Raw genomic sequence first — 57077 nt, 5'->3', positions numbered from 1 at the left:
GTGCTCCTGCCGTGCCCGCTACCCGGATGCGGGCGCGCGGCGCCGCGCGCTCAGGCTCCGGTCCCCAACTGCCGGGAGATGTCGGAGAGCTGGGACAGGCGCTGCTCGATCGGCGGGTGGGTGGAGAAGAGCTGGCTGAGGCTGAACCCCTTCTTGGAGACCGCGGGGGTGAAGAAGAAGGCGTTGAACGGCTCGGCCCGTCGCAGGTCGTTGGTGGGAATGCGCGCCATGTCCCCGTTGATCTTGGTCAGTGCACTGCCCAGGGACGAGGGGCGTCCGGTCAGGTAGGCGGCGGCGCGGTCGGCGGAGAGCTCGCGGTAGCGCGAGAGGACCCGTGTCAGCAGGAAGCTCAAGACCCACACGACGGCGCTGACCAGCACCACCAGCAGGGCGACGACCGCCGGCGCGGGCCCGTTGTTGCTGCTGCGGGCGCCCCCGCTGAACAGGGCGAAGCGCAGGCCCATCTGCGTGAGGAACCCGGCGATGATGCCCAGGAAGCCGGCGATGGTCATGACCATCACGTCGCGGTGGGCGACGTGGCTCAGCTCGTGCGCGAGGACGGCCTCCAGCTCGGCGGTGTCCAGGCGGCGCATGATGCCGGTCGTCGCGCAGACGACCGCGTTCTTCGCGTTGTGGCCGGTCGCGAAGGCGTTGGGGACGTCGGTACGCGCGATCGCGACCTTGGGCTTGGGCATGTCGGCCATCGCGCACAGCCGGTCGACGACGGCGTGCAGCTCGGGGGCCTCGGCCGGGGACACCTCGCGGGCGCCCATGGAGAACACGGCGATCTTGTCGGAGGCGAAGTACTGGAAGGCGGCGAAGCCGAGCACCACCAGTACGAGCAGCCACAGCGGCATGCCCACCAGGTACAGCGCGATGACGAACGCCACGTAGAGGATGCCCAGCAGGGACATGGTGGTGACCATGCGGGCGGTCAGCCCGCGGTCGGGTGTGAACTTCGAACCAGCCACGGCGGCGCTCCTCGGTCCGCTTGCACGGTTCGGTCCCGGCGGCGGCCGGGTCCGCCGGCCGGAGGCGCGCCGCGGATCGACGGCCCTGCTCATCCGACCGGACACCTGCAGTCTAGTCAGCGGCGGTGGCGTGTCCGCGGGTGCCGCAGCGGGCGCGCCGGGCGGGGCGGCCCCGGTGCGGGGAGCCGTCGGGGACCCGCGGGCGCGGCCCGGAGAACGCCGATGGCCGCCGCGCGGGGCGCGGCGGCCATCGCGGGCAGCCGACCGGGAGGCGTGCCGGGAACGGCGCTCCCGGAGTCAGGACACGTCGGGGATGAGTCCTTCGTCACCGAGCATGGCGCGGACCTCCTCCATGCTGGCGTCCGCGTGGGGAAGAATGAGCTGCGACGGCTCCAGGGAGTCCGGCGGAAGCGGCTTGCCGTCCTCGCGGACCCGCTCCAGCAGGTCGTGCAGGGCCTGGCGGAAGGTGTCCTCGCTGTCGGATTCGAGCGCCTCCTCAAGGGTGCGGTCGAAGCGGTTGAGCAGGTCCTTGTCGGCGTCGGTGAGGTCGAGCTGCCCCTCACCCATGATCCGGACGATCATGCTCCCTCCCCCTGGCGGTAGGGCTGGGTCTGCCCGCCGTTGGCGCTGCTGCCGTTGGTGCCGGCGCCGTTGGCCGTGCTGCCTCCCGCGGCGCCCGTGCCGCCCGAGGAGGCGGTGCCGCCCTCCTCGATCTGGGGCGCGGGGGCGGCCCCGCCGCTGATCTCCTGCTTCATCCGCTCCAGTTCCAGTTCGACACCGCTGGAGCTGGCCATCCGGTCGAGCTCGGACTGGATGTCGTCCTGGGAGGAGCCGCTGACGTCGTCGAGAGCGCCCGATTCGAGGAGCTCGTCGACCGCGCCGGCGCGGGCCTGCATCTCGGCGGTCTTGTCCTCGGCGCGCTGCACCGCCATGCCGACGTCGCCCATCTCCTCGGAGATGCCCGAGAACGCCTCGCTGATCTGGGTCTGGGCCTGGGCCGCGGTGTAGGTGGCCTTGATGGTCTCCTTGCGGGTGCGGAAGGAGTCGACCTTGGCCTGCAGGCGCTGGGCGGCGAGAGTGAGCTTCTGCTCCTCGCCCTGCAGCTGCTCGTGCTGCTGGCGGAGGCCGTCGATCTGGGACTGCAGGCCGGACCGGCGGGTCAGAGCTTCGCGCGCGAGGTCCTCGCGGCTCTGCTCCAGCGCCTTGCGGCTCTGCGTCTCAAGCTTTCCCGACTGCTGCTCCAGCTGCTGCACCTGCAGCTCGACCCGCTTGCGGGAGGTCGCGACGTCTGCCACGCCGCGCCGGACCTTCTGCAGCAGTTCGAGCTGCTTCTGGTAGGAGTAGTCGAGGGTTTCGCGCGGGTCCTCGACGGAGTCCATAGCCCGGTTGGCCTTGGACTTGAAGATCATGGAAAGTCGCTGAAACACGCTCATCGGCGTGGCCGTCCCCTTCTCGGTCCGTGTATCGGCTGTTCCCGGCGGGCGCTGCATCCAACCCTACGCTCTCGGGCGGAGGGTCGCCATGAAGCTCGGACCGGCTACCCTGGTAGACGTGTTCCGACGTCGCTCCGTTCCCGCATCCGAAGATCCGGCCGCGTCCGGCCCTGCCACTGCTGAGGCCACCCAACCTAAGGGATATACCCCCAAGAAGGGCGCGCCAACGCCTAAGCGCCGCGAATCCGCACCCGCGCTGCACCGGCCGGTGAACGCCCCCCAGACCCGCAAGGAGGCCTACCGCGCCTGGCGCCAGCGCCAAGCGCGCGACGTCCCCCGCGTCAAGCGCGCGAAGGGTGCACCGCCCGGCGAGGAGCGCCACTACCGCCCGCAGGACCTCGGCCCGGTGCGCGCCTACGCGCGCGACGTCGTCGACTCCCGGCGCAGCATCAGCGAGTTCTTCCTGTACTTCTCGCTCGCCATCATCGTGCTGCTGTTCCTGCCGCTTCCCGAGTTCCAGGTCGTGGTGACCTACGTGGTGTGGCCGGCCATGATGGTCACGATCGTCGTCGAGGGCATCTTCGTCGCCAACCGCGTCAAGCGCCAGGCGCGCGAACTGTTCCCCGACGACGGCTCGGTGCGCGGCGCCGGCTGGTACGCGGCGGTGCGCCAGCTCCAGGTGCGGCGGCTGCGCCTGCCCAAGCCCCGGGTCAAGCCCGGCGAGCCCGTTCCCGCCCCCAGGCGCTGACCGGCCGCGGCCACCGGCGCGCCCACCCTTCCGACGGACCGCGCCGCCGCACCGGCGTAAGGTGCTCGGCATGGAATTCCGGCATCTTGGCAACAGCGGTCTGGTCATCAGCGAGATCGCCTACGGGAACTGGATCACCCACGGTTCCCAGATCGAGGAGGAAGCGGCCACCGCGTGCGTGCGCGCGGCGCTGGACGAGGGCGTCACGACCTTCGACACCGCCGACGTCTACGCGCAGGGGCGCGCCGAAGAGGTCCTGGGCCGGGCGCTGAAGGGCGAGCGCCGCGACGGCCTGGAGATCCTCTCGAAGGTCTATTGGCCCACGGGCCCGGGCAAGAACGATCGCGGCCTGTCGCGCAAGCACATCGTGCGCAGCTGCGAGGACTCGCTCCGCCGGCTGGGCACCGACTACCTGGACCTCTACCAGGCGCACCGCTTCGACTACGAGACCCCGCTGGAGGAGACCCTGCGGGCCTTCGACGACCTGGTGCGCCAGGGCAAGGTCTGCTACATCGGGGTCTCGGAGTGGCGGGCCGAGGAGATCGAGCGGGCGCTCGCTCTCGCCAACGAGATGGGACTGGACCGGATCGTCTCCAACCAGCCGCAGTACAGCATGCTGCACCGGGTCATCGAGCCCGAGGTCGTTCCGGCCAGCCGGCGCGGCGGTGTCGGGCAGATCGTGTTCTCCCCCATCGCCCAGGGCGTGCTCACCGGCAAGTACAAGCCGGGCCAGGAGGCGCCGGCCGGCTCGCGCGCGACCGACGAGACCGGGGGGCGCTTCATCAGCCGGGTGCTGAAGGACGATGTGCTGGAACGCGTCCAGCGCCTGGTGCCCCTCGCGGAGGAGGCCGGGCTGACCATGGCCCAGCTGGCGGTGGCCTGGGTGCTGCAGAACGACAACGTCTCGGCGGCGATCATCGGCGCTTCGCGGCCCGAGCAGGTGGGCGACAACGTCGCGGCCGCGGGCGTGCGGCTCGACGAGGGCCTGATGGCCCGCATCGACGAGGCCCTCGGCGACGCCGTCCAGCGCGACCCCGCCCTCACGGTCAGCCCGCCCCAGCGCCCCTGACCGAGCCGGCCCCCTCCGGTCCGGGCCGACGGGCGCGGACCGGAGGGACCCGGCCGCCGAATCCCGTCGATCTTGTAGCTGTCGTGAAGGAAATCGATTGCCATTTGCGATGGCTACAAGATCGGCGGTGGTGTGCCGGCGTCTGGCGGTGGCCGCCTGCTCAGGCGGGGTCGTCCAGGCTCATCGTGTACACCGGGTGCTCGTCCTCCAGCAGCGTGACCCGCGAGGCGCCCCCCTCGACCAGGTCGCGCCAGGTCTCGCCCAGCCAGCTCTCGGCGTCGCCGCGCGAGGAGAACAGCTCGCTCGGCAGGGCGCCGTCCTCCAGGTTCTTGCCGTACTCGGTCTCGTAGCGCCAGGTCCAGGCCATAGGCCGCCCTTTCTCACGTCCGACTCGCGCTGCCGGCGCCCGTACCGGCGCCGGAGACGCTTCCGAGCATAGGCTGTGCCCGCGGAGCGCGACCGCTCCCTGCGCGCAGCGCGGCAGTGCGCCCCGCCGCGCCGAGGCTCGCCCCGCCGTCCCCGCCCCCGATGCAATTGACTGGCCAACGTGCGAATCCGACTTTCCGGTACTTCCGGCCCCGAAGGGTGGCCTGCACCCCACTGCCGCTGCGCCTCGTGCAACCGCGCCGCGGAGAACCGCCGCGTCCCCCTGCGAGTCACCGTCGACGACGCGCTGACACTGCGCGAACCCGGTGCGGGCCCGGTCTCGGCTCCCCCGTCCGGATACGCGGTCGAGCTCACGCCTTACGGCACGCGCGTCGAGGGCCCCGGCGGCGAGCGCCTGCTGCTTGCCAGCCCTGCAGCGCCGCCCGACGCTCCCGCACCGCCGCGCCCCGGCCCGCAGGACACCGGGGGCTGGACGGCCGAGGCCGCCTCCGCGCCCGGCATCCCCGCCCACCAGGTCGACGTGGCGATCGTGGACGTCGGGGAGTCTCCCGCCGCCATCGGCGCGCTCCGGCGGGCGGGGGTCGTGGCCACGACCACGGCGGTCCTCGCGGTGGGCGGCGACCACCGCGTGCACTCGCCCGCAGAGTTCGACCGCCGCGCACGCCTGTGGGGCGCTTCGGCACCGTTCGACGGCCAGGAGCTGTGGTGCCCGCCGTCGGCCTGGCCGCCTGAGCGCGCCCACGGGCCGCACCGGGTGCTGGTCACCGGGGGTGCCCGGTCGGGGAAGTCGGCCGAGGCCGAGACGCGCCTTCTGGGCGAGCCCGAGGTCACCTACCTGGCCACGGGACCCCGGCCGACCGGCGCCGGGCAGGACGAAGGCGACGAGGGGGACCGGGCGTGGGCGCGCCGCGTAGCGCTGCACCGGGCGCGACGGCCCTCGTGGTGGCAGACCCAGGAGTGCGCGGACGCGCCCGCCGTACTGCGCGACGCCCGGGGGGCCGTGCTGTTCGACTGCGTGGGCACCTGGCTGGCCGGCGCGATGGAGTCCTGCGGGCTGTGGCAGGAGCTGCCGCCCCCGGGCGCCGAGGACGAACTCGCCGCACGCGTCGACGCGCTGGTGGAAGCATGGCGCCGCTGCCCCGCCTACCTGGTCGCGGTGACCAACGAGGTGGGCTCGGGCGTGGTGCCGGCGACGGCGAGCGGCGGGCTGTTCCGCGACTGGCTGGGCCGGGTCAACCAGCTCCTGGCGGCGGAGTCGGAGGAGGTCGTGCTCGCTGCGGCGGGGCGCGTCGTCGAGCTGCGCTAGCTCGACCGACGCGGAGGCCGGCGGCAGACCCCGCTGACACGCGTCGAGAGCGTACACGGCCACGCAAGCTTTCGGTCACCGATCCGGGTGCGATGTCCCGCCACCGGCCGGGATTCCGGCAACCGGCGACACCCGGCGAAACGAGCGACGAAGAAGGAGAGGAGACGCGATGCCACCAGCCGACAGCGCGGACTCCGCCGGCGGACCGGGCCCCGGGCGCCCCGCCGGGGGCCGCTCCCGCGGCGGCCCCTTGCGGGACTGCCTGGACGGGCTGCGCATGGCGGGCGGGACGCTGACGGCGGTACCGGTCGCGGCGCCGCGGGTGGACCGCGCCGCGGCGGGCTGGGCGATGGGCCTCGCGCCGCTGGTGGGCGCGGCGCTGGGGGCCGCCGCCGCGGTCGTACTGGCCGCCTCCGTGCTGGCCGGTCTGCCCGGTTTCCTGTCCGCGGTCCTGGCGGTGGGCGCGCTCGCCCTGCTGACCCGCGGGCTGCACCTGGACGGCCTGGCCGATCTCGCCGACGGGCTCGGCAGCGGACGGCCGGCTGAGGGGGCCCTGGAGATCATGCGGCGCTCGGACATCGGGCCCTTCGGCGTGATCACGCTGGTTCTGGTGCTGCTGCTCCAGACGGCGGCGCTGGGAGCGATCGCCGACTCCTCCCCCGCCGCCGCGGCCGCCGCGCTGGTGGCCGCTTCGGCGACCGGCCGGCTGGCGATCACCTGGGCGTGCACACCGCGCGTGCCCTCGGCCCGCCCCGAGGGACTCGGCGCTTTCGTGGCGGGCACCGTCCCCTATTGGGGGGCGGGCGCGGCCACCGGCGCCGTCCTGTCGGTGTCAGCGCTGGCGGGCCTCGCGCACGGCGGGGCGTTCGCGCTGTCCTGCGCCCTCGCCGCCGCCGCGGGCCTGGCCGCCGCGGCGCTGCTGCTCGCCCGCGCGCTGCGCCGCACCGGCGGCATAACCGGCGACACCCTCGGTGCGCTGTCCGAGACTGCGACGACTGCCGCGCTGCTGGTCACGGCCGGTGCCGCCGCATGAGCCCGCGGCGCCGGAGCCCGACCGCCCCGGCCGGCTCCCCGGCCGGCTCCCCGCCCCGGGCGTACCGGCCGGTAGTGGGTGTTGGCATCCTCACATTTCTTCACAGCTGCCGCGGTGCCGCCCGCGGCCGGGGCGGCGCCGACGGCGCCCGCCCGGCGCGACCTGCGCCTCCGCCACGCCGCGGGCCGAACCGGCCCCCGAACCCGCCGCCGCGCCCGCATCCCGACGCCGCCCGCGTGAGCGGGGCGGACGGCGCTGCTCTCGCTTCGCGGGTCCCGCGGCCGGGACCGGCCCCGAAGGCCGCCCGGGCATGCACCTCCCGCTGCCGGTGCCGCACGCGGCCACCGGGACCGCCGCGGCTTCGGGCGTTCTCCGCAGCGCGCGGCCACGCCGCGGGCGCGGTGCCCGGCGGCACGTCACAAGGGCTAGCATCGGGGACGTGAGCACGTCGTTGTCAGTAATTACGGAATCCCCCGGTTCGCTCGACGTCGACGCGGTGGTGGTCGGTTACCATCCGTCGGACGACGGACCCCAGCCCGCGGCCGGCGCCGACAGCGTCGACGCCGCCTTCCCCGGCGGCCTGGCCAAGACGCTGTCGCTACTCGGAGCGACCGGCACCGCCGAGGAGGTGCACAGCGTCCCCACACAGGGCACGCTGACCGCACCGGTGGTGATCGCCGTCGGCCTCGGCGCCCCGCCGCCGGGCGGCGCGCCCGACCCCGACGGCGTCGCCCGCGCCGCCGGAGCCGCGCTGCGGTCGCGCGGCGCCAACCACACCCGGATCGCCCTGGCCCTTCCCGCCGACACCCCCGAGCTGGTGCACTCGGCCGCGCTGGGCGCCCTGCTCGGCGACTACTCCTTCACCCGGTACCGCACCGGCGAGGACACCCGCACCCCCGTCGCGCAGCTGCTGGTCGCCAGCACCGCCGCCGGCGCGCAGGAGGCCGCCGAGCGCGCGAGCACCCTCGCCGGAGCCGTCAGCCTCAGCCGCGACCTGGTGAACACCTCCCCCGCCGACCTCGTGCCCGAGGACCTGGCGGACATCGCCGCCCAAGTGGCGCGCGAGAACGGCCTGGCCGTCGAAGTCCTCGACGAGCAGGCGCTGACCGAAGGCGGCTACGGCGGCCTGATCGGCGTCGGCCAGGGCTCGGCCAATCCGCCGCGCCTGGTCCGCTTGGAGTACACCCACCCCGAGGCGAGCGCCACCGTGGCCTTCGTCGGCAAGGGCATCACCTTCGACTCCGGCGGCCTCTCGCTGAAGCCGGCCTCCGCAATGGACTGGATGAAGTCCGACATGGGAGGCGCCGCGGCGGTCCTGGGCGCCATGCGCGCCATCGCGCAACTGGCCCCGGCCGTCAACGCGGTGGCCTACCTCGCCATCGCCGAGAACATGCCCGGCGGCAGCGCCCAGCGGCCCTCCGACGTGCTGACGATCTACGGCGGCAAGACCGTCGAAGTCCTCAACACCGACGCCGAGGGCCGCCTGGTGATGGCCGACGCGCTGGTGCGCGCGCACGAGGACTCGCCCGACCTGATCGTGGACGTGGCCACCCTGACCGGCGCCCAGCTGGTCGCGCTGGGCACCCGCGTGTTCGGCGTCATGGCCAACGACGACGGCGTGCGCGAGGACGTCGTGGCCGCCGCCGCCGAGGCCGGCGAGCAGTCCTGGCCCATGCCGCTTCCGGCGGAGCTGCGCCAGGGACTCGACTCCTCCGTGGCCGACATCGCCAACGTCGCCGGCGAGCGCTGGGGCGGCATGCTCAGCGCGGGCGTCTTCCTCAAGGAGTTCGTCGCCGACGGCACCGCCTGGGCACACCTGGACATCGCCGGTCCCGCCTTCAACCAGGGCGGCCCCTTCGGCTACACGCCGAAGGGCGGCACCGGCGCCGCCACCCGGACCCTGGTGCGGATCGCGGAGAACCGCTCCGCACGCCGGACCTGACGCGGGAGCCCGACCACGGCGACCGCAGACAGAACGCGCACTGCGGCGGCATCCGGGTAGCCGACCCGGACCGCCCGCCGCGCGGACTCGTCCGAACCAGACGAACATTCACATCCACATCAAGGAGTGTCCTTCCCGTGAGTGAGAACGGCGGCACCTTCGACCTGGTGATCCTGGGAGCCGGCAGCGGTGGCTACGCCGCCGCCATCCGCGCCTCCGAGCTGGGCATGAAGGTCGCCCTGATCGAGAAGAACAAGCTCGGGGGCACCTGCCTGCACGTCGGCTGCATCCCCACGAAGGCGCTGCTGCACTCGGCCGAGGTCGCCGACGCGGCGCGGGACAGCGAGACGTTCGGCGTCAAGGCCGACTTCCAGGGCATCGACATGCCGGGCGTCAACGCCTACAAGGACAAGGTCGTCAACCGCATGTACCGCGGCCTGACCGGCCTGATCAAGTCGCACGGCATCACCGTGGTCGAGGGCGAGGGCCGGCTCACCGGTCCGGACGAGGTCACCGTCGGCGGCGCCGTCTACAAGGGCGCCAACATCCTGCTGGCCACCGGTTCCGCGCCCAAGACGCTGGGGCTGGACATCGACGGCGAGAAGGTCATCACCAGCGAGCAGGCGCTGGAGATGCAGAGCGTCCCCGCGTCGGTGGTCGTGCTGGGCGGCGGCGTCATCGGCGTCGAGTTCGCCAGCGTCTACCGCTCCTACGGCGCCGAGGTCACCATCGTCGAGGCGCTGCCGCACCTGCTGCCGCTGGAGGACGAGTCCACCTCCAAGCAGCTGGAGCGCGCGTTCCGCAAGCGCGGTATCAAGTACGAGCTGGGCACCCCGTTCGAGAGCGTCAAGACCACCGACTCCGGGGTCAGCGTCTCCCTGAAGGGCGGCAAGTCCCTGGAGGCCGACGTCCTGCTGGTGGCCATCGGCCGCGGGCCGGTCTCGGAGGGCCTGGGCTACGAGGACAACGGCGTCCGGATGGAGCGGGGCTTCGTCGCGGTCGACGAGAACCTGCACACCGGCGTGGGCAACATCTACGCGGTGGGCGACCTCATTCCCACCCTGCAGCTGGCCCACGTCGGCTTCGCCGAGGGCATCTACGTCGCCGAGCAGATCGCCGGGCTGAACCCGCCGGCCATCGACTACGACGGCGTGCCCCGCATCACCTACTCCGAGCCCGAGGTCGCCTCGGTGGGCCTGACCTCCGCCAAGGCCAAGGAGAAGGGGTACGAGACCGTCGAGCTGGACTACAACCTCGGCGGCAACGGCAAGAGCCAGATCCTGCAGACGCAGGGCTCGGTCAAGGTCATCGCCCAGAAGGACGGCCCCGTGCTGGGCGTCCACATGATCGGCTCCCGCGTGGGTGAGCTGACCGCCGAAGGCCAGCTCATCTACAACTGGGAGGCCCTGCCCTCGGAGGTGGCCCAGCTGGTCCATCCCCACCCGACGCAGTCGGAGGCGCTGGGCGAAGCGCATCTGGCACTCGCCGGAAAGCCGCTGCACGTCCACGAATGAGGCGACCGCGGGGCGGGCTGGGGCTCGCCCCGCCTTTTTCTTCCCCGCGTTCCGCACGTCCATTTAAGAGGAACCATGCCGACTTCCGTTTCAATGCCCGAGCTGGGCGAAAGCGTCACCGAGGGCACAGTCACGCAGTGGCTGAAGCAGGAGGGAGACCGGGTCGAGGTCGACGAGCCCCTCCTGGAGGTCTCGACCGACAAGGTCGACACGGAGATCCCGTCCCCCGCGGCGGGGGTGCTGACCAAGGTGCTCGTCGCCGAGGACGAGACCGTGGAGATCGGCGCGGAGATCGCGATCATCGGCGGTGAGGACGAGGCCGGCGGCGAGTCCGCCCCCGCGGCCGAGGAGTCCGCCCCCTCGCCCGAGCCGCAGGCCGCCGAGGCGGCTCCGGAGCCCGCACCCCAGCCGGAGCCCGAGCCGGAGCCCGCTCCCCAGCCGGCTGCGCAGCCCGAGCCGGAGGCGAAGCCGCAGGCCGCCCCGGAGCCCGTGCGCCGCGCCCCGGAACCGGCCGCGCAGCGTCCCAGCCGCGAGGACGTCACCCCGCCGGTCGACGTGGAGACGGTCAGCGGGAGCGGCCGCTCCGCGGGCACCGACGCCGTCACCGAGGCCTACGTGACGCCGCTGGTGCGCAAGCTCGCGACCGAGGAGGGCGTCGACCTCTCCACGGTGCAGGGCACCGGCGTCGGCGGCCGCATCCGCAAGCAGGACGTCCAGGACGCGGCCCGCAAGCGCCGCGAGGCCCCCGCCGGCGGAACCGCACCGCAGGCGCCCGCGCGCACCCGCCGCCCCGTGGTCGCCGACACCAGGCTGCGCGGCACGACCGAGACCATGTCGCGGCTGCGCCAGACCATCGCCGACCAGATGGCCGAGTCGCTTCGGATCTCGGCCGAGGTCACCCAGGTGATCGAGGTCGACGTCACCACCGTCGCCCGCCTGCGGGAGCGCGCCGCCGCGGAGTTCGAGCAGCGCGAGGGCGTGGAGCTCGGTTTCTTCCCCTTCATCGCACTGGCCGCGGTCGAGTCGCTCAAGGCCCACCCCAAGCTCAACGCGGTCATCGACAGCAGCAGCTACGAGGTCACCTACCACAGCATCGAGAACCTGGGGATCTCGGTCGACACCGAGCCCGGGCTGCTGGTGCCGGTGATCAAGGACGCCGGCGACCTCAATCTGGGCGGGATCGCCCGCAAGATCGCCGACCTCAGCGAGCGCGCGCACACCGGCAGCCTCAGCCCCGACGAGCTGAGCGGCGGCACGTTCACGCTGGCCGACACCGGCGAGGTGGGCGCCCTGTTCAACACCCCGATCATCAACCAGCCGCAGGTCGGCATCCTCAGCACCGGCGCGGTGGTCAAGCGCCCGGTGGTGGTCGACGACCCCGAGCTCGGCGAGGTCATCGCGGTGCGGTCGATGATGTACGTGGCCCTGACCCACGACCACCGGCTGATCGACAGTGCCGACGCCGCACGGTTCCTGCAGGACATCCGCGAGCGCATCGAGGAAGGCGCGTTCGAGTCCGAGGTCGGCCTGGCCTAGGCTCCGGCGGCGCTCGCGCGAGCGGGCGCCGCGCACAAGCGGACGGGGCGGTATCCGGATCGGGTACCGCCCCGCTTTTACCCCACCATTCACCATCCCCCTGGTGATCCCCATCACCAAAGGTCTGCGCCGCGGAACCCGACGGTTACGTTGAGTTCCGCGGTGCTAACACTACGGTATTCCACCCGTGGTTGTCGCGTCGGCGTTGGCGGAAACCGGCCACGGGCTCCGGGCTCGCGGCGTCCGGCCCGAACCGGTCCCCGGCCGCACCGGCCGCTGGGCGCCCCGGGCGGAACAGCGGGTAGCTTGGCGGTTATGCGCGTAGCGATCACCGGGGCTTCGGGGCTCATCGGCTCCGCACTGTCCGACTCCCTGACCGGCGACGGCCACGAGGTGCTCCGCATGGTCCGGCGCCCCGCCCAGAACTCCGGCGAAGCGGAGTGGCGCCCCGAAAGCGGCTACGTCGACACCGGCCGCCTCGCCGGCGCCGACGCGGTCGTGCACCTGGCCGGGGCCCCGCTCGGCCCGGCGCGCTGGACGCGCCGCTACAAGCGGATGCTGCGCAAGAGCCGAACTCAGGCCACCCGAACGCTGGCGGTCGCGCTGGCCGGCATGGACCGGCCCCCGCCGCGCCTGGTCTCGGGCTCGGCCGTGGGCTTCTACGGCGACACCGGCGCCGTGCGCACCGGCGAGGACGGCCCGCGCGGCCGCGGGTTCCTCGCCGAGCTGGTCGCCGACTGGGAGGCCGCCACCGCCCCGGCCGCGGAGGCGGGCCTGTCCGTCGCCCACGCTCGCACGGGCGTCGTCCTCGCGCGCTCGGGCGGCCTGCTGGGCACGCTGCTGCCGCTGTTCCGGCTGGGCCTGGGCGCGCGGCTGGGCAGCGGGCGGCAGTACATCTCGTGGATCGCGCTGGTCGACGAGGTGGGTGCGCTGCGGTTCCTGATCGAGCGGCCCGACATCACCGGCCCGGTGAACCTGGTCGCGCCCGAGCCGGTCACCAACGCCTCCTACACGCGCTACGTGGCGCGCGCCGTGCGCAGGCCCGCCCTGCTCGCCGTTCCGGGCTTCGCGATGCGCGCTGCGTTGGGCGGCTTCGCCGACGAGGCGGCCCTCGTGAGCCAGCGGGCGGTGCCCGAACGCCTGTCGGCCGAGGGGTATTCCTTCCGCCGCCCCGGGCTGGCCGGTGCCCTATCCGACATCGCCTGAGCCCTGGCCGGGGCATATGGTGGGATGTATGAGTGAGCTCGTCTTCGTCCGCCTCGGCGAGACCCCGGTGCCTTACCACGAGGGCTGGGACCTCCAGAAGCGGGTACACGCCGACCGCGTCGGCGGCCTCATCCCCGACACCGTCCTGGTTCTGGAACACGAGCCGGTCTATACGGCGGGCAAGCGCACCGGCCGCTGGGACCGCCCGCTGACCGATCCCGGCGCCCCCGTCGTCGACATCGACCGCGGCGGCAAGCTCACCTGGCACGGCCCCGGCCAGGCCACGGTCTACCCGATCGTGCGGCTGGGGCAGCCGATCGACGTCGTCGGCTACGTGCGGATGCTGGAGGAGGCCCTCATCCGCGCCGTCGCCGACTTCGGCCTGGAGGGCAAGCGGGTCGAGGGCCGCACCGGTGTCTGGCTGGACGCGGACCCCGACCGCGGACGGGCCGAACGCAAGATCGCCGCGATCGGCTGCCGGATCGCCCGCGGTGTCGGCATGCACGGGTTCGCGCTGAACTGCGACAACGACCCGTCCTGGTTCGAACGCATCGTGCCCTGCGGGATCACCGACGCCGGCGTCACCTCGCTCTCCGCCGAACTGGGTCGCGACGTCACGGTGGCAGAGGCCGTCCCCGTCGTCGAGCGCCACCTGGCCGCGGTGCTGGGCGCCACCGGCTACCGCGTGCAGGACAGCGCGCCCGAGCCGGCCCGCGGCGCCGAACCGGAGCCCGCGGGTGCCTGAGCCGGGCCGCCGTATCACGAACTCCCCACAAGGGAAGCAGGAAAGGAAGGGTCCGCGTTGACCGTCACTCCTGAGGGCCGCAAGCTGCTGCGGATCGAGGCCCGCAACAGCGAGACGCCCATCGAGCGGAAGCCGCCCTGGATCAAGATCAAGGCGAAGATGGGGCCGGAGTACTCCGAGCTGCACTCGCTGGTGAAGCGCGAAGGGCTGCACACGGTCTGCCAAGAGGCGGGCTGCCCCAACATCTACGAGTGCTGGGAGGACCGCGAGGCCACCTTCCTCATCGGCGGCGACCAGTGCACCCGGCGGTGCGACTTCTGCCAGATCGCCACGGGCAAGCCCAGCCCTCTGGACCGCCTGGAGCCCACCAAGGTGGCCGAGTCGGTCCGCAAGATGGAGTTGCGCTACGCCACGGTCACGGGCGTCGCGCGCGACGACCTCGACGACGGCGGCGCCTGGCTCTACGCCGAGACCGTCCGCAAGATCCACGAGCTCAACCCGGGCACGGGCGTCGAGCTGCTGATCCCCGACTTCAACTCCGACGACGATCAGCTGGGCGAGGTCTTCGGCTCGCGCCCGGAGGTGCTCGCGCACAACATCGAGACGGTGCCGCGGATCTTCAAGCGGATCCGCCCGGGCTTCCGCTACGAGCGCTCGCTGGAGGTCATCAGCAAGGCGCGCGCGGACGGGCTGGTCACCAAGTCCAACCTGATCCTGGGCATGGGCGAGGACCGGGCCGAGATCAGTGAGGCCATGCGCGACCTGCACGAGGCCGGGTGCGACCTGCTGACCATCACCCAGTACCTGCGGCCGTCCAAGCTGCACCACCCCATCGACCGCTGGGTCAGGCCCGAGGAGTTCGTCGAGCTGTCGGAGGAGGCCGAGGCGATCGGCTTCGCCGGTGCCATGTCGGGGCCCCTGGTGCGCTCGTCCTACCGTGCCGGACGCCTGTACCAGCAGGCGGCCGAGAAGCGCGAGCGGGTCGCCGCGGGCAGCTGAGCCCGGCCGGGGACCCGTAGGGGCGGCGGCACCGGCGACAACGTAACCAAGCTGAGACGGCGGCCGAGGGGCCGCCGTCTCACGTCCGCCCGCCGGCGGCCCATATCCTGATGGGGACGCGGGACGGTCCGCCGCCCCTCGGCCCGGACGGCCGGCGGCGGTCCGGCACCGGCCAGACGAGCTGCGGCGCGCCGATGCGCGCCGGGCGCGGCCCGACGAGCAGGGTTCGACCGATAGGAGGACGGGCAGGAGACGGGGCTCCCCCGCCGGCGCACCGCCGGTGCGCCCTGCCTGGAAATGCAATGGCGAAGAAGCCCAAGGACACCAAGGCCACCGCGACCCCGGCGCAAGGCGCCTCCGGCCAGAGCGGGGCGCAGAAGCCGCCCGGCCGCCTCAAGCAGTTCGGCATGGTCGTCCGGGTGGTCCACCGGCAGAGTCCGCGCACCATCCCCATCGCGGTCGGGATCTTCCTGGCGGTGCTCGCGCTGGCCGTCGCAGGCGGGTTCGTCTTCGGCGGATGGCTGTACTGGGGTCCGCTCGGGTTCGGTGTGGCCTTCCTGGCCGGCTTCTTCTACTTCACACGTGCCACGCAGCGCCTCCAGTACCAGATGCTGGACGGCCAGCTCGGTGCCGCGACCGCGGTGCTGGACAACCTGCGCGGCGACTGGACCAACGAGCCCGGGGTCAACGCCAACCGGCAGATGGACGTCGTCCACCGCGCGGTGGGCCGGCCCGGCGTGGTGCTGGTCGGCGAAGGCGACCCCTCCCGGCTGAAGGGGCTCATCGCCGCGGAGAAGAAGAAGGTCGCGCGCGTCGCCTCGAACACGCCCATCTACGACCTGCAGGTGGGGCACGGCGAGTCCCAGGTACCGATCGCCCAGCTGCAGCGCCGGCTGGTGCGGCTCCCGCGCAATCTGGACAAGGGCGAGGTCGCCGAGCTGCGCTACCGGCTCAAGGCGCTGCCCGGCGGGATGCAGATGCCCAAGGGGCCCATGCCCAAGGGCGTGCGGATGCCCAAGGGACCCAAGGCTCCCGGCGGCGGCGGCCGCTGAGGCGCCTTCCGGCCCGCACGCCCGAGGGGTTCGGGTGGCCGCCCGGTGCCTGCGTGCCCGACTGCGCCGGGGCCCGGCCCCGCTACCGGTCCAGCGGACGGGCGTGGCCGCCCGGTCCCTCCCGTCCCTCGGCCGTCGCGGCGCGTACCGCGTCCGGTGCTCCCGGTACCGCGTCTGCGCACCACCCGGGCGCCCGCGTCACATCCGCCGGGTCACGGTCCCGGCCGCGCGGTCGTGCAGGCCGCGGTGGTCCCGGTCGTAGACCACGGCCGGGATGACCAGGCACAGTAGGACGGTGCGCACCACCATGGCGACGGGCCACGGCAGCGCGCGCTCGCCGGTGGAGACGACCTCCGTGCCCACCATCCGCTTGCCCAGCGTGGTGCCGAACACCGACAGCATCGCGGCGGTGTAGACGCCGAACAGCAGCAGCGCCGCGCCGGAGGCGAACGTGGTGTCCTGGGGGTCGCCGCGCAGTCCACCGGTGGCCGCGGAGGCGACGAGGGCGCACAGGAGCCAGTCCAGGACGAGGCCCGACAGCCGCCGGCCGATCCCCGGCACCGAACCGGACCCGAACTCGGCCATGCCCAGCCGACTGCCGCGGTAGTGGAACTGCGCCTGGTCGGCGCCTCCGGTGTTGGCCATGGACACAACGGTATCGGTATGCACAGGCGGTTCCGGTCATCCCGCGGGCACCGGAAACGGTGTCCGCACCCCTTCTGCGTGTCCGGTTTCGAGGTGTTACCGCCGCTCATGCACGATGGTCAGGGTAAACGCCGAGCTCCGTAACGCGCAGGAAACATTGGAGACATGGACCGGAAATCGCCTGCTCCTAGCGTCGTTGACGTAGCCGGGAGGTCGCAGGGCCGGAGCACGGTACCGCAATGGCGCGGGGCACCGCCCGCGCGACCTCTTTCACCTGCACGGAGGTAACTCTTGTTCAGCAGCGCCGAAGAACTTCTGGCCTTCACCCGGAACGAGGACGTCAAATTCCTCGACATCCGCTTCACCGACCTGTTCGGGGCAGCGCACCACTTCACCCTCCCCATCGAGCACGTCGACGAGGGAACCTTCGACGAGGGCCTGATGTTCGACGGTTCGTCGATCCGGGGCTTCCAGGCCATCCACGAGTCCGACATGCTGCTGCTGCCGGACCTCTCCACCGCGGTCCTGGACCGGTTCCGCGAGCACAAGACGCTGAACCTCACGTTCTTCGTGCACGACCCCTTCACCCGCGAGTCCTACAGCCGCGACCCGCGCAACGTCGCCCGCAAGGCCGAGGCCTTCCTGAAGAGCACCGGGATCGCCGACACCGTCTTCGTCGGCCCCGAGGCCGAGTTCTACATCTTCGACGACGTGCGCTTCCAGACCCAGGAGAACGCGAGCTTCTACTACATCGACTCGATCGAAGGCGCCTGGAACACCGGCACCCGCAACGGCGAGTCCAACCTGGGCTACCGGCCCCGCTACAAGGGCGGCTACTTCCCGGTCGAGCCCGTCGACCACTACAGCGACCTGCGCTCGACGATGGTGCGCAACCTCATCGACGCCGGCATGGACGTCGAGATCCAGCACCACGAGGTGGGCACCGCCGGCCAGGCCGAGATCGACTTCAAGTTCGGCACGCTGCTCAAGACGGCCGACAACGTGCAGCTCTACAAGTACATCGTCAAGAACACGGCGTATTCCAAGGGCAAGTCGGTCACCTTCATGCCCAAGCCCGTCTTCGGCGACAACGGCTCGGGTATGCACTGCCACATGAGCCTGTGGAAGGACGGCGCCCCGCAGTTCTTCGACGAGTCGGGCTACGCGCAGCTGTCGGACATGGCGCGCCACTACATCGGCGGCCTGCTCAAGCACGCCCCGGCGCTGCTCGCGTTCACCAATCCCACGGTGAACTCCTACCACCGCCTGGTGCCGGGCTACGAAGCGCCGATCAACCTAGTCTACTCGCAGCGCAACCGCTCCGCCTGCATCCGCATCCCGCTGACCGGGTCCAACCCCAAGGCCAAGCGCCTGGAGTTCCGGGTGCCCGACCCCTCGGCCAACCCCTACCTGGCCTTCGCGGCGATGCTCATGGCCGGCATCGACGGCATCAAGAACAAGATCGAGCCGCCGGAGCCGGTCGACAAGGACCTCTACGAGCTGCCCCCGGCCGAGGCCGAGGCCATCGAGAAGGTGCCCGCCTCGCTCGACGCCGCTCTGGACGCCCTTGAGGCCGACCACGAGTTCCTGGTCGAGGGCGGTGTCTTCACCGAGGACCTGATCGAGACCTACATCGACTACAAGCGCACCGAGGAGATCGACTCCCTGCGCCTGCGCCCCCACCCGCGCGAGTTCGAGCTGTACTACGACATCTGATCGGATGGTGCCCGGCGCTGCCTGATCGCCGCCGCGGGCGGCGCGGGCGGGCCGCGGGAGACCGGCTGCGAGGGGCCGCCGAACCGCCGTATGCGGTCGGCGGCTCTTCGCTGCCTCCGGCGGCCCTGACCCCGACCCGGCGGTGCCCCCGGCCGAGCCGGACGCGGCGGAAGCGGCAGGCCCCGCACAGGGCGCGGGGTGCGGACGGCGCTGCCGAAATGTGATGGCGAGGCGTCCCGAGAGCGACGACTCGTCACTACAGGCTGTAGTAGCGTCGGGGCATGGACATCATCAACTCGGTACTCGTCTTCCTGCACCTGCTGGGGATGGCGGGCATCATCGCGGGATTCATGCTCCAGCTCATCGCCGGACACGCCGCGGGCCCCAAGAGCATCCTGCACAGCTCGCTGCTGCAACTGGTGACCGGGCTGCTGCTGACCGGCCTGGCCGAGATGGGCGACGACCCGGTCAACCACGCCAAGATCGGCGTCAAGCTCGTCGTCGCGCTGGCGGTGACGATCGTGGCGGTCGTCAACGTCCGCAAGCCCGACAAGCGCCTTGCGATCGCCGCGGGCACGCTCGCCATCGTGAACGTGGCCGTGGCGGTGTTCGTCTAGCCTCTCCCCTCGCCCCCTCCGGGCGCTGGCCAGCCAAAGCGCACGGCAAATCACCGTTGATCTTGTAGCTATCGTCACTGGAAATCGATTGCCATCACGATAGCTACAAGATCAACGGGGGTTGGGGCCGTCTTTCAGTCGTCGTAGAAGACCCGCTCCATCACCGCGCGCGCCCTGCGCGTGGCCTGGCGGTAGTCCTGCACCATGCGGCCGACCGCGCCCTCCTCCTCGTCGTCGTCCCGGTAGCCCAGCGCCCCGGCCAGGATCGCCTGGTCGCGCAGCGGCTTGGGAATGGAGTCCGACGGCTTTCCGCGCACCAGCATGATCGCCCCCCGCACGCGGGCGGCGAGGCACCAGGCGGCCTCCAGGGTGGCCCCGTCCTCGGCGTCGAGGAGACCGTGTTCGACCGCCACGCGCAGCGCCTCCAGCGTGCCCGTGGTTCGCAGACCGGGCACGTCGTGGGCGTGCCGGAGCTGGAGGAGCTGGGCTACCCACTCGACGTCGGACAGCCCGCCCCGGCCCAGCTTGGTGTGCATTGCGGGGTCGGCTCCGCGGGGCAGCCGCTCGGCCTCCATGCGAGCCTTCAGCTTGCGGATCTCCAGTACCTGCGCATCTTCGACGCCGCCCTCGGGGTAGCGCATCGGGTCGATGATCGCTGTGAAGCGCTCCCCCACCTCCGCGTCGCCGGCGACGGGCGCGGCGCGCAGCAGCGCCTGGCTCTCCCAGGTCGAGGACCAGCGCCGGTAGTAGGCGGCGTAGGAGTCCAGGGTGCGCACCATCGCGCCGCTGCGGCCCTCGGGGCGCAAGTCGGCGTCCAGGAGCAGCGGCGGGTCGTGCGCCGGCATCTCCAGCAGCCGCCGCAACTCCCGCACGATCGCGTCGGCGGTCTCGGTGGCGGCCACCGGGTCGGCACCGGGCAGCGGCTCGTGCACGAAGACCACGTCGGCGTCGCTGGCGTAGGTCAGCTCGCGGCCGCCGAAGCGGCCCATCCCCACCACGCACAGCCGCGTCTGCGGCTCCTCGCCGCGCTGGTCGGCCACCCGCGCGCGGGCCGTGCGAAGCGCGGCCTCGATGGTCACCGCGGTGATCGCGGTGAGCGCGTCGCCCACCGCCGCCACCGGCGAGACGCCCAGCAGATCGGCCAGCGCCGTGCGCAGCAGCTCGCGGCGGCGCAGCGCCCGAACCGCGGCCACGGCGTTCTCCGCGGTGCCGTGGCGGCGCAGGGCGGCGTCGGCCTCGGCCTCCAGCGCGTGCGTGGGCCGCTGCACCAGGTCGGCGTCGTCGGCCAGGACGGCAACCGCCTCGGGCGCGCGCAGCAGCAGCTCGGTGACGTAGCGGCTGGTCCCCAGCACCCAGGCCATGCGCTCGGCCACCCGGACGTCGTCGCGCAGCAGCCGCAGGTACCAGGGCGTGCCGCCAAGCGCCTCGCTGACCTTGCGGAAGCCCAGCAGCCCGGCGTCGGGATCGGGGGCGTCGGAGAACCAGCCCAGCATCACCGGCAGCAGCGTGCGCTGTATCGCCGCCCGCCGCGACACCCCCGACGTCAGCGCCTCCAGGTGGCGCAGGGCCCCGGAGGGGTCGGCGAAGCCCAGCGCGCTGAGCCGCTCGCCGGCCTGCTCCAAGGTGAGCCGCTGCTCGCCCTCGGGCAGGCGCGCCACGGCGTGCAGCAGCGGGCGGTAGAAGAGCTTCTCGTGCAGGCGCCGCACCTCGGCGGCGACGCGGCGCCAGGCCGACATGAACTCGGTGACGGGGTTGGCGCCGTAGCCCATGGCCCGGCCGAGCCGGCGCAGCTGCTCGGCGCCGTCGGCGCTGTCGGGGTCGGGCAGCAGGTGGGTGCGGCGCAGCCGGTTGAGCTGGAGCAGGTGCTCGACGCGGCGCAGGAAGCGGTAGGCGTCGGCGAGGCCGCCGGCGTCGTCGCGGCCCACGTACCCGCGCGCGGACAGCGAGTCGAGCGCGGCCAGGGTGTTGCCCGACCGCAGCGCCGGGTCGCTGCGGCCGTGCACGAGCTGGAGCAGCTGCACCGAGAACTCGATGTCGCGCAGCCCGCCGCGGCTGAGCTTGATCTCGCGCTCGGACTCGGCGGGCGGGATGTGGGCCACCACGCGGCGGCGCATCGACTGCACGTCGTCGACGAAGTTGTCGCGGCCGGCGGCCTGCCAGACCATCGGCTCGATCGCCTCGGCGTAGGCGGCGCCGAGCGCGGCGTCGCCGGCGATGGGGCGGGCCTTCAGCAGCGCCTGGAACTCCCAGGTCTTGGCCCAGCGCCGGTAGTAGGACACGTGCCCGGCCAGGGGGCGCACCAGGGGCCCGTTCTTGCCCTCGGGGCGCAGCGCGGCGTCGACCTGCCACAGGGTGCCTTCGGGCCCGGTCTCGGAGGGGATGCGCATCGTCTCGGCCGCCAGGCGCGCAGCAGCGCGCATCGCCGCCTGGTCGTCCTCGACGCCGTCTACGGGTTCGGCGACGAAGACGACGTCGACGTCGCTGACGTAGTTCAGCTCGCGGCCGCCGCACTTGCCCATGCCGATGACCGCCATCCGGCACAGCGCCGCCTGCTCCGGGTCGTCGGCGCGCGCGATCGCCAGGGCCGCGTCCAGCACCGCGGCGGCCAGGTCGGCCAGTTCGGCGCCGACGGTCTCCAGGTCGGCGGCGCCGGTGAGGTCGCGCCCGGCCAGCCGCAGCACCCGCCGGTGGTAGGCCACGCGCAGCGCGTGCGCGGGGCCGGCGGGGTCGTCGACCTTCTCGGCGGCGGCCGGCGCGTCGGCGTTGGGGTCGGCGCCGACGATGTGCAGCATGCCGGCCCGCAGCGCATCGGGGTCGGGAGCGCGTGCGGCGTCGGCGCCGCGCAGCTCGCGCCAGTCGCCGGGATGGCGCACCAGGTGGTCGGTGAGGGCGGAGCTGGCGCCGAGGACCTTGACCAGGCGGGCGCTGAGGTCGGGGTCGGAGCACAGTGCGTCGAGCAGCTCGTCCGGCTCGGCGCAGCACTCCAGCAGGCGGGCCAGGCCCAGGAGCGCCTGGTCGGGGTCGGGGGCGGCGCCGAGCTCGCCGACGACGGCCGCGTGCCGCTCGGGGGCGAGTCCGCAGTCCGCCAGCAGCCGCACCGCCCGCGCGGCGTCGCCGAAACCGCGCCTCGCCAGCGCACCGGCCGTCATGGTGAAAGTCTCCCGAGCCACGCTGCTCACGGTAGCCGCCCGCGGCGATGCGCCGGTAGGCTGATCTAGTTGAACACACGTTCAACTTTTCTTCCGCTCTCCAGGGCTCGGGGCGGGCCGCTCGCGACGGCGCGGCCTTCCAAAGCCCGCCCGGCGGGCCGGTGCGGCCGCGCCGCCTGCGCACCCCCTCAGCACACCCGCCCCGCTGCGGCGGGACGGAAGGAAGGAAGGCCGTCATGACGTGGCTGCTGCTGTTGGCCGCGATCGCCGCCGAGGTCACCGGCACGATCGCGCTGCGCTTCTCCGACGGGTTCACGCGCCTGGTGCCTACCGCCGTCGCGCTGGCCGGATACGGGGCCGCCTTCTGGCTGCTGGCCCAGGTGCTGGTCCGCGGCATGAACATCGGTGTCGCCTACGGAGTGTGGGCGGCGCTGGGCGTGTCGCTGGTCGCGGTGATCGGCGCCGCCTTCCTGGGCGACGGCCTCACCTGGATCCAGGGCGGCGGCATCGTCCTGGTCATCGCGGGCGTGCTCGCCCTGGAGCTGGGAGGGGCGCACTGACCACTGAAGCCAGCGCCGACGGCCGCCGGATGCGCGGCGAGCGCAGGCGCGCCGAGCTGATCGCTGCGACGCTGCGCGTCGTGGAGGCCGACGGGGTCGCCGGGGTGACCCACCGGGCCGTCGCGCGGGAGGCCGGCGTGCCTGCGAGCTCGGCGGTCTACCACTTCGCCACCCTCGACGACCTGCTGGTGGCCGCGCTCACCTCGGCGACCGACACCTACGTCGAGCAGTTGGAAGCGATGGCCCGGCAGCACCGCGACGTCCCGGCGGCGCTGGCCGGCCTCGTCGCCGACGGCGCGGGGACCGACCGCCGCCGCGCCCTGGCCGAGTGCGAACTGACCCTGCTGGCGGTGCGCCGCCCGGCTCTGCGCCCGGCCGTGCGGCGCTACCTCACGGCCCTGACCGAGGCCGTGGCCTGCTGCACCGGCGACCCCACGGCCGTCCGCGCGGCGGTCGCGGCCGTCGACGGCCTGTTCCTGCAGGGGCTGCTGGACGAGCGGGGAGTCGAGGCGGCGGAGATACGCGGCGTGCTGGTGCACATCCTGGGCGGGGGCGGGGACCGCGGGCCCTGACCGCGGTGCTCCGCGCCGGGGGCCTCGGGACACCCGCCGCGGTGGCGGGCGCGGGACCGCTCCGACCGCCGCAGCGCTGCGCGCCGGGGGCCGGGCGCGGCCGCATCGCCGCCGATCCGGCGCCGCGAACGGACCGGCTCAGCCGTCGTCCCCGTTCACCGGGTCCCGGCGGCCGTCCGGACGGAGGCGGGTCCACACGACGAAGGCCGCGACGCCTGTCGCCAGCACGAGCAGGACCGCGGTGAGCACACTCGTGATCGTGAGCACCCGCTGCGGAGCCGAGACCGCCGACGCCGCCTCGCGGACCGAGCCGTCGACGCGGTCGGCGTCGGTGGCGCAGGCCACCGGCGGCGCGCCCGCCTCGGCCTGGGCGCAGGCGGTGGTGGCCACGCGCCACAGGCGCTCGCCGGGCTCACCAAGACGCACGCGGGCCGTGCGCTCGACCTCGGCTCCGGGCTCGACGACCACGCGCCAGGTCGCGACTCCGCCCCGGGCCGTGCCGTCGGCCTCCACATCGACGAACCGCGCCCTCGGCGAGAGGCGCTGGGACACGATGGCGCGGCGCCCCTCGTCGCCCTCGTTGCGCAGCGTGAGGGTGTAGAGCACCTCCTCGCCCGCGGCGATGGTGTCGCGGTCGTCGGTGATGTGGACGGCCAGGGTCGTCCCCTCGACCGTCGCGGTGCGCTCGCCGGCGCCCCGCTCCGCCGGATCGGCGGGAGCGAGTGCGGCGACCACCGAAGGCGGGGCCCCCGGGGCGAAGGCCGCCGAGGCCGGGGTTCCGCTCCACACCGCACCGGCCGCGGGTGCCGCACCGCCCTCCTCCGGCGGCACCGTGGCCGCTCCGGCGGCGGCCGCCGCGGCGGCCGCCAGGGCCGCGGTGATCGCACCCGCCGCGCAGCGGCGGGCTAAGCTCCCGTTCCCATCGGTCACGTCCACCATCCCCCGATCGCCGGGTCGGCCGTCGGGGCCGCCCTTCGTCGCGAGCGGCCACACGGACGACAACTACGCGTGTCCAATCGGAAACGGAAAGCGACACCCCGTCGATCTTGTAGCTATCGTGAAGGGAAATTGTTTTCCTTCACGATAGCTACAAGATCAACGGAGATGCTTAGGCACGCGGACCGGAGTCCGCGGTGGTGAGACGCCTACGGGGCGCGCAGATAAGGCGTTCGCCCGATGCGGCCGCGGCCGTCTTACGGCGAATGTGGACATCACCGGGCCAAGAGTCCGGTCCCGACCACAGTTCCACGAAAGTAGGTCATCGCCATGCACCCAGACTTCCTGCAGGCGGCCGCCGACCACCACATCGCCCGGCTGCGCGAGGATGCGCGGCAGAGCACCCTGCGGCGCGCACTGCGCTCGGCGCGGGTGCTGGACCGGCGGGCGCGCGGCCGGGACGAGGAGCCCGGTGGCGGGATCGCCGACGCGCTGCCCGAGCAGCCGCCGGCGGTGCCCCACACCGCCCACACCGTTGCGGCGCCGCGCCCGGCCGTCAGCGTCGGCGGCGCTCCGGAGCATGCGGCCGACCGCGCTCCGACCCCGTGCTGAAGCGCGCCGGGCGGGCCGGTCGGCCGCTTCCGGACGGCGGCGCCCCCTGGACGCGGCCTCCCGGCCCCGGTCGGCACCGCCCGCGGCGGTCGGCTGCAGCGTTCCTGCTCCGGGAGGCCGCCCGCCGGAATTGAAATAGCACCAACCCCCCACTTGTCGGCATACTGGACGGCATGACGCCTGTCGGCACCAGCCCCGTTCTCATCGGGCGCCAGCACGAACTCCGCACCCTCCTCGACCACGCGCACAGCGCGCACTCCGGCGCCGGTGCGGCGACGGTGCTCGTGGGCGGTGACGCCGGAGTCGGCAAGTCCCGGCTGATCGCAGAGCACTCCCAACGCGTCTCGGGCCGCGTGGTCACCGGCGGATGCCTCGAACTGGGCGTCGACGGCCTGCCCTTCGCCCCCTTCGTCGCCGTGCTGCGCCAGATCCTGCGCGACCGCGGCCCGGCGGCCTTCGACGAACTCGTCCAGGGCGGCTCGAACGGCTCACCCGCGGTCCGGGAGCTGGGCCGCCTGCTGCCGGAGCTGGGCTCGCCGCCCGAGGACCGGCGCGAGGCGCGCGGCCTGCTGTTCGAACAGGTGCTGCGGCTGCTGACCGGAGCCGCCGGTGCCGACGGCCTCACAGTAGTCATCGAGGACCTGCACTGGGCCGACTCGGCGACCCGCGACCTGCTGGTGTTCCTGCTGCGCAACCTCGACGGCGCCGCGGTGCAGATCGTGGCCACATTCCGCAGCGACGACCTCCACCGCGGCCACCCGCTGCGCCGCCTGCTGCTGGAGCTGGAACGGCTGCCCACGGTCACCCGCATCACGCTGGAACCCCTCACGCCCGACCAGGCCGCCGAGCAGGCCGCGGCCATCCGCGGCCGCGAGCTGGCACCCGACGAGGCGGCCGCGCTGTTCGACCGCACCGGCGGCAACCCGCTGTTCGTGGAGTCGCTGGCCGGACAGCGCGAGTTCGTGGGCGCCGGACTGCCCGAGCGGCCCAGGGAAATGCTGCTGGCCTCCCTGGACGACCTCGACGAGGCGCACCGCCGCGTGCTGCGCACCGCCTCGATCGGCGCCGTCAGCGCCGCCCACATCGAGCACGAGCTGCTGGCCCACGTCGCAGGGATCGGCGAGGACGAGCTCAACACCGCCCTGCGCGCTCTGGTCGACGCCAACGTGCTGCGCATCGACGGGACCGGCTACCGGTTCCGGCACACCCTGCTACGCGAAGCGGTACACGACGAACTGCTGCCCGGCCAGCACACCCGGCTGCACCTGCGCTTCGCCGAGGCCCTGGACGCCGTCCCGGGCGCCGTCCCCTTCCATCGCCTCGCCGCGGAGCAGGCCCACCACTACTACTCGGGCCACGACCTGCCCCGCGCGCTCAGCGCGGCGTGGTGGGCCGCCGTGCGGGCCGCCGACACCCTCGCCTTCGCCGAGGAGCTGAGAATGCTGGAGCGCATCCTGGAGTACTGGGAGCGCGTGCCCGACGCCGTCGAGCGGGTGCAGGGCCACAGCCACGTGCAGGTGGTCTCGCGGGCCGCCGCAGCTGCGCTGGAGAGCGGCGACTTCTTCCGGGCGCGGGCGCTGTGCGACTCGGGCCTCGCCGAGATCCCCGCCGGCGCCGACGACGAGCTGAGCCGCACCGACCGAGCGACCCTGCTGCGCCGCCGCGGCCAGGCGCGCACCCAGATCTCCGACGGCGACGGGGTGGGCGACCTGTTCGCGGCGATGGCCGAATACCCGCCCCACGAGCCCGGCTACGGCTTCGTGCTCTCGCTGCTGGCGCGGGAGGCGATGCTGCACCAGGACGCGTCGCTGACGACCGGCCCCGGGGACGCCCCCGTCCCCGATCCCTCGCCCCCGTGGACGAGCGCGACCGCGCTCGCCACCGAGGCGATCCGCCGGTCCCGCGAAGGAGGCGACGCCTGCGCCGAGGCCGACGCCCTGCTGACCCTCGGCACGTGCCGCATGAACGAAGGCGACTTCGACGGGGGCAGGGCGCTGCTGGAGCGCGGCCTGGAGCTGGCGAAGAAGCTGCAGGACCCCTCACTCGAAGTCCGCGGCATGGCCAACCTCGCCCACTACATGCGCGAGCGCGGAATGCACGAGGAGGCCCTCGCCCACCTCGGCGTGGCCATGGACCGGCTCCGCGAGCTCGGACTGATGAGCGCAAGCGGCCCCTTCGTCGCGTTGAACATCGCCGAGACGCGGTTCGACTTGGGCGACCTCGCGGGCTGCCGGGGCAAGGTGCGCGCCAGCCTCGCCTGGTCGCCGTCGCCGGCCCACCGGGTCTACCTGACCACTGTGGACGTGCGTGCCGCTCTGGCCCTGGGCGACGTCGAGGGAGCCCGCCGCAGCGCGGACAGGCTCGACCCCGACTGCGCGTCCGGGCGCTCCCGCGTCCACACCGTGCAGCTCAGCGTCGCCGCACTGCTCGACCTGTACCTGGCCGAAGGCGACTTCGCGCGGGCTTCGGCGCTGTCCGCCGAGGCGCTGGAGCACATCGAATTCGACCGGTCGCCGGGCTACGGCTGGGTCCTTCTCGACCGCGCCGCCGAGTTCCTGCGGCAGGCCGCCGAGCTGCCCGAGGAGGCCTGCGGCGAGGCGGGGGAGGTGCGGGCGGGAGTCGAGCGGACCGCCGCGGGGCTGCGGACCGACGGACCGGTCCAGGCGGCCTTCCGGGCGACGGTGCGCGCCCGGCTCGCTTCGGCCGCGTGCGGCCGGGGGCCGGAGGGCGCCGCCGGCGCCGCCGCGGCCTGGCGGGCGGCCGTCGAGGCCTGGAGCGAGGTCAGCATGCCCCTGCACCGCGCCGACGCGCTGCTGCTTGCGGCCGAGTCCGCTCTGGTCGCCGACCGCGCCGCACCGGTGGGCGACTGGCTGCGCGAGGTCGCCAAGAGCGCGTCGGAGCACGGCGCGGCCGTGCTGGAGGGCCGGGCGCGCGAGCTGGCGCGGCGCAGCGGGGTGGCGCTGGAGGACGGCGGCCCGGCCGCCGGCGCGCCGTCTGCGTCGCCGCCCGCAGGTCTGACCCCGCGCGAGGCCGAGGTGCTGCGGCTGCTCGCCCGCGGCTACACCAACGCCGAGATCGCCGCGGAGCTGTTCATCGCGGCCAAGACCGCCAGCGTGCACGTGTCGCACATCCTGGCCAAGCTGGAGCTGCCCAACCGGGCCAGCGCGGGAGCCCGCGCGCACGCGCTGGGGCTGGTCTGACCGCCCGCCGGACGCTTTCGGCCCGGAGGGCGCTCAGGACCGGGGCGTCCAGCGGTTGGTGATCGGCAGGCGGCGGTCGCGGCCGAAGTTGCGGGAGCTGATCTTGGGTCCCGGCGGGTACTGGCGGCGCTTGTACTCGGCCCGGTCGACCATCCGGATGACGCGTTCGACCAGTTCGGGCGGGTAGCCCTCGGTGATCAGCTCCCGCATGCCCTTGTCGGTGCCGATGTAGGCGTCCAGCAGCCCGTCGAGCAGGTCGTAGTCCGGCAGCGAGTCGGTGTCGAGCTGGTCCGGCCGCAGCTCGGCGCTCGGCGGCTTGCTGATGGAGTTCTCCGGGATCGGCAGGGGGGCGCCGGTCCGCTCGGCCTCGGCGTTGCGCCAGCGCGCCAGCCCCCACACCAGCGTCTTCCAGCAGTCTTTGATCGGCGCGAACCCGCCCACCGAGTCGCCGTAGAGGGTGGAGTAGCCGGTGGCCAGCTCGCTCTTGTTGCCGGTCGCCAGCACCAGGTGGCCCTCCTGGTTGGACAGGCCCATCAGCAGCGTGCCGCGCACCCGCGCCTGCAGGTTCTCCGCGGCCAGCCCCTCCAGGGTCAGGCCCTCTTCGAACGCCGCCACGATCGGTGCGATGGCCACGGTGCGCGAGGTGATGCCCTGGCGCTTGACAAGCTCCTCGGCGTCGGAGACCGAGTGCTCGCTGGAGTACTTGCTCGGCAGCAGGAGCGCGTGTACGCGGTCGGCACCCAGGGCGTCGACGGCGACCGTGGTGGTCAGCGCGGAGTCGATGCCGCCGGAGAGCGCGACCGCCATTGAGGCGAAGCCGTTCTTGCGCGCGTAGTCGCGCACGCCCACCACCAGGGCGCGGTAGACCTCGCCGACGTCGGAGGCGGGGTCGGCGCGCGGGGTCAGCACCCGCGGGGCGGGCGCGTAGGGCGCGACCGGCTCGCCCGAGACCAGGTGGCGCACCACCCGCACGCCGTCGACGGCCTCGCCGGGCTCCTCGGAGGGCGGCACGCCGCCGACCGTGTCGCCGCCCGCGGGCAGCGCCAGGTCGGTGACGAACAGGTCCTCCTCGAACTTGGGCGCGCGGGCGACCAGCTCGCCCTCGGCGTCGACGATCAGCGAGTCGCCGTCGAAGATCAGCTCGTCCTGGCCGCCGCTCATGTTCACATAGCCCACCGCGGCGCCGATCTCCCGGGCGCGGCGCTGGCACAGCTCCAGGCGGACGTTGTCCTTGTCGCGCTCGTAGGGCGAGGCGTTGACGGTCACCAGCAGCCCTGCGCGCGCACGCCGGGCCGCGGCCACGGGTCCGCCGCCCTGCCAGAGGTCCTCGCAGACCGCGAAGGCGACGTCGACACCGTGCAGCCGCACGACCGGCAGCGTCTCACCGGGGACGAAGTGCCGCGCCTCGTCGAAGACGCCGTAGTTGGGCAGGTGGTGCTTGGCCGAGCTGACCGCGACCCGGCCGCGGTGCAGCAGCGCGAACGCGTTCTGCGGGGTGCCGGCGGGCTGGCCGTAGCGCTCCCCCACACCGGCGCGGCGGCTGAGGTAGCCCACCGCCACGGGCAGCTCGCCCAGTCCCTCGCCGGCCAGGCGCTCGGCGAGCGCGGCCACTGCCTTGACCGAGGCCGACACGAACGAGTTGCGCAGGGCGAGGTCCTCGACCGGGTAGCCGGTCACCACGAGCTCGGGGAAAACCGCCAGGTGCGCGCCCGCCTCGTGGGCGCGCCGGGCGTGGTCGAGCACGATCCGGCAGTTGCCGTCGAGGTCGCCTACGGTGGGGTTGACTTGCGCCATCGCGATTCTGAGCTGGGCCACGCATTCGAGACTAGTGGGTGGCGCGCCCGGCGCGCCGCACCCGGGTCGCCGCGCAGCAGCGGAGGGCCTGCGACGGGGCTGCATACACTGTGGCCACAGCGGAGGGCGCGAGCTGCGTTAATGCGCCGGAAACCTGCGGCGTGCACACTGGCGGTAGGAGTCCGCGCAGAACGCTGCGTGCAGCGCCGCGCGCACCACGACGAGGAAGGTGGACCGTGAACCGACAGCAGGAGTTCGTGCTCCGTACCTTGGAGGAGCGCGATATCCGGTTCGTGCGACTGTGGTTCACCGACGTGCTCGGTTACCTCAAGTCGGTCGCCGTCGCACCCGCCGAGCTCGAAGCCGCCTTCACCGAGGGCATCGGGTTCGACGGCTCGGCCATCGAGGGATTCGCCCGGGTCTACGAGGCCGACATGCTCGCCCAGCCCGACCCCTCGACGTTCCAGGTGCTGCCCTGGCGCAACGAGCCGCACGGCACGGCGCGGATGTACTGCGACATCCTCATGCCCGACGGCAGTCCCAGCTACGCCGACCCGCGCCACGTGCTCAAGCGCCAGCTGGGCAAGGCCTCCGACCTCGGGTTCACCTTCTACACCCACCCCGAGATCGAGTTCTACCTGCTGAAGAAGAAGCCCGAGCTCGGCGAGCTGCCCGAGCCCAACGACTCCGGCGGCTACTTCGACCACACGCCGCACAACAGCGCTCACGACTTCCGGCGCAACGCGATCAACATGCTGGAGGCCATGGGCATCTCGGTGGAGTTCAGCCACCACGAGGGCGGCCCCGGCCAGCAGGAGATCGACCTGCGCTACGCCGACGCGCTGACCACCGCCGACAACATCATGACCTTCCGGCTGGTGATGAAGGAGGTGGCGATGGAGCAGGACGTCTACGCCACCTTCATGCCCAAGCCCTTCACCGAGTACCCGGGGTCGGGCATGCACACCCACATGTCGCTGTTCGAAGGCGAGCGCAACGCGTTCTACGAGGCCGGCGCCGAGTACCAGATGTCCAAGGTCGGCCGGGGGTTCATCGCCGGGCTGCTGCGCCACTCGGCCGAGATCACCGCGGTGTGCAACCAGTGGGTGAACTCCTACAAGCGGCTCTGGGACAACGCCGCCGCCTCGGCGGGCGCCGGCGGCGAGGCTCCCGCCTACGTGTGCTGGGGCCACAACAACCGCTCGGCGCTGGTGCGGGTGCCGATGTACAAGCCCAACAAGAGCAACTCCAGCCGGATCGAGTTCCGCTCGGTCGACACCGCCTGCAACCCCTACCTCGCCTACGCCGTGATCCTGGCCGCCGGGCTGAAGGGCATCGAGGAGGGCTACGAGCTGCCTCCCGGCGCCGAGGACGACGTGTGGGCGCTGACCGACTCCGAGCGGCGTGCGCTGGGGATCGCGCCGCTGCCCCAGAGCCTGGACGAGGCCATCCGGGCGATGGAGAGCAGCGAGCTGGTCGCCGAGACCCTGGGCGAGCACGTCTTCGACTTCTTCCTGCGCAACAAGAAGGCCGAGTGGGAGTCCTACCGGCGCCAGGTGACGCCCTACGAGCTGCAGCGCTACCTGCCGACGCTCTGATTCGCCACAGCACCGCCGATCTTGTAGCCATCGCAAACGGAAATCGTTTTCCTTCACGATAGCTACAAGATCGGCGGGGATCGGGGCCCTAGTCGCCGTCGAGGAACTTCTCGCGCACCGCGTATACGGCCGCCTCGGTCCGGGAGTGCAGCTGCAGCTTCTCCAGGATGTTGCGCACGTGGTTCTTGACCGTGTGCTCGGAGATGAACAGCTCCTCGGCGATCTCCTTGTTGTTCAGGCAGCGCGCCACGCGGCGCAGGACCTCGGTCTCGCGGCCGGTCAGCTGCGGGGCGGGCACGCGGCGGGCGCGGCCGCCGTCCTTCTTGGCCAGGGCTGTGAACTCGCCGATGAGTTTGGTGGCCATCGACGGCGTGATGAAGGACTGCCCGCTGGCGACGGCGCGCACGGCGGCGGGCAGCTCGTCGACGGAGATCTCCTTGAGCAGGTAGCCGGTGGCGCCCGCCTTGAGCGCCTCGAAGAGGTCGTCCTCCTCGTCGCTCATGGTCAGCATCACGATCTTGGCGCTGGGCACCATGTCCTTTATGCCGGTGCAGGCGTCGATGCCGCTGCTGCCGGGCATCCACACGTCCATCAGCACGACGTCGGGCACCAGATCGGCGGCCGTGCGCACCGCGTGCTCGCCGTCGCCGGACTCGCCCACCACGTCGATGTCGGGCTCGTCGTCCAGCACGGAGACCAGGCCGCGCCGGAAGAAGGCGTGATCGTCGACGACGAGCACCTTGACGGGCGGCGCCTGGGTCGCGGACGGGGCAGCGTAGGCTGCCTCCGGGGCGGGGGGATGCCCACTCACAACGGAAATTCCTTCCTCGCGCGAGGTGGCCGGGTATCTTCTTTTCGGACCCGCGGACATGAAACCCGCGAGCGCGTCGCCGCCCCTCGGCGGCGCTGGATGCGCGGTTCCCAGGACCGTTGTTCGGAACAGTTTATGCCATTGCCGCGCACTTCAACAGTGGCGGCCCGGGCGCGCCGGGATGCCGGAAACGGCGGCTTTGCCGGGCTTCCACAGAGCCTTCGGACAATATATCCGGGCACGTACGCACCTCCGCCCAATTCCGCCGATTCGTAGGCGATTTCCGGATCACCGCACTCCATCGGGCCCGGAAGTCGCTTCATATCGAGACGTTTTCACGTTGCGGCGGCGGCCGGTCGGCACTGCGGCGCCCGGAGCGGGCACTCCGGACAGCGATGATTTCCGGCGGCCCGCCGAATTCATTCCTCTCCCCCATACCGCTCTCGGACACGGATCGGAGTGCGCATCGCCCGCCGGGGCCGCGCCGCCCGCCCCGGCCGGCCCGCTCCCCTCGGCTCCGGCCGCCCGCACGGACAGGCTGGACGGACGCCGCCCTCGCCGGGATGATCCCGGGGCCGCCCGGGGTTGCCCCACAGTGAAGGCCGCGAATCCTGCTATGGGATGATGAATCGGCCGACGGCGCCCAGTGCCGCCGCGCCTGTCCGACACCGTCCGGAGACGCCGCAGCCGCGCTTCGAGACACCGGAGGAAGCACTATGAGCACAACCGCAGCAGCCCCCGCCCTGTACGGCGGAAACACCAACCGCAGGGTCAGCGTCCGCGACATCCTGCAGGCCAAGGAGCGCCAAGAGCGCTGGCCGATGCTCACCGCCTACGACGCGCTGACCGCGCGCGTCTTCGACGAGGCCGGCATCCCCGTCCTGCTGGTCGGCGACTCGGCGGCGATGGTCGTCTACGGCTACGACTCCACCCTGCCCGTCACCGTCGACGACCTGCTCCCCCTGACCGCGGCCGTCTCCCGGGCCACCAGGCGCGCGCTCGTCGTGGCGGACCTGCCGTTCGGCTCCTACCAGGGCTCGCCCGAGCAGGCGCTGGACGCGGCCTCGCGGTTCATGAAGGAGGGCCACGCCCAAGCCGTGAAGCTGGAGGGCGGGCACCGCGTCGCCGCGCACGTCGAGGCGCTGGTGGGAGCGGGCGTCCCGGTCATGGGCCACATCGGGCTCACACCCCAGTCGGTCAACACCCTCGGGGGCTACCGGGTCCAGGGCCGCGGTGAGGAGGCCGGCGCCGCATTGCTGGCCGACGCCAAGGAGCTGGAGCGGGCCGGCGCGTTCTCCGTGGTGCTGGAGTGCGTGCCCAGCGAGCTGGCCGCCCGCGTCACCGAGCAGCTGAGCATCCCCACCGTCGGGATCGGCGCCGGTCCCCGCACCGACGCCCAGGTGCTGGTCTGGCAGGACATGGCGGGGCTCAGCCCGCACGTGGCCAAGTTCGTCAAGGCCTACGCCGACCTGAACGAGACCCTCTCCACGGCAGCGCGCACCTTCGCCGACGAGGTCGTGCAGGGCTCCTTCCCCGACGCCGACCACTCCTACAACTGATCGCCGCCCGCCGGGAGCCGCCCCCGGCGGGCACCCGGGCTTCCCGCCGCCGACAAGTTACTCAGTAGTAGAGTTTGCGGCATCCGTGCGCGCCCCGCCGCGCGAGTCAAGGGAGGCACCATGCGCATCTCCATGCCGCTGCAGTACGCCGGCGAGGCCAAGCCGGCCGTGGACCAGGTCGTCGAGTTGGAGAAGGCCGGACTGGACACCGTGTGGGTGGCCGAGGTCTACGGCTACGACAGCCCCACTCTGATGGGCTACATCGCCGCACGCACCGAGCGCGTCAACATCGGGTCGGCGATCCTGCCCATCTACTCGCGCACCCCGTCGCTCATCGCCCAGACCGCCGCCGGGCTGGACTACCTCTCCGACGGGCGCGCCGTACTCGGGTTGGGTGCCAGCGGCCCCCAGGTCATCGAGGGCTGGCACGGCGTCCCCTACTCCAAGCCGCTGGGCCTGACCCGCGACGTCGTCGAGATCTGCCGCAAGGTGTGGGCACGCGAGGAGCGCGTGACCCACGAGGGCCGCACCTACAGCCTGCCGCTGCCGCCGGAGCGGGGCACCGGCCTGGGCAAGCCGCTGAAGATGATCAACCACCCGGTGCGCAGCAGCGTCCCGATCTTCCTGGCCTCCCTGGGCGAGAAGAACGTGGCGATGACCGCCGAGATCGCGGACGGCTGGCTGCCGCACCTGTTCATCCCGGAGAAGGCCGACACGGTGTGGGGCGAGGCCCTGGCCCGGGGCCGGGCCGAGCGCGACCCGGCGCTGGGCGAGCTGCAGATCTCCGCGGGCGGCCTGCTGGCCATCGGCGAGGGCGAGGAGACCCGCAAGCTCGCGGACTTCACGCGCCCGATGATCGCGCTCTACGTCGGAGGCATGGGCGCCAAGGGCAAGAACTTCTACAACGACGTCGCTCGGCGCTACGGCTACGAGGAAGCCGCCGAACGCATCCAGGACCTGTACCTGGAGGGCAAGAAGGAGGAGGCGGCCGCCGCGGTGCCGGACGAGTTCGTGGAGCTGACCAACCTGGTGGGCCCGGAGTCCTACGTCCGCGAACGCGTGGCCGCCTTCCGCGCAGCCGGAGTCACGCACCTCAACGTGACGCCGGTCGGCGACGACCCGGTCAAGCTGGTGGAGAAGCTGCGCTCCATGCTGTAGCAGCCGAGCGCCGATCGCGCGGGGGGGCCGGCGGCGCGCCGCCGCCGGCCTCCGCCGGTCCCGTCAGACGTCGGTGAGGCGCAGCCCCGCGTGCGCCTTGTAGCGGCGGTTGACCGCGATGATGTTGGCCGTCAGCGCCTCGACCTGGTGGGCGTTGCGCAGCCGACCGCCGTAGATCCCGCGGACGCCGGGGATGCGGGCCGCCAGCGCCCGCACGGTGTCGGTGGCGTCGCGATCGTCGCCCAGTACCAGCACGTCCAGGTCGACCTGCTCGACACCGGGGTCCAGCAGGACCACCGCTGAGACGTGGTGGAAGGCCGCGACCACGCGGCTGCCGGGCAGCAGCGTCTCGGCCTGCTGCGCCGCGCTGCCCTCCGGCACCTCCAGGGCGTAGGGGCCCTTGGCGTCGAAGCCCAGCGGGTTCACGCAGTCGACGACCAGCTTGCCCGCCAGGTCGCCGGCCAGCGACTCCAGAAGTGCGCGGTGCCCGTCCCAGGGCACCGCGACGATGACCACCTCGCAGTCGCGGGCCGCCGCGGCGTTCTCGTCGCCGCCGACCGGGAGGCCCTCGCCCAGCTCGTCGGCGGCGGTCTGCGCCCGCTCCCGGCTGCGCGAGCCGATGACCACCCGGTGCCCGGCCATCGCCAACCGCAGCGCCAGGCCGCGGCCCTGGTCGCCCGTCCCGCCGAGCACGGCGACGGAAAGGCCGGATACGTCGGGGAGGTCGTGTGGGGTTGTCTGCTCTGCCATGCCACGATCCTGCCAGGTGCCCGCCGCATGACCGAGCGGGACTCGGTGTCGGGCGGGTCACCCCGTGCGCGGGCGCCGCCGGGCCTGCGCCCGGTCAGAGCGGCGCGTCTCCCCGACCGCGCGCCTCGCGGTGCTCCCTCCAGGCGCGGGAGAGCATGGAGACCGTGCGGCCGTCGGCGACCCCGTCCCCGGGCAGCCCGTTGGCGCGCTGGAAGTCCGCCAGCGCCCGGCGCCGCTCCTGCGGCGGAGCGGCGGCGTCCAGCTCGCCGATCTCGACGAGCATTGCGCGCACCTGCCCCGGTTCGGGCTCGGGGACAAGGCCGCGGGCGTCGACGACCGCCTGCAGCGCCGGAAGCACCGCGGCCAGGAGGCGGCGCGGCCCGAACCGGCCGAGTCCGGAAGGCCGGTGCGCGTGCCCGGCGCCGGGTTCGGAGAAGGCGCTCGGCGCCGCACCCCTCTCGGGCCGCCGGTTCCGGTGCCGCCACGTGATCGCGACCATCTCGGCCTCGCCTCCCCTGGTCCGGTGTCCGCTGGCTCCTTCCGGTCTTCCGTTTCCAGTATCGGCATCCCCGCGTGAACGGGCATCATGCGCACGTTGGGAATCAGGTTGGACTTCGGACGGCTCTGCGCTGCTCCGGCACCGACGAAAGTCGGGCCGCCCACTACACCAGAGCGGGCCGGTCCAGGGTGAGGGTGCGCGCATCGGCGTCGAGGGTGGCCTCCGCGCCCAAGGGCACGGTGATCTGCGCGGCGCGGTGGCCGAACCCGAACTCGCCCACGACCGGGACCCCGAGGGGCGCCAGGCGCTCCAGCATCAGCGTGCGCAGGGCGGCGGCGTCGGGCGTGCAGCGCTCCCACGAGCCGAGCAGCACACCGGCGGCGCCCTCCAACCACCCGCTGCGCAGCAGCTGGGTGAGCATCCGGTCGATCCGCGAGACGTCCTCGCCGACGTCCTCCAGCAGCACGAGACCGCCCCGGGCCGAGGGACGGCTGTGGGGAGCGGCCAGGCTGTCGTTGAGCACACTCAGGTTGCCTCCGACGGTGACTCCGTGCGCGGTGCCCCCCACGAGCGTCTCCGCGCCGGGAGCGGTGAGCACGGCGGCGGCCTCCGGCTCGAACAGCGCGGTGCGCAGGTGCGCGGCCGCGACCGCGTCCTCGGTGAAGGACTCCAGCGCCACCACCGGGCCGTGCAGGGTGGCGGCGCCCAGCTCAACCGCGAACGCCTCGTGCAGCGCAGTGACGTCGCTGAAGCCCACCAGCGTCTTGGCGGGCGCGCGGCGCATCGCGGCGAAGTCCAGCCGGTCCAGGACGCGGTGCGCGCCGTCGCCGCCGCGCGCGCACAGTACGGCGGAGGTGCGCGGATCCAGCCACGCGCGCTGGAGGTCTGCGGCGCGCTCGTCGTCGGTACCGGCCAGGTAAGGCAGCCGGGGGTGGCGGCCGCGCAGGTGCGCGCCCTCGGCGGTCTCCAGGCCCCATCCGCGCAGCACGGACAGGGCCGATTCGAGCGCGCCGCCGGCCGCGGGGCTGCAGGGGGCGACCACCGAGACGGCGTCGCCGGGACGCAGCCGCGGCCCGCGCGCACCCGGCGCCGCCGTCACCGGCGCAGCTCCAACTGCGGGGCGTCGGTCTCGAATCCGAACACCCGGGCGTAGAGGGACAGCTCCGCCTCGAGCGCCGTCCGGATCGTCTCCTTGCGGCGGAAGCCGTGCTGCTCGCCCTCGAAGGCCAGGTAGGCGTGCGGCACGCCGTTCACCCGCTGCACGAACCGCTCCGCCTGTGCGGGCGGGCAGATCTCGTCCTCCAGGCCTTGCAGCAGCACGAACGGCGCGCTGACGCCGTCGGCGCGGTTGACCGGCGAGCGGTCGGCGTAGCGCCGGGCGGTCTCGGGCCAGGGCCCCACCAGGCTCTCCAGGTACTGGGACTCGAAGTCGTGGGTCTCGCCCGTGCGCCAGCCGGCGAGGTCGACGATGGGGAAGCTGATGACGGCGCAGGCGAAGACATCGGTGAAGGCCAGCGCCGCGGCCGCCGTCCACCCTCCCGCGCTGCCGCCGCGGATCGCGATGCGGCCGGGGTCGGCTGCGCCCTCGTCGGCCAGCGCACATGCGGCCGCCACGCAGTCCTCCACGTCGACGACGCCCCAGTTCTCCCGCAGCCGCTCGCGGTAGGCGCGGCCGTGGCCCGTGGACCCGCCGTAGTCGACCTCGACGACGCCGATCCCCCTGCTGGTGAAGTAGGCGACCTCCAGGTCGCGGATCATCGGGGAGCGGCCGGTGGGCCCGCCGTGGACCCACACCGCGTACGGCGGGCGCTCCCCCGGAGCGGGCCGGGCGTGCGGGTTTCGGGGCGGATACAGGTTGGCGTGCACCTCGCGGCCGCCGGGGCCGGTGAACACCCGCGGACGCGGGACGGGCATGTAGCCCGGGTCCGCCGCGGTGCCCCCCGACCCGGGCGGCGCAGGCGTGCCCGGACGGTCGGGCGCGCTCAGCGACCGCCAGGACCCGCTCGGCCCCACAGCCACGATCTCGGGTGCGATGTCGGGCGCGGCGGCGGGGCAGACCAGCGTGTCGCCGTCGGCTCCGCCGACGGCCAGCCGGCCGAACCACTCGGTGTGGGGCGTGTCCGCGTCGGCGACGGCGCCGGTAGCGGGGTCGAGCCGGCCCAGCGCGCTCGCGGCGCGCCCGTGCACAACGGCCACCGGTCCACGTGCCGGAACCGCGAGCCAGGTGTAGCCGAGCTGCCACAGCGCTCCGCCGAACTCCTCCTCGGCGGCCGCGACGGAGCTCGGTTCGCCCCAGGCTCCGTCGGTGCCGGCGGCGATGCGGTAGGGGTTCCACCAGCCGGAGGGGTCGGCGACGCAGTAGAGGGTGTCGGGATCGGCCCACTCGGCCTGGACCACGGAGACGCCGGGCCCGCCGGCGACGGTCGCGGGCGCTCCCGCGACGCGCCCGCCCGGACCGAGGTCGGCGACGTGCAGCACGGTGCTGTCCCAGGGCATGTCGGGGTGGTCCCAGCCGATCCACGAGAGCCGCCGGCCGTCCGGCGAGACGCGGGGGCAGGCCAGGAAGCGGTGGCCGGCCGCGACCTCGCGCACGGCGGCGGGGTCGGCGGCGGCCGAGCCGTCCAGCGGGACGGCGACGATCGCGCGGCGCACGTCGGTGGGCGCCGGGCCGGTGCTGCGCTCGCACACGCACCAGACCTCGCGGCCCTCCGGCGAGAGCACGGGTTCGACGTAGCGCAGCCCGGCGGGCTCGGGCGGCTCCGGGGTCAGGGGCGCCGGGTCGCCGCCCGGCCGCCACAGGTAGAGGCGCTGGTCGCCGAACTCGGCGAAGACCACGGCCGTGCCCGCCGCAGAGGGCACCAGCGCGTAGGCGCGGCCGCCGTACTCGTGCACGCGGCTGCGCACGTTCCAGGGGGCGGGCAGCATCTCCCGCGGGCGGGCCGCGGTGTCGTCCAGCCGGGTGCGGCACAGCGTGACGCGCCCGCCCTGGGCCGGGCGCGGCTCGGTCCACCACACCTCCTCGCCCAGGGCCGCCGGCCAGTTGGGGGCGCCCTCGTTGTCGGCGACGTCGCCGGCGCCGATCGGCGAGGGCCAGGATCCGCAGGGGAGTGCGTCGTTCACGGGGCCTCTCTCGTCGTCTCGGTCGGGGTGCTCGGCCGGGTGTGCGGGGCCAGGGTCACCGCGGGCCGCGCAGGAAGCGGTCCAGCACCCGCACGCCGAAGCGCAGCCCCTCCACGGGGACGCGCTCGTCCACGCCGTGGAACAGCGCGCCGTGGTCCAGCCCGGGCGGCAGGTGCAGCGGGGAGAACCCGTAGCCGGCGATGCCGAGTTCGGCGAACTGCTTGGCGTCGGTGCCTCCGGTCAGGCACACGGGCACGACGTGGGCGCCGGGGTCGAAGGCCAGCAGAGCGTCGCGCATCTCAGCGAAGACCGGCGCGTCCACCGGGGACTGCAGCGCCCGGGAGCGGTGGCGGTACTCCCACCGCACGCCGTCGCCGGTCAGCTCGTCGAGGGCGGCGGCGAACTCCTCCTCGGCGCCGGGCAGCACCCGCCCGTCGATCCCGGCCTCGGCCCGGCCGGGGACCACGTTCACCTTGTAACCGGCGTCCAGCACGGTGGGCGCGCTGCTGCAGCGGACGGTGGGGCGGACCAGATCGGCCGCGTCGCCGAGTGAGTCGACGAGCGCGTCGGTGTCGCGCGCCGGGTCGAACCCGGGGTCGGCGGTGGAGGCGGGCACGCCCGTCGCGGCGGCGACGCCGTCGAGCGCGGCGCGGGTGACGGGGGTCAGCCGTACCGGCCACTCGTGGGCGCCGATGCGGGCAACGGCCGCCGCGAGCGCGCTGACGGCGTTGTCGCGGTTGGTCTTGGAGCCGTGCCCGGCGGTGCCCTCGGCGCTCAGCCGCAGCCAGGCGGTACCGCGCTCGCCCGCGCCGACGGGGTACAGCCGCAGGGGCGTACCGTCGGCGGCCGCTGCGTGCACGGTGTGCCCGCCGGACTCGCCCACGGCCTCGGTACAGCCCTCGAAGAGGCCGGCGTGCTCGCGGGCCAGCCACTCGGCGCCGTAGGCGGCGCTGTCCTCCTCGTCGGCGGTGAAGGCGAGCACGAGGTCGCGGCGGGGCCGCGCGCCGGTGCGTGCCCAGTGCCGCACCAGCGCCAGCACCATGGCGTCGGTGCCCTTCATGTCGACGGCGCCGCGTCCCCACACCATGCCGTCGGCGACCTCGCCGCTGAACGGGGGCCGGCTCCACCGGGCGGGGTCGGCCGGTACCACGTCCAGGTGGCCGTGCACGAGCAGGGCGGGCGCGGCGGGATCGGCGCCCTCGACTCGGGCGACCACGTTGGCACGGCCCGGCGCCGACTCCAGCACGTGCGGGGCCAGGCCGGCGTCGCCGAGGCGCTCGGCGACGTACTCGGCGGCGGGCCGCTCGCATCCGTCGCCGCCGCCGCGGTTGGTGGTGTCGATGCGGATCAGCTCGGAGGTGAACCGCACCGCCTCCTCGTCGAGTCGGTCGAGGCCGGCCTGCCCCGGGTCGGTTCCGGATTCCGGCCGTCGTGCTGTGCGGGCGCGCTCCACCTCGTGCATGCCTTTCGTCGGTGCCCGCCGGCGCTGGGCGCCGGCTCCGGTGCCGCCGCCCCTTCCCCTCGCCGCCCGGTCAGCCGTAGTCGGCCTCGACCGCGTTGGAGACGAGCGTGGTGACGGCCTTGAAGCAGCGGATCATCTCAAAGGCCGTCTGCGAGGTGTAGCGGACACGCCGAGCTCCGGTCTGCTCGACGCCGGGGACCAGCGCCGCGGCGCCGGCCAGGTGGGCGGCGTCCAGCTCGACCTCGACGGTCAGGGGCCCGCGCGCGGCGGCCGCGGTGCGCCCGGCCTCGGCCGCCGCGGCCTCCGCCGCGTCGGCGATGTCCTCGGCGGTGGCGCCGGGCGGGCGGCACAGGGCGGCGTAGCGCGAGACGTAGCGCTTGACCGCGACGGTGTGCGCGTCGGGCGCATAGGCGGCGGCGTCCACGCAGGCCCGGTCGTCGCCGGTGACGAGCAGCACCGGCACGCCGTACTCGGCGGCGACGCAGGAGTTGAGCCGGCCCTCGTCGGCGGGCTCGCCGTCCAGCCACACGCCCGTGATGGAGTTGGGCAGGTAGGTGTGGGCGAGCACCCCTTCGGCGCCGGCGCCGCTGTGGTAGCCGAGGAAGGCGACCCCGTCGACGTCGCCGTGCTGAATGCCCTCGACCATGGAGAGGTCCTTGTGGCGGCCGGTGATCATGGCGGCGCGCTCGTCGAGCCGCTCCAGCAGCAGGTTGCGCATCGTCGCGTGCGCCTCGTTGACGAGCACCTCGCGCGCGCCGCCGGCGAAGAACCCGGAGATGGCGGCGTTGACGTCCGAGGTGAACATGGACCGGCAGCGCTGCCACTGCTCGGTGCCCGGTGTGACGTCGGCGGGCCAGGTGACCCCGGTGGCCCCCTCCATGTCGGCCGAGATCAGGATCCGCACCGTGTCCGCTCCCCTCGCCGGGCCCCCGCCTGCAGTACTGGTGCGGGCGCCCGGCCCGCAGCGCCTGTTCTCAGGGCAGTGTGAGGATCTCGGCACCCTCGTCGGTGATGACCAGGCTGTGCTCGAACTGGGCCGTGCGCCTGCGGTCGGCGGTGACCGCCGTCCACCCGTCGTCCCAGACCTCGTAGTCGATCGTGCCCAGAGTGATCATCGGCTCGATGGTGAAGGTCATGCCGGGCTCCATGACCGTGTCGGCCCGCGGGTCGTCGTAGTGGGGCACCACCAGGCCGGAGTGGAACTCCGGTCCGACTCCGTGCCCGGTGAAGTCGCGGACGACGCCGTAGCCGAAGCGCTTGGCGTAGGACTCGATCACCCGGCCGACGACGCTGAGCTGCCTGCCGGGGCGGCACGCCTTGACGGCGCGCATCGTGGCCTCGCGGGTCCGCTCGACGAGCAGCCGCGACTCCTCGTCGACGTCGCCCGCCAGGAAGGTGGCGTTGGTGTCGCCGTGCACCCCGTGGATGTAGGCGGTGATGTCGATGTTGACGATGTCGCCGTCGGAGACGACGGTGTCGTCGGGGATACCGTGGCAGATGACCTCGTTCAGCGAGGAGCACAGCGACTTGGGGTAGCCCTTGTACCCGAGGGTGCTGGGGTAGGCGCCGTGGTCGCAGAGGAACTCGTGGCCGACGCGGTCCAGCTCGTCGGTGGTCACCCCGGGGGCCACGTGCTCGCCGACCTCGCGCAGCGCCTGCGCCGCGATGCGCCCGGCTTCGCGCATGGCCTCGATGGTCTCGGGCGTCTGCACGTCGCCGAGCACGCCCTCGGCGGGGCGCTTCTTGCCGACGTACTCCGGACGCGCGATGGCGGAGGGGACCGTACGGGGCGGCGAGATACGCCCGGGAACCAGCGGAGTAGTCATGTCAGCGCATTCTAGTTCTTAGGGGACCCGCGGCGATCCGCGTCGGGACACCGACACGCGGGTAAGAGCCGGAGAGCAGGCAATGAGAAGCGGGACGAATCAGCAGGAGCCGACCATGAGCGACCGGGACCACACCACCCCGGATGAGGACCGGCAGTGGTGGTATTGCCTCAGACACAGCAAGCCCGAGCAGGGGCCCGGGTGCCCGGGCAAGTACCGGCTCGGCCCCTACCCCGACGAGGCCACCGCCGCGGCTGCGCTGAACATCGTCGCCGAGCGCAACGAGTCCTGGGACGATCAGGACCGCGACTGAGCCGGATCCCTCCCCGGCCGGGCCGGCCCCTCCGGCGCCGTGGAGGCCGGGCCCCGGCCCGCCCGCCCGTTTGTGCCCGCGCGCGGGTGGGCGGCAGGCGGATCAGTCGAGGATCCGCGGGCCGCTGACCACGTCGAGGAACCGCGACAAGCGCTCGCGCAGCCCCGGTTTGCGGTCGGCGCCGGGCTGCCCGGCGGCGGTGCTGACCAGGTGCTGCAGTCCTTCGAACGTGAGCGGCTCGCGCTCGGGGCGCAGGCTGATGGACTCGTGGGCAAGCGAGGTGAGCTCGCGGTCGCCCTGGTCCAGCGAAAGGATGGTCGCACCGGTGCGGCGGGCGTCGTCGACGCGCTCCAGCAGCGGGACGGGCGCGTCCTCCTCGCCGTTGACCACGAACAGCGTCTCGCCGCGCCGGGCGTCGGCCAGCCGCTCCAGCCCGATCCGCAGGTGCGGCGGGGCGTCCGGCGGCGGCTGCCAGCGCACCAGGCTGGGCGCGATCTGGGGCAGGCCGCTGTAGCGGGCCTCGTCGTCCAGATGGGCGGCCAGGTGCCAGGGCTCGTCCTCGGGGGTGCCGACGAGCATGAGGCCGCCGGGGCTGCGGGTGCGGCGGAGCGCTTTGGCGAAGTCCTCGGTCCGCTCCAGCCACGGCGTCGGGGCCAGGAGTTCGCGCAGGAGCGCTACGTGTTGGGCGTCCACGCACCCATGGTGCCTCATACCGCGGCCGCGCGCCGGTCTTTCCCGCCGACGGCCTGCGAACGCGGCGCGGCCCACCGCGGCGAAACCCCGTTGATCTTGTAGCCATCGTGAAGGAAAACGATTTCCAGTGACGGTGGCTACAAGATCGACGGTGATATGCCGGGACGGCCGGCTCAGCCGGTCGGCTCGGCCTCGCGCGCGTGCGCCCAGTGGCAGGCGACCTGCGCGGCGGCGCCGGAGCCGCCGAGCATGCCCGGGTCCTCGCTGCGGCAGCGCTCGGCGACCCCCGCCGCCTGAGCGGCACCCGAGGCGAGGACCGGGCAGCGCGGGTGGAAGCGGCAGCCGCCGGGGATGCGGGTGGGGTCGGGCGGCTCGCCCGCGAGGATCTGCGGCTCGCCGGCGCCCGCCTCGGGCAGCACCGACAGCAGCGCCTTGGTGTAGGGGTGGCGCGGCGCGGCCAGCACCTCCTCGACGGTGCCGGTCTCGACCACCCGGCCCAGGTACATCACGGCGGCGCGGTCGGCGATGTTCCAGGCCAGCCCCAGGTCGTGGGTAACGACCAGCGCCGCCAGGCCGTGGTCGTCGCGCAGGCGCAGCAGCAGCTGCAGGATCTCCCCGCGCACCGACGCGTCCAGCGACGCCACGGGCTCGTCGGCGACGATGACCTCGGGCTGCAGGACCAGCGCTCCCGCGATGGCGACGCGCTGGCGCTGCCCGCCGGACAGCTCGTGCGGGTAGCGCAGGAAGAACCGCTCCGGCGGGCGCAGCCCGGAGCGCGCGAGCGCTTCGGCGACGTGCTCCTCCTCGTCGGCGGTGCTGCCGCTGTGGATGCGCCGCCCCTCGGCGACCGCCTCGTAGACGGTGTGCCGGGGGTTCAGCGCGCCTGTGGGGTCCTGCAGCACCAGCTGCACGCGCCGGCGGACCTCCTTCAGCTCCCGCGGGCGATACCCCAGCCCCCGGCCGCGGAAGGCCACGCGGCCCGCGGAGGGCCGCACCAGCCCGAGCAGGGCGCGGGCCAGCGTGGACTTGCCGCACCCGGACTCGCCCACCAGGGCGACGATCTCGCCGGCGCCGATCTCCAAGTCGACCCCGTCGACGGCGCGCGCCGTGCTGCGGCCCGTGCGCCCGGTGAAGGCGACCTCCAGCCCTTCGGCCGCGAGCACCGGGGCGGCGGTCGCGTCGGTGGCGCCGGGGGCGTCGGCTTCAGCGCTCATCCCGTCTCCTCGGGTTGCGGTTGCGGCCGGACGGCGGCCGAGTGCTCCTGCTCGGGTGAGAGAACCTGGACACAGGCGGCTCTGCGTCCCGGGCCGGCCGGCCACAGCACGGGGTCGACCTCGGAGCAGCGCTCCTGGACCTCGGGGCAGCGGGGGCGGAACGAGCAGCCCGACGGCAGCTCCGAGGGGTCGGGCGGGTCGCCGGGCAGCCCTCGCGGGGCGCGCCGCGAGGCCGGGTCCCCCACGCGGGGGAAGGCGGCGCTCAGCGCGGCGCTGTAGGGGTGGCGCGCCGCGGCGAAGACCTCGTCCGCGGGCCCTTCCTCGACGATGCGCCCGGCGTACATGACGGCGAGCCGGTCGCAGGTCTCGGCGAGCACCGACAGGTCGTGGCTGATCATCAGCATGCTGATGTCCAGGCCGGTGACCAGCTCGTCGATGAGCCGCAGGATCTGCGCCTGGATCATCACGTCCAGGGCGGTGGTGGGCTCGTCGGCGATGATCAGCCGCGGGCGGCAGGCCAGCGCCATGGCGATCATGGCGCGCTGGCGCTGGCCGCCGGAGAGCTCGTGCGGATACGAGCGCTCCCGCCACGCGGGCAGGCCGACCTGCTCCAGCAGCTCGCTCACCTGCGCCCGCGCCTGGGCGGGCGCGGCGCTGCCGTGCACCAGCAGCGGTTCGGCGATCTGGTCGCCGACGCGCTGGACGGGGTTGAGCGAGTGCATCGCGCCCTGGAACACGATTGAGGCTCCGGCCCAGCGCACGGCGCGCAACCGGCCCCAGCGCATGTCCAGCACGTCGTCACCGTCCAGCAGCACCCGCCCGCCGATGCGCGCCGAGCGGGGCAGCAGCCGCAGCAGCGCCAGCGCCACGGTGGACTTTCCGCAGCCCGACTCCCCGGCGACGCCGAGCTTGCTGCCCGACGCCAGCCCGAAGGAGACGCCCCGAACGGCGGGGATCTCACCACCTCCCGCGCGGTAGGACACGGAGAGGCCGTCGACCTCCAGGTAGGGGGCGGGGCCGGCCCCGCCCGCGGTGTTCGCCGGTTGTTCCGCCGGGGTGTCCGGCGGATGCTCGGTCGGATTCATCGGCGCTCCCGCAGCCGGGGGTTGAGCACACCCTCCAGGGCGCGCCCGCACATGGTGAACGACAGTGCGACGACGGCGATGGCCACGCCCGGCGGAATCATGTACCACCAGATGCCCGAGCTGATGGCGCCGGCGTTGCGCGCCTCCTGGATGATGCCGCCCCAGGAGATGGTGCCCGGGTCGCCCAGCCCGAGGAAGGCGAGTGTCGCCTCCATCAGGATCGCTTCGGCCACCAGCAGCGTGGTCTGTGCCAGCACGACCGGCAGGACGTTGGGCAGCACGTGGCGCAGCATGACGTGGACGTGGCCGCCGCCGAGGGCGCGCGCCCGCTCGATGAAGGGCCGCGCCTCCACTGCAAGGGTCTGGGCGCGCACGACGCGCGCGGTGGTGGGCCAGGCGGTGACCCCGATGGCGATGATGATGGTCAGGGTGCTGCGTGACATGACCGCCGCCAGCGCCACCGCCATGACCAGGGCGGGCAGCACGGCGAACCAGTCGGTGACGCGCATCAGGACGTTGCCCGACCATCCGGCGTAGTGGCCGGCGACGACCCCGACGAGGGTGCCCAGGGCGACCGATACGAACGCGGCGAGGAAGCCCACGGTCAGCGAGATCCGCGCACCCCACACCACCAGGTCCAGCACGGAGCGCCCGAAGGCGTCGGTGCCCAGCGGGAACCCGGGGCCGGGCGGCTGGAACCGGCCGCCCTCGGCCCCGGTGAGGCTGAGCGCGGCCTTGTCCACGAACAGGGGCGCGGTGAGCGCCGCCAGCACGATCAGCGCCAGCACGGCGAGGCCGGCCAGGCCGCCGCGGTTTCCGGCGAAGGCGCGGGCGTAGCCGGCGAGCGCCCGGCGGCGGCGCGTCCAGACCAGCGCGGCGCGGCTCATGTCCGCACCCGGGGGTCCAGCAGCGGGTAGACCAGGTCGGCCAGCAGGTTCATCAGGATCACCGAGCCCGCGAAGACGACGAACAGCGCTTGGACGATGGGCAGGTCGGGCACCCGCAGTCCGGAGTAGAACAGCGAGCCCAGCCCGGGCCAGGCGAACACCGTCTCGATCAGGATCACGCCGGATACCACGCGCCCCAGGTTGAGGAAGATGAGGGTGACCGTGGGCAGCAGCGCGTTGGGGACGGCGTGGCGCCGCAGCACCAGGGAGTCGCGCAGCCCCTTGGCGCGGGCGGTCGTCAGGTAGTCCGAACCCATCTCATCCAGGACCGACGAGCGCATGATCATCATGTACTGGGCGTAGACGACGGCGACCATGGTGGCCACGGGCAGCACCAGGTGGTGTCCCACGTCCAGCGCGACGGCGAACGTTCCCTCCACACCGGGGCTGGACATCCCGCTGGTGGGGAACAGGCCGACGCCGGAGGCCAGCAGCACGATCAGCAGCAGTCCCAGCCAGAACGAGGGCACCGACCACAGTGCCAGCGCGATACCGGTGTCCACGCGGTCCATCAGCGACCCGCGCCGCCAGCCAGCGCGCGTGCCCAGCACCAGGCCCAAGATCGCGGCGATGACGGTGCCGGTGCCCGCCAGCAGCAGGGTGGGGCCGATCCGTTCGGCGATCAGGTCGGCGACCGGCACGCGGTACTGGTAGGACATGCCGAAGTCCAGGGTGAGCATGCCCAGGCAGTAGTCGGCGAACTGCTGCGGCAGCGGCTGGTCGAGGCCGAAGTCCCGGCGCATCGCCTCCAGCTGCTCGACGCTGACCGAGCGCCCCTGGGTCAGGGCCGACACCGGGTCCCCGGGCAGCACCCGGAACAGGAAGAAGCTGGTGACCATGACCGCCAGCAGCGACACCAGCGCGGTCAGCACGCGTCCGCCCAGGTAGCGCACGGCCGGGTGCAGGCCGGGACGGCCGCGGCGGGGCAGGGTGCCCGCCGCGGACCGCCCGGTTCGTGTGCTCTCGGAGGCCGCCACGGCTACTCGCGGTCCTCTGCGCCGGCCGCGCGGCGGCGAACGAGGTAGACGCCTGCGCCCGCGGCCACCAGGACCACGGCGCCCGCGCCCGCCAGCACCCAGGGTGACACCGAGGCCCCGGCACGGGAGTCGGCGGCCGGAACCGCCGAGCTCCACGACCAGTGGCCGTCCTGGCCCCAGATGTTGCCGCCGGGGTCGGGCTGGACCTGGATGGAGGCGATCTGGTCGGACCGGTAGGCCTCCAGCGTGTCGGCGTAGGTCAGCACGTTGACCACGGCCTCGTCGTACAGGATCGCCTGCATCTTCTCGACCGCGGCGGCGCGGCCCTCGGGGTCGTCGTAGGCGGCCAGCTGCTCCTTGTAGAGGCGGTCGTAGTCCTTGTCGCAGAAGTACGCGTCGCTGCGCATGGTCCCGGGCTCGGTCGGCAGCGCACCGCAGGTGTGGATGCCCAGCACGTAGTCGGGATCGGGGTTGACCGTCCACCCGGTGAAGATCAGGTCGTACTCGCCGCTGTGGAGGGCGTCGCTGAGCACCCCGGGGTCGACGGTGCGGTTCTCGACCTCGATGCCGATGTCGGCCAGCCGCTCCACCAGGAGCTTGCCCATCGCGACGTAGTCGGGCCGGTCGTTGTGGACGTGCATGCGCAGCTTGAGCGGGTCGCCGTCCGGTGAGACGCGCACGCCGTTCTCGCCCCGCTCGTAGCCGGCCTCGTCCAGCATCTCGTTGGCCGCGTCGGGGTCGAAGTCCAGGCGCTGGGAGGCGTCGGGCTTCCAGTGGTAGGTGTCGTAGCGGGCCGGGATGTAGCCGCCGGCGGCCTCGGCGTAGCCGCCGTAGACGGACTCGACGATCTCGTCCTTGTCGATCGCGCGCATGATGGCGCGGCGCAGCACCCGGTCCTGCAGGGCGGGGTGGCCGTCGCCGAACTCCTCGCCGTCCCGGGTGCGCGCACCCGGGTTGATGGTGAAGCCCTGGAACCGCTTGCCGCTGGCGGTGTTGACCGTGATGTTCTCGGTGCCCTTGAGCGCGTCGGCCTGGGCGGGGGTGAGCCCGCTGACGAAGGACACCTCACCCGCGCGCAGCGCCTCGACCTGGGCGTCCAGCTCGGGCATGTAGCGGAACACCAGGCGGTCGAACTTCGGCGGGTCGCGCCAGTAGTCCTCGTTGGCCTTCAGGGTGATCGACTGGTTCGGCTCGTGGTCGGTGATGACGAAGGGCCCGCTGCCGACGATCGGGAACTCGTCGTTGTCGAATGAGGAGTAGTCGCCGACGTCCTCCCAGACGTGCTTGGGCACGATCGGGACGTCCAGGGCCAGCATGGTGGCCTGGGGCTGCTTCAGCTCGATCCGCAGGGTGGTGGCGTCGACGGCCTCCACGCTCTCGAAGTTGGCCACGAAGTTGCCGTTGGCGGTGGCGGCGCCCGCGTCCTCCATCATCGTGGTGAAGGTCCAGGCGGCGTCCTCGGCGGTCACCGGCTCGCCGTCGCTCCAGGTTGCGCCGTCGCGAATGGTGTAGGTCCAGGTCAGGCCGTCCTCGGAGGTCTTCCAGGACTCGGCCAGCCCGGGGATGGGCTCGTTGGTCTCGGGGTCGTAGTTGGTGAGGTAGTCGTAGGCGAGCCGGTGGACGCTGGTGCTGATGAGCCGCTGGGCCAGGAACGGGCTGAGCGAGTCGACCGGCTGGGACGCTGCGATGGTGAGGGTGTCGGCGCCGTCCGAGTCCGCGGCGGCGTTCGGGGCCGCGCTCAGTGCGGGGGCGGCGGCGACGAGCGCCGCGGTGACGGCGGCCGCGGTGCGCCGCGCCGCGCGGCTCTTCGGTGCCCGTGCCGGCGGCCGGGCGGGTTCCTGCTGTCGGGCCATGTGCTGCTCAACCCCTCGGGTTCGCGGTGCGGGGGATAGACGGGGTGTACAGGGATCGTGACGCAGGGAGCAGTTGGTTGTTTACCAGCATGTACAGAATTGCGTCAACGATTTACCTCGCGAGTGTCACGCGCCGTTCACAATCGTCTGCGCGCGGATCGGCCCCGGTCGTGCGCAGACACCGGAACCGGACTCCGGACCCAGGGGCACCCGTTCCGCGCACTCCCCCGCGGCCGTTTCCCGACCCGAAACCGCCCTCGGATTCGCCTGGAATTCCGGTAACCGCTACGGTTTTCGCCCATGATGGGGCACTCGCACGCGCTGAGCGGCATAGTCGGCTGGATGGCGGTCGTTCCGTTCCTGGACGGCCGGGAGGCGCTCGGCGTCACCTTCGACCTGGGCCCCGGCGATATCGTCGCCGGCTCGCTGGTCTGCGCGGGTGCCGCGCTGATCCCCGACCTGGACGCCAAGAGCTCCACGATCACCAACACCTACGGCGTCTTCACCCGGGCGCTGAGCGGCATCTTCAACTGGATGTTCGGCGGCCACCGCAACGGCACCCACTCCCTGCTGTTCGCGGTGCTGATGGGCTCGCTGATCCAGGGCCTGGCGCTGTGGTCGGAGCTCGCCGTGCAGGTCTTCGTCTTCCTGCTGCTGGGAATCGCCTTCAACGGGCTGGGGCTGGGCAGCGAGAAGAACAGCATCGCCTCGGCGGTCATCAACGCGATGGCCACCGGCGCCGTCACGCTCGCCCTGTTCACCTCCGGCGTGGACTACTCCTGGATCGGCCTGGCGGTGGCGTTCGGCTGCTTCCTGCACTTCCTCGGCGACATGGCCACCGAGCTGGGCGTGCCGCTGCTGTGGCCGGCCACCAAGTACCGCTTCGGCGAGAACATCGGCTTCACGACCGACAGCAAGGTGGAGCGCAACCTCGTCACCCCGTCGCTGAGCATCGCCATAGTGCTGCTTGCGTTCTACCTTTTCCCGTGGCCGGAACTGCTGCCCCAGGTGTGACGGCCGGGCGGAGGGACAGCCGCGGGCGGCGAGGCTAGAGTGGCGCGCGTGACACGCGCTTCGGAATCCCTGCCCCCTGAACTGCACGCCTACCTGGTCGACCACAGCGCCCCGGTCGACCCCGTGCTCGCCGACCTCGCCGAGGAGACCGCCCGGCTCTACCCCGACCTGACGACCATGCAGATCGGAGCCGAGCAGGGCACGTTCATGACGCTGCTCGCCCGGATCAGCGGCGCCCGCGACGTGGTGGAGGTCGGTACGTTCACCGGCTACTCCTCCATCTGCATGGCGCGCGGGATCCCCGAGGACGGCACGCTGCTCGCCCTGGACGTCAGCGAGGAGTGGACCGCGCTCGCCCGGCGCTACTGGGAGCGCGACGGCGTCGCGCACAAGGTGGACCTGCGCATCGGGCCGGCGCTGGAGAGCCTGCGCGCCCTGCCCGAGCAGCGCCGCTTCGACCTCGCCTTCATCGACGCCGACAAGGAGGGCTACATCGGCTACTGGGACGAACTGGTGCCGAGGATGCGCCCCGGCGGCGTGCTGCTGGTCGACAACACCCTCTCCCACGGGCGGGTGATCGACCCGGCCGAGGACTCCGCGCAGGTCCAGGGCATCCGCGACTTCAACGACCACGCGCTGGCCGACGACCGCGTCGAGCTGGTGCTGCTGCCGGTGGGCGACGGCCTGACCATGGCGCGCAAGCGCGGCTGAGCGTCTTCGCGGGCTCGGGGAGGGGCGGCGGCGCCGCCCCTCCCCGAGCCCGCGGGATCCACTGCGGGAACAGGCCCGCCTCCACTACTCTGCCGGAACATGCGCCTCTTGCACACCTCCGACTGGCATCTGGGACGCTCCTTCCACCGCGAGAACCTCCTCGACTCCCAGGCGGCGTTCGTCGACCACCTCGTCGACACCGTCCGCCGCGAGCGCATCGACGTCGTCGCGGTCGCGGGCGACCTCTACGACCGCGCCCTGCCCCCGGTCGAGGCCGTGCGCCTGTTCGACGAGGCGCTGAGCCGCATCCGCGACACCGGCGCGCGGGCCGTGCTCATCAGCGGCAACCACGACTCCATGGCCCGGCTGAGCTACGCGACCGGCCTCATCGACGCGGCGGGCATCCACGTGCGCTCCTCACTGGAAGACGTCGGCGCACCGGTGCTGATCGACGACGAGCACGGTCCGGTCGCCTTCTACGGCATCCCCTACCTGGAACCCGAGATCGCCCGGCCGCACTGGGGCCTGGAGCGGCGCGGACACCCCGCGGTGCTCGGCCACGCCATGGACCTGGTGCGCGCCGACCTCGCGGCGCGGCCCACCGGCACCCGCTCGGTGGTCCTCTCACACGCCTTCGTCAGCGGCGGCGAAGCCTCCGACAGCGAGCGCGACATCTCCGTCGGCGGCGCCTCCCACGTGCCGCCGACGGTGTTCGACGGCGTCGACTACGCCGCCCTGGGCCACCTGCACGGCCGCCAGACCATGGCCGGGTCGGTTCGCTACTCCGGTTCGCCGCTGGCCTACTCGTTCTCCGAGGAGCACCACGTCAAGGGGTGCTGGATCCTCGACATCGGCCCTTCGGGAGTCGCGGCCGCGGAGTTCGCCCCCGCACCGGTGCCGCGCCCGGTCGCCCGCATCGGCGGACGCATCGACGACTTGCTGACCGCCGACCGCTGGGAGCACTACACCGGCCACTGGCTGCAGGTCACCCTCACCGATCCGCAGCGCCCCGCCTTCCCCATGGACCGGCTGCGGGAGCGGTTCCCCCACACCCTGGTGCTGGACTTCGCCCCCGACGACCGGCCGCCCGAGGACGGCCGCACCTGGTCGCGGCGGACCGCCGACCGATCCGAGTCCGAACTGGTGCTGGACTTCGTCGACTGGGCCCGGGGCGCTCCCGCCACCGGCGAGGAGCACGACCTCGTCGCCGCCGCACTGGAGGACGTCCGCATCGGGGAGGTCGCCCGCTGATGCGCCTGCACAGGCTCACGGTCTGCGCCTTCGGCCCCTTCGCCGGGACCGAGACCGTCGACTTCGACCGCCTCGGCGACGGCGGCCTCTTCCTCATCCACGGCCCCACCGGCGCGGGCAAGACCTCGGTGCTGGACGCCGTGTGCTTCGCGCTCTACGGCCGCGTGCCGGGGGCGCGCGAGGCCGCGCGCTCGCCCCGCAGCAACCACGCCTCCCCCGGCGCTGCGCCCGAAGTCTCCCTGGAGCTCACCGTGCGCGGGCGCCGCCTGCACTTCCTGCGCCGGCCCGCCTGGCAGCGGCCGAAGAAGCGCGGCACCGGCACCACAGAGGAGAAGGCCAAGGTCGTCGTCACCGAGCTGGTCGAGGGGGCCTGGCACGGGCTGACCACCCGCCCCGACGAGGCCGGCCAGATCGTCGGCGACCTGCTGGGGCTGTCGCTGGCGCAGTTCTGCCAGATCGTGCTCCTTCCGCAGGGAGACTTCGCGCGGTTCCTGCGCGCCGACGCCAGGGAGCGGCAGGCGAGCCTCGAACGCATCTTCGCCACCGACGTCTTCGCCAGGGTCGAGAAGTGGTTGGACGAGCACGCGAACGTCTGCCGCAAGGAGGCCGAGCGCGCCGAGGCGCAGGTCGCGGAAAAGGCAGGCCTGGTCGCCGAGGTCGGCCGCTCGCCCCGGCCCGAGGGCGACCTGGAGGAACTGGCGCCGTGGGCGGCCGAGATGGCCGCGGTAGCGGCCGGTACAGCAGACGACACCGCGCAGGCCGCCGCGGCGGCCGTGCAGGAGCGTGACGCGGCCCGCAGCCGCCTGGACGAGGCCCGCGAGCTGGAGCGCCGGCAGCGGCGCCGCGCCGATGCGCTGCGCCGCCGGGACGAGCTGGCCGGGCGCGAACCCGAGCGTGAGGAGTCGGCCGCCGAGCTGGACGCCGCCGAGCGCGCGGCCGGGGTGATGCCCCTGCTGCGCACCGAGGACCAACGGCGCACGCAGCTGGAGAAGGCCGAACTGGCCGCGGCCGAGCGGCTGGGCCTCGTAGGCGAGCCGGCACCCGGGGCGGGCGGCGGGGACCGGCCCGGCACCGGCTCCACCGGCGTCGGTGACTCCGCGGACTCCGCCCGGCGGCGCGAGGCGCTGTCGGCGGCCGAGCGCGCGCGCCGCGACGAGGCCGCCAAGCTGGAGCACCTCCGCGGCGACGCCGACCGGCTGCTGGCCGTGCGCTCGGAGATCGCCTCCGCCGACACCGAGTCCGCCGAGGCGCGGCGCCGCCGTGAGGAGTGCCGCGAGCGGGCCGCCGCACTGCCCGAGCGGCGCACCCGGGTCGCCGCCGAGCTGGACGCGGCCCGAGGGCGGACCGGATCGCGCGAGAGCGCCGAGGAGGCGCTCGAACTCGCCCGCACCCGGCTGGACTCGGCCCGGGCTGTGCAGCGGCTCACCGGCGAACTGGCGCAGGCCGAGGAGCGCCGCCGAGCCCGGGTCGACGCCGCGCAGGAGGCCCGCGACCGGTTGCAGGGGATCCGCCGCTCGCGCATCGAGGGCATGGCCGCCGAAATCGCCGACGGGCTGGAGAATGGGCGGGCGTGCCCGGTGTGCGGCTCGGACGAGCACCCGGCTCCGGCCGAAGGAGCCGCCGACCGGCCCTCCCCGGCGGACGAGGAGGCGGCCACCGCGGCCGCCGATACGGCCGCCGCGGAGCGCAGCACCGCCGAGAACGCGGTCGCCGAGCTGAACGCGAAGCTGGAGGCGGCTCAGGGCGCCGCGGGCGCCATGGACGAGGACGCGGCCGCCGCGTCGGTTGGGCGGCGCCGCGCCGACCTGGAACGACTCGGCGCCGCGGCGGCCGAGGTCGAGCGGCTCGCAGCGGAGCTGCAGCGCATCGACGCCGACGTCGAGAAGGCGCGCACCGACGAGGCCGCGCTGACCCGCGCCATCGCCGAATCGGAGAAGGTCCGCGAAACCAAGGCCGCCGAGGCCGGCCGGCTCGCCCGCACGCTCGACGACGCCCGGGGCGAGGACGCGGACCTGGCCACGCGGATCGGCCGGCTGGCAGAGGAGGCCGACCTGCTCAAGGCGGCGGTGCAGGCGCTGGACGACCGGTCGGCCGCCGCCGCCGACCTTCGCGCCGCCGAACGCGACGCGCGCGCCGCCACCGCCGAAGCCGGGTTCACCGGCGCCCACCGGGTGCGGGCCGCCGAGCGCGGCGACGACGAGCGCCGCCGGCTGCGCGAGCGGATCCGCGCCCACGACGACGAGGCGGCCGCGGTGCGCGCCCTTCTCGACGATGCGGATCTCGCGGCGGCGGGCGCCCGCCCGGCACCGGACACGGCAGGGCTGTCGGCGGCCGCCGAGGACGCCGAGGGCGCCGCCGAACACGCGGTGCGCTGGCGCGACCGCTTCGCGGAGCGGGCCCAGCGGCTCGCTGAGCTGCGCGCCGGGCTGGAGCACCGGTTGGCGGCGTCCCGCCCCGCCCGCCGCCGGCACAGCGTCGCCGCCGGTCTGGCGCGCCTGGCCGCAGGAACCTCGGCCGACAACCGCGAGAACGTCAAGCTGTCGGCCTACGTGCTCGCCGCACGGCTGGAACAGGTGGTGGCCGCGGCCAACGACCGGCTCACGACCATGGCGGGCGCCCGCTACGAGCTGCGCCACACCGTCGACAAGGCCGCGGGCGACCGCTCCCGCTCGGGCGGCGGGCTGGGTCTGCGGGTACTGGACGCCTGGACCGGCCAGGAGCGCGACCCCGCCACCCTCTCGGGCGGCGAAACCTTCGTGGCGTCGCTCGCGCTGGCCCTGGGCCTGGGCGACGTCGCCGCCCAGGAGGCGGGCGGCGGCGACATGCACACCCTCTTCATCGACGAGGGCTTCGGCACCCTGGACGAAGAGACCCTGGAAGAGGTCCTGGAGGTCCTCGACGCGCTGCGCGACGGCGGTCGCGCCGTGGGCGTGGTCAGCCACGTGGCCGACCTCCGCACCCGCATCACCACCCGACTGAAGGTGGTCAAGACCCCCACGGGCTCCCGCCTCCAGCAGACGGGCTGAAGGGCCCGGCCCGCGGCCCGGTCCCCCAACCCGCCGACCTTGCAGCCGTCGTCAAGGAAAGCGATTTCCATCTGCGACGGCTGCACATCGGGGTGACGTGGCGGGGGGGGCGGTCGGCGCATGCTCACAGGATCTCCAGCGGAGTGCCGCGGGTCGGCGGCGGGAAGGCCCGGTCGAGGGCGGCGAGCTCGTCGGCGGTGAGCCGGATTTCCATGGCTTCGGCGTTCTGGCGGGCGTGGGCGGGATCGGCGGCCTTGGGGATGGCGACCACGTCGCCATCGCGGACCGTCCAGGCCAGGGCGATGTGGGCGGGCTGCACTCCCCGCCCGGCCGCGATTTCGGCCAGGACCGGATCCTCCAGGATCCCGCGGCGCCCGCCGCCGCCCTGGGCCAGCGGCGAGTAGGCCATCACCGGCAGCCCGGGCGCGGTTCCGCGGCACCACGGGAGCAGGTCGTACTCGATCCCGCGTGAGGCCAGGTTGTACAGGACCTGGTCGGTGACGCAGGCTTGGCCCGCGGGGACGCGCCACAGGCGCTCCATCGCCTCGGTGTCGAAGTTGGACACGCCCCAGTGGCGGATCTTTCCCTCGTCGCGGAGCTCCTCCATCACCGCGGCGGTCTCCGACAGGGGAACGGGCCCCTGCCAGTGCAGCAGGTACACGTCGACGGTGTCGGTCCCCAGCCGGCTGAGGCTCCGCTCACACGCGGTCTTGGCCCTGCGTCGACCGGCGTTGCTCGGGTAGACCTTGGAGACGAGGACGACCTCCTCGCGCCGGCCGGCGACCGCCTCGCCGACCACGCGTTCGGCGCCGCCCTCGCCGTACATTTCCGCAGTGTCGATCAGGGTCATCCCCGCATCGATTCCCGCGCGCAGTGCCCGGACCTCGTCGGCGCGCCGGTCCGCCCTCTCACCCATGTGCCAGGTGCCCTGCCCGATCGGCGGTACCCGCTGCGAGGGCCCCAGCGCGATTCCGCGGTCGCCACGTCCCATTTCCGCACTCCAAGCACTCGTTCCACCACCGAACGGCCCCGCCGCACCACCGGCACTCCGCACCGGCCGCTCCGACCGAATTTCAGACCGCCTCTTAACGATGGCTTATCCGAAAGGCGCATAACCACCGACATGTTCCCTTCGACGGGCCCTGCCCCTGTCCCCTCCCCCGCACGCGCGCTGAGCGCGGAGGAGGCACCGCGCATACTGCGGTATCCGACCGACTCGCTGCTGCTGGTGGGCGGCATTCCCGGCGCCGGCAAGAGCACGCTGCTCAACCGCCTGTTCGCGCTCGAAGGCACCGAGACCATGCCGGTCGCGACGCCCGGCGGCGCGCGGGTGATCGACTCCCAGCAGGCACGCAACCGGCTCGCCCGCCGACTGCGCGCACTCCCCTACCCCGTTTGGCGCTGGGCGACGCACCTCCTGCACTACCTGCGCGTGCTGCGCGCCCTGCGCAAGGGCGGCGGCCCGGTC

Annotated in this window: 49 protein-coding genes (1 of these 49 cut by a window edge); 26 read left to right on the top strand and 23 right to left on the bottom strand. The window is 73.4% G+C overall.

What is annotated here, in order from left to right; genetic code table 11:
• Nucleotides 1–50: 50 nt before the first annotated feature.
• The 3 genes from htpX to RM446_RS02780 form a co-directional block, all read right to left on the bottom strand.
• Nucleotides 51–971 (bottom strand): zinc metalloprotease HtpX, encoded by a 921-nt coding sequence (gene htpX, locus RM446_RS02790; protein WP_311543462.1) that lies wholly within the window; start codon nucleotides 969–971, stop codon nucleotides 51–53.
• A gap of 297 nt (nucleotides 972–1268) precedes the next feature.
• Nucleotides 1269–1553, bottom strand: a complete 285-nt coding sequence (gene pspAA, locus RM446_RS02785; RefSeq protein WP_311543461.1) for a PspA-associated protein PspAA — start codon at nucleotides 1551–1553, stop codon at nucleotides 1269–1271.
• Nucleotides 1550–2404, bottom strand: a complete 855-nt coding sequence (locus RM446_RS02780; protein WP_311543460.1) for a PspA/IM30 family protein — start codon at nucleotides 2402–2404, stop codon at nucleotides 1550–1552. The genes pspAA and RM446_RS02780 overlap by 4 nt, the downstream gene beginning before the upstream one ends.
• A gap of 268 nt (nucleotides 2405–2672) precedes the next feature.
• Here RM446_RS02780 and RM446_RS02775 point away from each other — a divergent pair, with 268 nt between their 5' ends.
• Together RM446_RS02775 and RM446_RS02770 are read left to right on the top strand one after the other, a co-directional pair.
• Nucleotides 2673–3152, top strand: a complete 480-nt coding sequence (locus RM446_RS02775) for a DUF3043 domain-containing protein (RefSeq protein WP_311543459.1) — start codon at nucleotides 2673–2675, stop codon at nucleotides 3150–3152.
• A gap of 70 nt (nucleotides 3153–3222) precedes the next feature.
• Nucleotides 3223–4221, top strand: a complete 999-nt coding sequence (locus tag RM446_RS02770; protein ID WP_311543458.1) for an aldo/keto reductase family protein — start codon at nucleotides 3223–3225, stop codon at nucleotides 4219–4221.
• A 160-nt stretch (nucleotides 4222–4381) separates the two neighbouring features.
• Here RM446_RS02770 and RM446_RS02765 read toward each other — a convergent pair whose 3' ends face one another.
• Nucleotides 4382–4588 (bottom strand): hypothetical protein, encoded by a 207-nt coding sequence (locus RM446_RS02765; protein WP_311543457.1) that lies wholly within the window; start codon nucleotides 4586–4588, stop codon nucleotides 4382–4384.
• A 282-nt stretch (nucleotides 4589–4870) separates the two neighbouring features.
• Here RM446_RS02765 and RM446_RS02760 point away from each other — a divergent pair, with 282 nt between their 5' ends.
• The 9 genes from RM446_RS02760 to RM446_RS02720 all read left to right on the top strand — a co-directional run bounded on the left by RM446_RS02760 (nucleotide 4871) and on the right by RM446_RS02720 (nucleotide 15941).
• Nucleotides 4871–5914 (top strand): bifunctional adenosylcobinamide kinase/adenosylcobinamide-phosphate guanylyltransferase, encoded by a 1044-nt coding sequence (locus RM446_RS02760; protein WP_398694375.1) that lies wholly within the window; start codon nucleotides 4871–4873, stop codon nucleotides 5912–5914.
• Between the two features lie 169 nt (nucleotides 5915–6083).
• Nucleotides 6084–6947 (top strand): adenosylcobinamide-GDP ribazoletransferase, encoded by an 864-nt coding sequence (locus RM446_RS02755; RefSeq protein ID WP_398694309.1) that lies wholly within the window; start codon nucleotides 6084–6086, stop codon nucleotides 6945–6947.
• A gap of 439 nt (nucleotides 6948–7386) precedes the next feature.
• Complete coding sequence (locus RM446_RS02750) at nucleotides 7387–8889, top strand: leucyl aminopeptidase (protein ID WP_311543456.1); 1503 nt, start codon at nucleotides 7387–7389, stop codon at nucleotides 8887–8889.
• A gap of 137 nt (nucleotides 8890–9026) precedes the next feature.
• Nucleotides 9027–10403: a dihydrolipoyl dehydrogenase gene (gene lpdA / locus RM446_RS02745; RefSeq protein WP_311543455.1), complete on the top strand. Its 1377-nt coding sequence runs from the start codon at nucleotides 9027–9029 to the stop codon at nucleotides 10401–10403.
• A gap of 93 nt (nucleotides 10404–10496) precedes the next feature.
• Nucleotides 10497–11939 carry a 2-oxoglutarate dehydrogenase, E2 component, dihydrolipoamide succinyltransferase gene (sucB, locus tag RM446_RS02740; RefSeq protein WP_311543611.1) on the top strand — a complete coding sequence of 481 codons (1443 nt, stop codon included), beginning with the start codon at nucleotides 10497–10499 and terminating at the stop codon, nucleotides 11937–11939.
• A 315-nt stretch (nucleotides 11940–12254) separates the two neighbouring features.
• Nucleotides 12255–13145 carry a TIGR01777 family oxidoreductase gene (locus RM446_RS02735; RefSeq protein WP_311543454.1) on the top strand — a complete coding sequence of 297 codons (891 nt, stop codon included), beginning with the start codon at nucleotides 12255–12257 and terminating at the stop codon, nucleotides 13143–13145.
• Nucleotides 13146–13173: 28 nt separating this feature from the next.
• Entirely contained in the window at nucleotides 13174–13890 is a 717-nt protein-coding gene (gene lipB, locus RM446_RS02730; RefSeq protein WP_311543453.1) for a lipoyl(octanoyl) transferase LipB, read from the top strand.
• A gap of 57 nt (nucleotides 13891–13947) precedes the next feature.
• Nucleotides 13948–14889: a lipoyl synthase gene (lipA, locus tag RM446_RS02725; protein WP_311543452.1), complete on the top strand. Its 942-nt coding sequence runs from the start codon at nucleotides 13948–13950 to the stop codon at nucleotides 14887–14889.
• Between the two features lie 302 nt (nucleotides 14890–15191).
• Complete coding sequence (locus RM446_RS02720) at nucleotides 15192–15941, top strand: DUF4191 domain-containing protein (RefSeq protein WP_311543451.1); 750 nt, start codon at nucleotides 15192–15194, stop codon at nucleotides 15939–15941.
• Between the two features lie 198 nt (nucleotides 15942–16139).
• Here the strand turns inward: RM446_RS02720 and RM446_RS02715 are convergent, their stop codons facing one another.
• On the bottom strand, nucleotides 16140–16586 hold the full coding sequence (locus RM446_RS02715; protein WP_311543450.1) for an RDD family protein: 447 nt from the start codon (nucleotides 16584–16586) through the stop codon (nucleotides 16140–16142).
• 291 nt (nucleotides 16587–16877) lie between these two features.
• Here RM446_RS02715 and glnA point away from each other — a divergent pair, with 291 nt between their 5' ends.
• Nucleotides 16878–18302 carry a type I glutamate--ammonia ligase gene (glnA, locus tag RM446_RS02710; protein WP_311543449.1) on the top strand — a complete coding sequence of 475 codons (1425 nt, stop codon included), beginning with the start codon at nucleotides 16878–16880 and terminating at the stop codon, nucleotides 18300–18302.
• Between the two features lie 281 nt (nucleotides 18303–18583).
• Nucleotides 18584–18919 (top strand): hypothetical protein, encoded by a 336-nt coding sequence (locus RM446_RS02705; protein ID WP_311543448.1) that lies wholly within the window; start codon nucleotides 18584–18586, stop codon nucleotides 18917–18919.
• A 134-nt stretch (nucleotides 18920–19053) separates the two neighbouring features.
• Here RM446_RS02705 and RM446_RS02700 read toward each other — a convergent pair whose 3' ends face one another.
• The gene (locus RM446_RS02700; RefSeq protein WP_311543610.1) at nucleotides 19054–22068 is read right to left on the bottom strand and encodes a bifunctional [glutamine synthetase] adenylyltransferase/[glutamine synthetase]-adenylyl-L-tyrosine phosphorylase; all 3015 of its coding nucleotides are present in this window, start codon (nucleotides 22066–22068) and stop codon (nucleotides 19054–19056) included.
• A 236-nt stretch (nucleotides 22069–22304) separates the two neighbouring features.
• Between RM446_RS02700 and RM446_RS02695 the strand changes: the two genes are divergently transcribed.
• The gene (locus tag RM446_RS02695) at nucleotides 22305–22628 is read left to right on the top strand and encodes a DMT family transporter (protein WP_311543447.1); all 324 of its coding nucleotides are present in this window, start codon (nucleotides 22305–22307) and stop codon (nucleotides 22626–22628) included.
• Between the two features lie 29 nt (nucleotides 22629–22657).
• The gene (locus tag RM446_RS02690) at nucleotides 22658–23200 is read left to right on the top strand and encodes a TetR/AcrR family transcriptional regulator (protein WP_311543446.1); all 543 of its coding nucleotides are present in this window, start codon (nucleotides 22658–22660) and stop codon (nucleotides 23198–23200) included.
• A 138-nt stretch (nucleotides 23201–23338) separates the two neighbouring features.
• On the opposite strand, the gene RM446_RS02685 is transcribed toward RM446_RS02690, so the two are convergent.
• Nucleotides 23339–24130 (bottom strand): hypothetical protein, encoded by a 792-nt coding sequence (locus tag RM446_RS02685; protein ID WP_311543445.1) that lies wholly within the window; start codon nucleotides 24128–24130, stop codon nucleotides 23339–23341.
• A 336-nt stretch (nucleotides 24131–24466) separates the two neighbouring features.
• Between RM446_RS02685 and RM446_RS02680 the strand changes: the two genes are divergently transcribed.
• Both RM446_RS02680 and RM446_RS02675 read left to right on the top strand, forming a co-directional pair.
• Nucleotides 24467–24748, top strand: coding sequence for a hypothetical protein (locus RM446_RS02680; RefSeq protein ID WP_311543444.1), 282 nt, complete (start codon nucleotides 24467–24469; stop codon nucleotides 24746–24748).
• Nucleotides 24749–24921: 173 nt separating this feature from the next.
• Nucleotides 24922–27948, top strand: coding sequence for an ATP-binding protein (locus RM446_RS02675; protein WP_311543443.1), 3027 nt, complete (start codon nucleotides 24922–24924; stop codon nucleotides 27946–27948).
• Between the two features lie 33 nt (nucleotides 27949–27981).
• Here RM446_RS02675 and RM446_RS02670 read toward each other — a convergent pair whose 3' ends face one another.
• On the bottom strand, nucleotides 27982–29763 hold the full coding sequence (locus RM446_RS02670; protein ID WP_311543442.1) for an NAD+ synthase: 1782 nt from the start codon (nucleotides 29761–29763) through the stop codon (nucleotides 27982–27984).
• Nucleotides 29764–29978: 215 nt separating this feature from the next.
• On the opposite strand from RM446_RS02670, the gene RM446_RS02665 reads away from it, so the two are divergent.
• Nucleotides 29979–31340: a glutamine synthetase family protein gene (locus RM446_RS02665; protein WP_311543441.1), complete on the top strand. Its 1362-nt coding sequence runs from the start codon at nucleotides 29979–29981 to the stop codon at nucleotides 31338–31340.
• Nucleotides 31341–31428: 88 nt separating this feature from the next.
• Here the strand turns inward: RM446_RS02665 and RM446_RS02660 are convergent, their stop codons facing one another.
• A complete protein-coding gene (locus tag RM446_RS02660) occupies nucleotides 31429–32151 on the bottom strand; it encodes a response regulator transcription factor (protein ID WP_311543440.1) in 723 nt (240 codons plus the stop codon).
• Between the two features lie 716 nt (nucleotides 32152–32867).
• Between RM446_RS02660 and panB the strand changes: the two genes are divergently transcribed.
• Entirely contained in the window at nucleotides 32868–33710 is an 843-nt protein-coding gene (gene panB, locus RM446_RS02655; RefSeq protein WP_311543439.1) for a 3-methyl-2-oxobutanoate hydroxymethyltransferase, read from the top strand.
• 120 nt (nucleotides 33711–33830) lie between these two features.
• Nucleotides 33831–34868: an LLM class F420-dependent oxidoreductase gene (locus RM446_RS02650; protein WP_311543438.1), complete on the top strand. Its 1038-nt coding sequence runs from the start codon at nucleotides 33831–33833 to the stop codon at nucleotides 34866–34868.
• A 63-nt stretch (nucleotides 34869–34931) separates the two neighbouring features.
• On the opposite strand, the gene npdG is transcribed toward RM446_RS02650, so the two are convergent.
• The 7 genes from npdG to map all read right to left on the bottom strand — a co-directional run bounded on the left by npdG (nucleotide 34932) and on the right by map (nucleotide 42525).
• The gene (gene npdG / locus RM446_RS02645) at nucleotides 34932–35618 is read right to left on the bottom strand and encodes an NADPH-dependent F420 reductase (RefSeq protein WP_311543437.1); all 687 of its coding nucleotides are present in this window, start codon (nucleotides 35616–35618) and stop codon (nucleotides 34932–34934) included.
• Between the two features lie 94 nt (nucleotides 35619–35712).
• Nucleotides 35713–36117: a peptidoglycan-binding domain-containing protein gene (locus RM446_RS02640; protein WP_311543436.1), complete on the bottom strand. Its 405-nt coding sequence runs from the start codon at nucleotides 36115–36117 to the stop codon at nucleotides 35713–35715.
• A gap of 163 nt (nucleotides 36118–36280) precedes the next feature.
• Nucleotides 36281–37216: a S66 peptidase family protein gene (locus RM446_RS02635; protein WP_311543435.1), complete on the bottom strand. Its 936-nt coding sequence runs from the start codon at nucleotides 37214–37216 to the stop codon at nucleotides 36281–36283.
• Entirely contained in the window at nucleotides 37213–39237 is a 2025-nt protein-coding gene (locus tag RM446_RS02630) for a dipeptidyl-peptidase 5 (RefSeq protein WP_311543434.1), read from the bottom strand. The genes RM446_RS02635 and RM446_RS02630 overlap by 4 nt, the downstream gene beginning before the upstream one ends.
• A gap of 55 nt (nucleotides 39238–39292) precedes the next feature.
• On the bottom strand, nucleotides 39293–40699 hold the full coding sequence (locus tag RM446_RS02625; RefSeq protein ID WP_311543433.1) for a M20/M25/M40 family metallo-hydrolase: 1407 nt from the start codon (nucleotides 40697–40699) through the stop codon (nucleotides 39293–39295).
• 70 nt (nucleotides 40700–40769) lie between these two features.
• A complete protein-coding gene (locus RM446_RS02620; RefSeq protein ID WP_311543432.1) occupies nucleotides 40770–41603 on the bottom strand; it encodes a M55 family metallopeptidase in 834 nt (277 codons plus the stop codon).
• 70 nt (nucleotides 41604–41673) lie between these two features.
• Nucleotides 41674–42525: a type I methionyl aminopeptidase gene (gene map, locus RM446_RS02615; protein WP_311543431.1), complete on the bottom strand. Its 852-nt coding sequence runs from the start codon at nucleotides 42523–42525 to the stop codon at nucleotides 41674–41676.
• Between the two features lie 115 nt (nucleotides 42526–42640).
• Here map and RM446_RS02610 point away from each other — a divergent pair, with 115 nt between their 5' ends.
• Nucleotides 42641–42838, top strand: coding sequence for a hypothetical protein (locus tag RM446_RS02610; protein WP_311543430.1), 198 nt, complete (start codon nucleotides 42641–42643; stop codon nucleotides 42836–42838).
• Nucleotides 42839–42940: 102 nt separating this feature from the next.
• Here the strand turns inward: RM446_RS02610 and RM446_RS02605 are convergent, their stop codons facing one another.
• The 6 genes from RM446_RS02605 to RM446_RS02580 form a co-directional block, all read right to left on the bottom strand.
• Nucleotides 42941–43549 (bottom strand): hypothetical protein, encoded by a 609-nt coding sequence (locus tag RM446_RS02605; RefSeq protein WP_398694304.1) that lies wholly within the window; start codon nucleotides 43547–43549, stop codon nucleotides 42941–42943.
• A 155-nt stretch (nucleotides 43550–43704) separates the two neighbouring features.
• Nucleotides 43705–44745, bottom strand: a complete 1041-nt coding sequence (locus RM446_RS02600) for an ABC transporter ATP-binding protein (RefSeq protein WP_311543428.1) — start codon at nucleotides 44743–44745, stop codon at nucleotides 43705–43707.
• The gene (locus RM446_RS02595) at nucleotides 44742–45830 is read right to left on the bottom strand and encodes an ABC transporter ATP-binding protein (protein WP_311543427.1); all 1089 of its coding nucleotides are present in this window, start codon (nucleotides 45828–45830) and stop codon (nucleotides 44742–44744) included. Before RM446_RS02595 ends, RM446_RS02600 begins: the two co-directional genes overlap by 4 nt.
• Entirely contained in the window at nucleotides 45827–46717 is an 891-nt protein-coding gene (locus RM446_RS02590; protein WP_311543426.1) for an ABC transporter permease, read from the bottom strand. The genes RM446_RS02595 and RM446_RS02590 overlap by 4 nt, the downstream gene beginning before the upstream one ends.
• The gene (locus RM446_RS02585) at nucleotides 46714–47754 is read right to left on the bottom strand and encodes an ABC transporter permease (RefSeq protein WP_398694303.1); all 1041 of its coding nucleotides are present in this window, start codon (nucleotides 47752–47754) and stop codon (nucleotides 46714–46716) included. The genes RM446_RS02590 and RM446_RS02585 overlap by 4 nt, the downstream gene beginning before the upstream one ends.
• 2 nt (nucleotides 47755–47756) lie before the next feature.
• Nucleotides 47757–49607 (bottom strand): ABC transporter substrate-binding protein, encoded by a 1851-nt coding sequence (locus RM446_RS02580; protein ID WP_311543425.1) that lies wholly within the window; start codon nucleotides 49605–49607, stop codon nucleotides 47757–47759.
• A gap of 300 nt (nucleotides 49608–49907) precedes the next feature.
• Between RM446_RS02580 and RM446_RS02575 the strand changes: the two genes are divergently transcribed.
• From RM446_RS02575 to RM446_RS02560, 4 genes are all read left to right on the top strand, one after another.
• Entirely contained in the window at nucleotides 49908–50621 is a 714-nt protein-coding gene (locus RM446_RS02575; RefSeq protein WP_311543424.1) for a metal-dependent hydrolase, read from the top strand.
• A 48-nt stretch (nucleotides 50622–50669) separates the two neighbouring features.
• Nucleotides 50670–51332, top strand: a complete 663-nt coding sequence (locus RM446_RS02570) for an O-methyltransferase (protein WP_311543423.1) — start codon at nucleotides 50670–50672, stop codon at nucleotides 51330–51332.
• A 99-nt stretch (nucleotides 51333–51431) separates the two neighbouring features.
• Nucleotides 51432–52583: an exonuclease SbcCD subunit D gene (locus RM446_RS02565; protein ID WP_311543422.1), complete on the top strand. Its 1152-nt coding sequence runs from the start codon at nucleotides 51432–51434 to the stop codon at nucleotides 52581–52583.
• Complete coding sequence (locus tag RM446_RS02560; protein WP_311543421.1) at nucleotides 52583–55609, top strand: SMC family ATPase; 3027 nt, start codon at nucleotides 52583–52585, stop codon at nucleotides 55607–55609. Before RM446_RS02565 ends, RM446_RS02560 begins: the two co-directional genes overlap by 1 nt.
• 124 nt (nucleotides 55610–55733) lie before the next feature.
• Here the strand turns inward: RM446_RS02560 and RM446_RS02555 are convergent, their stop codons facing one another.
• Nucleotides 55734–56600: an aldo/keto reductase gene (locus tag RM446_RS02555; protein WP_311543420.1), complete on the bottom strand. Its 867-nt coding sequence runs from the start codon at nucleotides 56598–56600 to the stop codon at nucleotides 55734–55736.
• A 132-nt stretch (nucleotides 56601–56732) separates the two neighbouring features.
• On the opposite strand from RM446_RS02555, the gene RM446_RS02550 reads away from it, so the two are divergent.
• A protein-coding gene (locus RM446_RS02550; RefSeq protein WP_311543419.1) for an AAA family ATPase crosses the window boundary here: on the top strand, nucleotides 56733–57077 show its start. The gene runs 351 nt beyond the window's last position; only the first 345 of its 696 coding nucleotides appear in the window; its start codon is at nucleotides 56733–56735; its stop codon lies beyond the right edge, outside the window.

This window comes from Streptomonospora wellingtoniae (assembly GCF_031845375.1).
Lineage (GTDB): Bacteria > Actinomycetota > Actinomycetes > Streptosporangiales > Streptosporangiaceae > Streptomonospora > Streptomonospora wellingtoniae.
Note: the sequence above shows the minus strand (reverse complement) of the source record. Positions and strands in the feature narration are given on the sequence as shown.

Excerpts from the sequence above, each read along its gene's own strand:
- pspAA (WP_311543461.1), bottom strand. The coding sequence starts at position 1,553 with ATGATCGTCCGGATCATGGGTGAGGGGCAGCTCGACCTCACCGACGCC.
- RM446_RS02780 (WP_311543460.1), bottom strand. The coding sequence starts at position 2,404 with ATGAGCGTGTTTCAGCGACTTTCCATGATCTTCAAGTCCAAGGCCAAC.
- RM446_RS02770 (WP_311543458.1), top strand. The coding sequence starts at position 3,223 with ATGGAATTCCGGCATCTTGGCAACAGCGGTCTGGTCATCAGCGAGATC.
- RM446_RS02765 (WP_311543457.1), bottom strand. The coding sequence starts at position 4,588 with ATGGCCTGGACCTGGCGCTACGAGACCGAGTACGGCAAGAACCTGGAG.
- RM446_RS02755 (WP_398694309.1), top strand. The coding sequence starts at position 6,084 with ATGCCACCAGCCGACAGCGCGGACTCCGCCGGCGGACCGGGCCCCGGG.
- sucB (WP_311543611.1), top strand. The coding sequence starts at position 10,497 with ATGCCCGAGCTGGGCGAAAGCGTCACCGAGGGCACAGTCACGCAGTGG.
- RM446_RS02735 (WP_311543454.1), top strand. The coding sequence starts at position 12,255 with ATGCGCGTAGCGATCACCGGGGCTTCGGGGCTCATCGGCTCCGCACTG.
- lipB (WP_311543453.1), top strand. The coding sequence starts at position 13,174 with ATGAGTGAGCTCGTCTTCGTCCGCCTCGGCGAGACCCCGGTGCCTTAC.
- RM446_RS02720 (WP_311543451.1), top strand. The coding sequence starts at position 15,192 with ATGGCGAAGAAGCCCAAGGACACCAAGGCCACCGCGACCCCGGCGCAA.
- RM446_RS02715 (WP_311543450.1), bottom strand. The coding sequence starts at position 16,586 with ATGGCCAACACCGGAGGCGCCGACCAGGCGCAGTTCCACTACCGCGGC.
- RM446_RS02705 (WP_311543448.1), top strand. The coding sequence starts at position 18,584 with ATGGACATCATCAACTCGGTACTCGTCTTCCTGCACCTGCTGGGGATG.
- RM446_RS02700 (WP_311543610.1), bottom strand. The coding sequence starts at position 22,068 with ATGACGGCCGGTGCGCTGGCGAGGCGCGGTTTCGGCGACGCCGCGCGG.
- RM446_RS02695 (WP_311543447.1), top strand. The coding sequence starts at position 22,305 with ATGACGTGGCTGCTGCTGTTGGCCGCGATCGCCGCCGAGGTCACCGGC.
- RM446_RS02690 (WP_311543446.1), top strand. The coding sequence starts at position 22,658 with ATGCGCGGCGAGCGCAGGCGCGCCGAGCTGATCGCTGCGACGCTGCGC.
- RM446_RS02680 (WP_311543444.1), top strand. The coding sequence starts at position 24,467 with ATGCACCCAGACTTCCTGCAGGCGGCCGCCGACCACCACATCGCCCGG.
- RM446_RS02675 (WP_311543443.1), top strand. The coding sequence starts at position 24,922 with ATGACGCCTGTCGGCACCAGCCCCGTTCTCATCGGGCGCCAGCACGAA.
- panB (WP_311543439.1), top strand. The coding sequence starts at position 32,868 with ATGAGCACAACCGCAGCAGCCCCCGCCCTGTACGGCGGAAACACCAAC.
- RM446_RS02650 (WP_311543438.1), top strand. The coding sequence starts at position 33,831 with ATGCGCATCTCCATGCCGCTGCAGTACGCCGGCGAGGCCAAGCCGGCC.
- npdG (WP_311543437.1), bottom strand. The coding sequence starts at position 35,618 with ATGGCAGAGCAGACAACCCCACACGACCTCCCCGACGTATCCGGCCTT.
- RM446_RS02640 (WP_311543436.1), bottom strand. The coding sequence starts at position 36,117 with ATGGTCGCGATCACGTGGCGGCACCGGAACCGGCGGCCCGAGAGGGGT.
- RM446_RS02625 (WP_311543433.1), bottom strand. The coding sequence starts at position 40,699 with ATGCACGAGGTGGAGCGCGCCCGCACAGCACGACGGCCGGAATCCGGA.
- map (WP_311543431.1), bottom strand. The coding sequence starts at position 42,525 with ATGACTACTCCGCTGGTTCCCGGGCGTATCTCGCCGCCCCGTACGGTC.
- RM446_RS02610 (WP_311543430.1), top strand. The coding sequence starts at position 42,641 with ATGAGCGACCGGGACCACACCACCCCGGATGAGGACCGGCAGTGGTGG.
- RM446_RS02605 (WP_398694304.1), bottom strand. The coding sequence starts at position 43,549 with ATGAGGCACCATGGGTGCGTGGACGCCCAACACGTAGCGCTCCTGCGC.
- RM446_RS02600 (WP_311543428.1), bottom strand. The coding sequence starts at position 44,745 with ATGAGCGCTGAAGCCGACGCCCCCGGCGCCACCGACGCGACCGCCGCC.
- RM446_RS02595 (WP_311543427.1), bottom strand. The coding sequence starts at position 45,830 with ATGAATCCGACCGAGCATCCGCCGGACACCCCGGCGGAACAACCGGCG.
- RM446_RS02590 (WP_311543426.1), bottom strand. The coding sequence starts at position 46,717 with ATGAGCCGCGCCGCGCTGGTCTGGACGCGCCGCCGCCGGGCGCTCGCC.
- RM446_RS02580 (WP_311543425.1), bottom strand. The coding sequence starts at position 49,607 with ATGGCCCGACAGCAGGAACCCGCCCGGCCGCCGGCACGGGCACCGAAG.
- RM446_RS02575 (WP_311543424.1), top strand. The coding sequence starts at position 49,908 with ATGATGGGGCACTCGCACGCGCTGAGCGGCATAGTCGGCTGGATGGCG.
- RM446_RS02565 (WP_311543422.1), top strand. The coding sequence starts at position 51,432 with ATGCGCCTCTTGCACACCTCCGACTGGCATCTGGGACGCTCCTTCCAC.
- RM446_RS02560 (WP_311543421.1), top strand. The coding sequence starts at position 52,583 with ATGCGCCTGCACAGGCTCACGGTCTGCGCCTTCGGCCCCTTCGCCGGG.
- RM446_RS02555 (WP_311543420.1), bottom strand. The coding sequence starts at position 56,600 with ATGGGACGTGGCGACCGCGGAATCGCGCTGGGGCCCTCGCAGCGGGTA.